Source organism: Anaeromassilibacillus sp. D41t1_190614_C2, assembly GCF_015558525.1.
GTDB classification, from domain to species: domain Bacteria; phylum Bacillota; class Clostridia; order Oscillospirales; family Acutalibacteraceae; genus Anaeromassilibacillus; species Anaeromassilibacillus stercoravium.
Window position 1 is genome coordinate 1 of sequence record NZ_JADMOD010000002.1, and the last position, 57,671, is coordinate 57,671.

Below are 57,671 nucleotides of genomic sequence, written 5' to 3' on the forward strand. Positions count from 1 at the left end.
TGCCTGGCTCTCCCCGAAAGAAAAACTTGCTGCTTTCTTTGAATCTCTCGCTGTACAAGATGTTTGACAAACCTACAGCGCTATAAAGTGGTGCAGTGCGCTGCCTCTTTACAAATTTCGGAAAATCCGATATACTAATTTAGTTAGACGGGAAACGTTTGGTTTGCCACAGATGAAATCAATGTTTAAGGATGGTAGTATGCTGCAATTTGATGAATTAAGGCTGGAACTGGAGGGGCTGCGCCCGGAAATCGACGACCTTGCTGAGGCGCTGGGCCTGGAACGTATGCGAAACGAAATTGCGGAGCTGGACACAAAGGCTTCGATGCCGGGATTCTGGGATGACGCGCAGAATTCTCAGAAGATTTTACAGAGGTCCAGCTCACTTAAGGATAAAATTGCGGCGTATGAGAAATTGACCGCCGCTTATGATGACACGATGGCGCTGATTGAGCTTGGCAATGAGGAGGGAGATGAATCCTTGCTCCCAGAAGCCAAAGACGAATTGAAAAATATTCGTGAGAGCTTGGAGACACAGCGTCTTTCCACACTGCTCAACGGAGAGTATGATAATAAAAACGCCATCCTCACTTTTCATGCAGGCGCAGGTGGCACAGAGGCCCAAGACTGGGCGGAAATGCTCTATCGCATGTACTGCCGTTGGGGAGAGCGCCACAATTTTAAGGTGAGCACGCTGGACTATCTGGACGGCGAGGAAGCTGGACTGAAGAGCGCCAGTATTCTGATTGAGGGCGAGAACGCCTATGGCTTTTTAAAGAGCGAAAGCGGCGTGCACCGTTTGGTGCGTGTTTCGCCGTTTGACGCTTCCGGCCGCCGCCATACGTCGTTTTCCTCCTTGGAGGTTATGCCCGAGATCGATGACACCATCGAGATTGAGATCGACCCGGCCGATATCAAGATGGATGTCTACCGCGCAAGCGGCGCAGGCGGCCAGAAGGTCAACAAGACCTCTTCCGCTGTGCGTTTGACGCACATCCCGACCGGTATCGTCGTCTCTTGCCAGGTGGAGCGCAGCCAGTATCAGAACCGGGACGTTGCGATGCGTATGTTGAAATCCAAGTTGTTGGAGATTAAGGAACGTGAGAACCTAGAGCGTATCGAGGATATCAAGGGGGTACAGAAGGAGATCGCCTGGGGTTCCCAGATCCGTTCGTACGTCTTCATGCCATATACGTTGGTCAAGGACCATCGGACTGGTTTTGAAACGGGCAATATCAATGCCGTGATGGACGGCGACCTCGACGGTTTTATCAACGCTTACTTAAAGGCGCAGAGCCTTGGCACACTGGGCGATTACGGCGATGCGTAATAATTTCCAGGGGAATAACCGTAGTTGACAGAGTATGAACAAGCGCAGTTCCGGCAGGGATTTCCGCCAGAACTGCGCTTGTTTTGTATATGGGTGATGTACCTTGAAACAGCCGCTCTACAAACGGTACTGCCGTGGCCTATGGAAAAATAATGGCCCGTCCTTGGAAGAAGGGTCAGCGGTTGCTTTGGTCTGCGGCGCGCATCCGCTTTTGTAGGCGAACATCCCGCCCGCAGAACGATAGACGCACATAGCCGCCCAAGATGCGCGAGGCAAAGCGCTCCGTGTAGCGCTCTTCGATTTCTTTCATGGTCAGGTTCGTGCTGATAATCGTGGGCCTTTGCGCCATCTGGCGTGTGTTGACGATGTTGTAGATCTCTGCAACAGAAAATGCTGTGCGGAATTCGGTCCCGAGGTCATCCAAGATCAAGAGGTCGCAGTCGAGTAGCAACGAACTGGTGTCATTCTCCTCTTCACGCCCGAAGTGCTCCCGTTCCAATTTTGCGACGATGTTGTTCACAGAGCTATATACCACACCAAACCCCTTGGCAATCGCTGTATTTGCAATTGCAAGCGAGAGGTGAGTCTTTCCTAAACCTGTTCCGCCCATCAGGATCAGATTGGAACTATGTAGCGAAAAGTTTTGCGCGTATGTCATGCAGACATCCAGGACGCGCGTCATCGTCCCGCGTTCCGACCGTCCAGATGCCTCCGGCTGTTCGGAGTAGTAATCGAGTGAGAACGTCTCGAACGTAGAGAGGGAGAGGGGGGTGAGTGCATTTAAACTTTTATACGCCTCTGCGCGCAGGCGCTTTTTTAGACAGCTGCACATATGGCCGTCCACATATCCAGTATCCGAACAGTAGGAGCAAGCATAATGGGGTTCTAGAAAGTCTTTGGGAAGGCCTGCCTGCTCCAAAAGGCCGTCCAACTCTTTTTGGAGGGCTTGGTTGCGTTCTTTGAGACGGCTCAAATGTTCCTTGGCGTTTGCACCGCCCAACACGGCCCGCGCTGCGGTGATGGCTGTGGAGGCAAGTTCTCTCTCAATTTGCCCTGCGCGCGGAAAGGCGCTGTACAGCTCTGTGCGGTGTGCCTCCGCTTCCTGTTCTGCGCGTGCTTTTTGTTCCGATAACGCTGTAGCTGCGGCCAGATAGACCTCTTTGCTGTATCCCACTTCTGTCACTCCCCATTAAAATGATCGAAGGCGCCGGAGCGCTCGAACTCGTCAATGTCATAGGTGCTTTTTGCAGCAGATTCCTGCTTACGGGCTGCGGCCTTGCGCAGTTTCTCCTCTTGTGCCTGCTGGAGCGTCGTAATGCCCTGTTCGTGCCAGCGGGAGAGGATGCCATTCATGTAGCTCAGGCTCAGTTGACCTTTTGTATCTACGCAGCGCTCATATGCTTCGCGCAGTAGCGCGGGGGAAAAGCCCCAGTCGTTGACCCATGCAGCGGCAAGGGTTTCTTCTTTGGCAGTGGGGGAGCGGTGCGCAATGCCCAAGGTTTGTTCCACCACGCGCCACGCCTTGGCATTTTCCGCAATTTTGCGCAGCTTCTCTTCCGCTTTTTGATGGGTAAAAATTTCCTCCTCCGCCCAATCCATACCGACCTTTTCGATATACCGGGTGCTTGTTTTGCCTGCATTGGCCGCATATTGCAATAGCATCAAGATGACATCCACTGGGAGGCCGAAGTCGTCGTGCAACATTAAAAGTGTTGCAGAACAGCCGTTGCTCAGCAGCCGTCCCAGGATGCGTTGGGCGTCCTGCATCAGATAAGCGATTTCTTCCGATTCCGCCATCCGTTTGGCAACGAATGCATTGTCCGGTTTTTGCGGGCGGGTGAGAATCGATGCGGGCCTGGCCTTGGCAGGAGGTTCTAGCACAGGAGCAGCAACGGCCGGCACAGCGGGGGAAGGGGAATCTGCGGGAATCGCCTGCGTCCCGTCCGCTGTAGGTTTGATCTCCACGCCGTTAATTGTCAGCAGATTGGCGTCTTGCTGCCAGAAGAGCAGCGCTTCCTCGACGGCATCTTCTGAAAGGCCAAGCGCCTGTGCGGGTTCTTTCGGTTCAAAGCCGTGGTCCGCATGGCGCAGGACCCAGAGCAGCACCTTTAGCTGGTTTGGGCTGGCAATCTTTAGATATTGATCCACAACGGCGCACGGCACAGCAAAGATTGTGTTCCAAGCGCCCAGGTTGAGTAAGTACAAATGGCTCCCTCCAGTTGTTCGATTCGAAATGACATGATGCCAAAAAAGTACAACACATGATAATATATGATATTGTATTATAGCATGTCCAGCTCAAAATGGGAAACCCTATTAGGAGGATGCTCAAATCCATTTAAAAAAATTTGGAAAAATGTGTTGACAAACTGGAAAGGCTGTCGTATAATAATCCACGCACCAAGCAAAACGGATGCAAGATATGCGAACGTAGCTCATCTGGTAGAGCGCCACCTTGCCAAGGTGGAGGTAGCGAGTTCGAGCCTCGTCGTTCGCTCCATATTAGGCTCCTCACAATGTGAGGAGCCGTTTTTTTGTTTTTCGAAAGCCTTGCGCAAGCGATGGCTTTCGAAAAGCTACGCAATATAGTTTTTAGCAGAAGGCACGTCCGTGCAAAACGAAGAAAAACTGCGCACGTCCCCATAGAAAATTTTATGACAAAATCCATACCACTGTTGCGCGGAGTATGTTATAATAATAAACGTTTGTGAATTTTAAAGAAGAGGGATCATATATGGATGTAAGAAACGACCTGAGAAATATCGCCATCATTGCCCACGTCGACCATGGGAAGACTACCTTGGTGGATCAGCTCCTGAAGCAGAGCGGCATTTTTCGCGCGAACCAGGAGGTTGCGGAGCGTGTGATGGACTCCAATGATCTGGAGAGGGAACGCGGCATCACCATCCTCTCCAAAAATACGGCGGTCATCTATCAGGATACAAAGATCAACATTGTCGATACGCCTGGTCACGCCGATTTTGGAGGCGAGGTGGAGCGCATCCTCATGATGGTGGACGGCGTTCTGCTGCTGGTGGACGCTTTTGAAGGCTGTATGCCTCAGACACGCTTTGTGTTGAAAAAAGCTTTGGGCCTTGGGAAAAAGCCTGTCGTTGTAGTGAATAAAATTGACCGGCCCGGTGCGCGCCCAGCTGAGGTTGTAGACGAGGTTTTAGACCTCTTTATCGAGTTGGGGGCCAACGACGACCAGCTCGAATTCCCTGTGGTGTATGCATCCGGCAGGGACGGCTATGCGACGCTGGACCCCGCAGTGCCCGGTAAGGACATGAAGCCGCTGTTTGATATGATCCTCAAAGAAGTGCCTGCGCCTACGGGTGAGCTGAACGGCCCGACACAGGTGCTCTTCTCCAATGTGGACTATGACGATTATGTGGGACGTATCGGCATCGGCCGTGTGGAGCGCGGCGAGGTGCATGACGGCGAAAATGTCGTGCTTTGCCACCGCGACGGTACCACGAAGAACGTCCGGGTTGTTAAGCTGTATCAGTTTGAAGGCCTCAAACGCGTCGAGGTGGAAAGCGCAAAGCTTGGCGACATCGTGGCAGTTTCCGGCATCACAGATCTGAACATCGGGGAGACCATTTGCTCGCCCGACTGCATCGAACCTTTGCCGTTTGTCAAGATCGACGAGCCGACCGTTTCCATGATCTTTATGGTCAACAACAGCCCCTTTGCAGGGCGCGAGGGCAAGTACGTCACCTCCCGCAACCTGCGCGACCGCCTCTTTAAAGAGGTGGAGACCAACGTCGCCATGCGCGTGGAGGAAACTGACACCACCGAGGCGTTTAAGGTGAGTGGACGCGGTGAGTTGCATCTCTCGATCCTGATTGAGCAGATGCGCCGTCAGGGATATGAGTTCCAGGTTTCCAGCCCGCAGGTCATTTATAAAGAGATTGACGGCAAACGCTGCGAGCCGATCGAACTGCTCATGATTGAGGTGCCGGACAATTACGTCGGCGTCGTCATGGAAAAACTCGGCTCCCGCAAGGCAGAAATTGTCAATATGGGCACGCGCGACACCGGCGTGACCCATCTGGAATTCAAAATTCCAGCGCGTGGTTTGATGGGGTACCGCCAGGAATTCCTCAGCGACACCAACGGAAACGGCATCATGAACAATGTGTTCGACTGCTACGAACCCTATAAGGGCGATTTACAGAGCCGCCAGCAGGGGTCTTTGATCGCGCACGAGGCGGGGGAGACCACCGGCTATGGCCTTTGGCAAGCGCAAGACCGTGGCCGTATGTTTGTCGGCCCCGGCCTGGAAGTCTATGAAGGCATGATCGTCGGCGTCAGCCCTAAGAGTGAAGATATTGTAGTGAATGTATGCAAGAAAAAGCATGTCACCAACACCCGTGCAGCTGGGTCCGACGAAGCGCTCAAGTTGGTCCCGCCAAGCATCCTCAGCTTGGAACAGTGCCTCGAATTCATCAAGGACGACGAGCTGGTCGAGGTTACACCCAAGAGCATCCGTATGCGCAAAAAGATCCTCGATAAGGAAACGCGCATGAAGATGGCAAGCCGGAAAAAATAATCCTGCGCGGAATTCCACTTGGAGGTACGGCCGATCTTATGAATTTTGTAATACTCGACCTGGAATGGAATGGAACCTATAGCCGCCGCATCAAGAGCTTCATCAACGAGATCATTGAGTTCGGCGCGGTCAAGGTGGACGAACAGCTTCATATCATCGACACTTTTGAGGCGCTGGTCCGGCCGCAGGTGGGAAAGAAGATCAGCGGCAAGATCCGCACGCTCACAAGCATTACGAATGAGGATCTCGCGGGCGGCCTACAATATATGCAGGTCATCAGCCGCTTTAAAAAATGGATGGGCGACGCGGTCCTTATGACCTGGGGCACGTCCGACATCCTTGCGCTAATCGAGAATTGCCGTTACTTCTGCGGCGATGAGCATATCCCGTTTTTACAGTATTATGTCAATTTGCAGGCGTACTGCGAGGAAATGCTCCACTATGATAAAACCCAGCAGATGGGACTTTCCACATCGGCCCAGCTTTTGGAGATCGATGAGGACGGCTTTGATCATCATCGCGCTTTAGGAGATAGCCTGCTTTCGCTGCGTTGCTTGCAAAAGCTTTATACGCCGGAGAGCCTTGCCCCCTTTGTGCAAGAGGCCGATGCAGAGTTTTACCGTCGCATCCAATTTAAGACCGTAGTGATCTGCGACTTGTCTAACCCACTGATCAAGCGCAGCGACATGCTCTTTAACTGTGATGTGTGCGGGCGGCGGGCACACCGTGTAAGTGAATGGCAGCTTAAAAACAAGAGCTATCGTGCAGAATTCATCTGCCGCCATTGCCAGCACCGTTTTTTCGGGCGCGTACAGTTTAAGCTCAAGTACGAGGGCCTGATCGTGAAAAAATATATCCTCCCATTCCGGGAAAAGCCAAAGGAGGAGCACCCCAAAGAAACGGTCCCAGCAGAGGCTCCGGAGTGTGCGGTGAACGGTTCCACAAATGGGGAATCGTGTTGAAAAATCCTAACAAGCGAAAGAACCCCCTCAAGGGATGAACGTTTTGTTCATTCTTTGAGGGGGTTGTTTGTTGTTCCAATCGGTAGGATTTTCAAGACAGGAATCTGAGGAAAGCAGATGACCAAGCAAGGTGTAGGCGCTTTAATTCTAGGGACATTGGGCAATCAGAGGGGAATGTGCATGTGAGAAATGCTACTCCGCGTGGATGGTTTCAACGATGGACATGCGGCGGATACGCTGGGAGGGACCGCGAACTGCCAGTGCGGCAGAGAATGCCACCAATAGGACAATCAAGCCCAGTGCTGCCCATGGGATATACCACGGGATTCCCCAGTTGGCCGTAACCGTGATTCGGAATAAGAACCAATTTGCTAGGAGCCCAACTGCACAACCCACTAGAATGCCAAACAGTGAATAGGTTGCAGCCTCCGCCGCTACCATTCGCATCAGTTGATGGCTGCTCATACCGATGGCCCGCATAGCGCCGTATTGCCGTACCCGCGCGGACACGCTCATGGAGATGCTGTTTACAATGTTGAAAACCGCGATCAGAGCGATTACAGAGAGAAACCCGTAAACAAACAATGCAAACGAATAGTAGGCGCCAATGGCCTCGCTGTTTGAGCGCCGGTCGTCTGAGAAGGTGGTGCCGCTGCCCACTTGGGTACGGATCGCTTCAACGTCTGCGTCGGTTGCATCTGCGTTCAACTGTAGGTCCAGGATTGTGTATCCATCCTGCCCAGTTAACGTGCGGAAGGTTCCCTCTGAACAAATGAAGATTTCCACACCAGGTTCGCTTTGGAACGGGCAATCAGACAGTACCCCTGAAACGGTGAGCGTTTGTGTGCCCGTCCCAAAGTCTGCGGTCACCGTGCTGCCGGTATGGCGCGTGGTTCCGTTGCCATAGAGCGCAAGGAGTCCATTTCCGTTCAGGGATTCATCAATGGAACCCTCTAGGAGGGAGCCGGAGGCCCATCCAAACTGGTTGATTTCGTAGGAAATCAGGTCCACAGTCCCCTCTTGGCCATCAATGGTAGCGGGAATCCCATAAGCAAACATCCGCCCATACACACGCTTGACCACCGGGTCCTCTGCAAGATGCTGTCCTAGCTCGGATGGGATGGAACAGGTTTGGTCTGCGCTGATGATTGACAGGTCTGCGGAATACGGACGCAGTGGTGTGATAGACTGATGCATAAAATCTATCGCCATATTGAACGCTAGGAATAGGATGATGCTGAACGCAAAGGAGCTGACCATCAGAAAGAAATTCTTTTTGCTGGCCGTGGCATGACGGACCCCCAGTGCAGTGTCCACACGGAATAAGCGCGTATTTGCTGCACGGCGTACCGGCGAGACGGGGGTTGCATTTCCGGAGACAGCGCACAGAGGCGAGACCTTTGCTGCACGCTTTGCAGGCGCACGTGCTGCGAGCAGGACGGTTACTAAGCCAATCACAACCCCACAGGTAAGGCCAATTCCACTGATCCCAAAAGCTGGCATCCCGGCAAAATAGGTGGGGCTGAGCTTCACAAGCAGGGAGCAGAGTACCCAAACGAGTGCCGTGCCTGCCGCAAGCCCCAGCGGAATTGCCGTTTTACACCAGTTTAGCGCCTCTAAACGGACAAAACGCGCCACCTGTTTGCGTGTTGCCCCCAGGCAACGCAACAGACCGAAGAATGAAATCCTTTGGGCGATGTTGCTGTTTAGGCTGCTGGCGATCATCAGTATGCCGGCCGTCGCCACGAGGACTGCCAGTACCGCTGCGGTCAGATACAGGCGCAGCATTAAGGGGTCATCGCTTTGGCCCATTAAGCCCAAGAGTTTTCCATAGGGAAAAACTTGTGCGTCGGTTAAATGCAGCTCTGTTTTGATCGATTCTACTACCTGTAAGATGCGGCAAAGCGGCGAAAATTGCACATAATAAACGGAATCTGCGTCCTGTGCCGTATCTCCAGAAAAATAGGAGCGGAAAGTCTGCGTGTTCATAACCAAACCGAACGCGTCCTCGTGGTCCAACATGGCGGTGTTGGTCACAAAGCCTGTGACTTGTAGATCTAGGACTCGCCCGTCCGGGGTATATAGCTGGATGAAGTCGTCCACCTGTACCTCCAAGCGCGCGCGGGCGTTCTCTGTTAGCAGTACACCGCTGCCTTCGGCATCGAAGGAACCCTCCTCCACCTGGACAGCGGGGAACATTCCCATCCAAGCGGGGTCAGCGCCGCAGATGGCTGTTTCGATCCCGGAAAGGGTGTACCCCTCGTCGCAATCATAATTCACAACGCCATACCAGGAAGATGTTTTCACCTCTGGCCAGGCGGCAATGCGCGCGGCTTGTTCTTCTGTGATGTCCCGGAAAGCAATGTGCCAATTGCCGCCATCCATAATCGCCTGTTGCCGTTGAGAGCGCAGTTCCATATCTGCCATCCCAAAGATTGCTGTTACAAGGAATACAGCTAAAAAGATACACAGCCGCGTCATAAGGCTTTGCCTCCGGTGCCGTTTGGCGGAGATCGGGATGAGGTCCAGATAGCGTTTCATTCCTGCATCCCTCCCCAATCGCGCAACTCGCCGTCCGAAACCTGCAACACGCGGTCCACCGCATCCGTCAAGTGTACATTGTGAGTGATCATCAGAACGGTCTGCCGGTAGTGCCGTGAGGCGCGGTGTAAGAGTTCAACAACATCTTGGCTGTTTTTCGAATCCAGGTTGCCTGTGGGTTCGTCCGCCAGGACCAACATCGGTTTGGCGATCAGCGCTCTCCCGATTGCCACGCGCTGTTGCTGCCCGCCTGAAAGCTGGCTCGGCAGATGATGACGGCGCTCCATCAATCCCAGTATCCATAAAAGCTCCTCCACACGTGCCTCATCTGGTTTGCGTCCATCCAGCAGGAGGGGGAAGACGATATTCTGCTCCACTGTTAATTCCTCCACCAGCTGGAAGGATTGAAAAATAAACCCGATGTTTTGCCGCCGGAAGATCGTGCGCTGGTTTTCTCGCAGTGCAAACAGATCCCGGCCATCCAGGTAGACGTGTCCGGAGGAAGGTTGCTCCAACCCGCCGATACAGTGTAACAGCGTGCTTTTGCCGGAGCCGGATTCCCCGACCACTGCTGCAAATTCACCTTTTTCCATGGAGAACGAGACGTTTTTCAACGCCTCCACTCTTGTTTCTCCTTTGCCGTATACTTTGCAAAGGTTCTCTACACGCAATACTTCCATATAGGATACCTCCTTATCAGATCGCTTCCATCATACGGTCTGCACCTTACGTTCCGGTGAATGGTATCTTACGTTTTGGTAAGGAAGGAGAGCGTGAAGATTGTTCCGCGTCCGGGTGTGCTCTGAACCGTCAGAACGCCGTCCTGTCCCTCTACAATGGACTTGGCTAACGGCAGGCCCAGCCCCACTCCTTGCTTTGTCTGGGAAGATTTGCCGCGGTAAAAACGCTTAAAAATGTGCGGGAGCTCTTCCGGTGGGATGCCAGACCCATTGTCCTCCACAGACAGGCGGAGCGTCAAGGGCGAACGCTGCCATGATAGACAAACCTCGCCGCCCATCTCTGTATGGTCCAGCGCGTTTTTTACCAGATTGCCGACCGCTTCGCTCGTCCAGGCTAAGTCGCAGAAGATCCGTTCCTCCGGCGGGCCGTCGAAGCGGATGTGTTTCCCCTCCCGCTGCGCACGTGTTGTGAGTTCTTCTGTTGATCGGAGCACCAGCTCCTGCATCGTGTAAATCCCCCTTTCGAAGGGGACGCTGCCCGCGTCCAAGCGCATTACCTTTAATAGAGTGCCGATCAGCCCTTCCATTCGGGAGAGGGCTTGCGCTGCCTTTTGAGAAAATTCCTGAACGGTAGTACGGTTTTCCGGCTCTTCCAGGATGATTTCATTGTACATTGCCAGTGCTGCCAGAGGCGTTTTAAGTTGGTGGGAGATGTCCGAGAGCGCGTCCTTGAGAAATTCCTTGGCCTTGCGCTCTGCCTCGCTTTTGGATTGCAGTGCCACGGCCAGTTCGTCCACTGCGGCGAGCAGATGGGAGAACGATCCGGTTCGGCCGCGCGGCAGGCGGCGAGTGAAATCGCCTCCGGAGAATCGTTCCACGGCCTCGCCCGCCCGCCGGTAGAGGCGGTCCAACCGCGTCAGAAAGAAGAGAGAGCCACCCATCAGAAACAGAGCCAGCAAAAGAACCCCTCCCACAGCGGTCCCCATGGATACGGCAGCCGCCTGCCGGACTTGGGGCAAAAAAAGGGCGGAGGTCCGTTCCGTCCAGCCGCTCTGCCGCAGCAAAGCGGCGCCCCGTTCGGTTTCCTTTGCTTGTTTGAGCGCGCGGAGAATCGTCTCCGGAGGGATGTCTTCCTCTAGGAGGGATGAGACAAATGCGCGGTCATGCGCAAGCAGCAGATTTTTTTCGGCCTGTATGCAGTTCGTCCCATACAGTATTCCGAATCCGGTTAGCAACGCTAAAAATAGGAGTAAGAATGCGAAATACCGGCGCAAAACAGATTCTTGTAAAAAGTTCATTCGCCCGCCTCCTTCCACTGGTATCCAAAGCCGCGGATAGTCAACAAGTGCTCTGGATGGGAGGGGTCCTGCTCGACCTTTCCGCGCAGCCGCCGCATATACACCGAGAGGGTATTGTCGTCCACGAAGTTTCCGTTTCCGTCCCAGAGCATATCCAGTAGAGCGCCGCGGGTGACAATACGGTTGGCGTTGCGCACCAGGACGCAAAGTAGCCGGTATTCCATTCCAGTCAGTTCCAGGGGATGGCCATCCAGCGTTGCCTTGCTGCCCAATAGGTCGATCCGGAGGGGGCCGCTGCATAGGGCTTCTTCCTGTCGCGGCATTCCTGCGCGTCGCAATAGGGCACGAATACGCGAACATAATTCTCCAAGTTTGAATGGTTTTGTCAAGTAGTCGTCCCCACCGCAGTCCAAGCCGCGGATGACGCTGGTTTCCTCATCGGCTGCGGTCAAAAATAGGATTGGCACGGCGCTGCCCGTCCGGCGCACCTGTTCGCACACAGAGAAGCCTGTTCCGTCCGGTAGGGTCACGTCCAACAGAAGAAGGTCATATGGTGGACGTTCCGCCAGGAGAAGCCGCGCTTGTGCCACTGATCTGGCGACTTCCACTTCGTACCCATTTTTTGTCAATACATATTGTAGCCCATCGATCAGGCTGTCATCGTCTTCCAAAAGAAACAATCGATTCACAGCGAGCCCTCCCGTTTTGTAATCCCCTCCGATTGTACCACACTTTTCCCGTCTTGGGCGGCCAGCTTACAAAAGTGTAAGAATGGAGGATTCTTTTCCTAATGTCGTACAGGGCTATATGGAGTTCCAACATGGATTGGAACAATATCCCCTGTTTGAATTGCTGTATTCCCAAAACTTTTGAAAAGTATGCTATAGAAGATATCTATTAAAAGATAAGAGGCCTCATAGAAAATGTTGTAAAAAATAGCGGGACTTCCTGCAAAATGGGGCTAGGGGCATATCATCTCAAAATGGGTCTGTTTCTCCATAAAAACTACAAAAAAACTGCACAGCGGCTCCAAATGGATTCCGTATGATAGAGGCATCCCAATTTTGGAAAGGATGGAACCATTCATGCGGATTGCTATTGAACAACTAAACATGACATATCCTACAGGGAAACAAGCCCTCCGGGATGTGGATCTTACGCTGGAAAGCCCCAATCTGATCGGCCTGCTGGGGCCAAACGGCGCGGGAAAGTCCACGCTGATGAAGCTCCTGGTGGCTGGACTGCTGCCGTCCAGCGGCACCATTTCCGTGGACGGGACACCCCTGCAAGCCTGCGAAAAGGCGCTGAAGGCGCGTCTGGGCTACCTCCCTCAATCCTTTGGGCTGTACGAAGAACTGACGGTTTGGCAGTTTCTCGATTATATGGCGGCATTGAAGGGAATCCGGGACAGCCGCGCTGCCATCGATAGGGCCATGGAAGCGGCAAACCTTGTGGAAAAGCGCAAGGCGCGCATCCGGACGCTCTCCGGAGGACAACGCCAGCGGGTTGGAATCGCGCAAGCCCTTTTGGGAGAGCCGGAATTCCTGATCCTGGACGAGCCCACGGTGGGACTGGACCCGGAAGAGCGCATTCACTTTCGCAATTTTTTCTCCCGGACAGCGCAGGACAAAATCGTCCTCTTATCCACCCATATCATCGAGGATGTCCAATCGGTGTGCAACCAGCTGATCGTCATTGACCGCGGGAGGATTCTTTTCACCGGGACGCCGGAAGCGCTCATTGCTTCAGCGCAAGGACACGTGGGGGTATTTTTGGAGAGTGAGGAGAGCCGGGCGGACAGCCATTTACAGATCACCTCGCGTGTCAATACAGCCAGAGGGGTGGCTTGCCGGGGCGTAGCGGCGGAATTGCCGCCTTTTGCCGAGCCGGTTGAGCCCTCCCTGGAGGACGCATATCTGTATTGGATTACCGGGGAGGGGGAGCTGCAATGAAAGCTTGGTCCCTCTTCCGGGTGGAAATTGGGCGGCTGTTCCGAAACCGGTTGACCTGGTTGGCAATTGCGGTCACGGGATTGTCCCCGGCGGCTGGCCTTTGGCTTTATAGGCCGTTGGCCTCCTCTTCTGAAGCTGCATACTCCGTCTCCCTGACAGGGGCATACCTGGGGAATCCAGCGTTGGCCGGTGGGATCGGTAGCGCTGTCATATTCGCCCTGTTAACCGCGCTGGAATGCAGCCGCAGCCACCGCTCCCGCGTCGATCTTCTAACCGATGCGATGCTTTCGCCGCTTTGCATGGGATTTTGCCGGATCGGTGCGCTGTCTCTCGCCGCGCTGACGGCCCAGGCGGTGACACTGGTTGCTTGGCTGCCGTTCACGATGCTACAGACCGGATCGGTCTTCCGGGGATGGCTTTATGTGGCGGTATACCTCTCCTTCATGCTGCCTTCTACTCTCTTTGCGATCCTCTTTACGGCGTCGGCGTACCAGATTTCCCGGCGGCTGGATCTCACATTGGTGCTGTTTGCCGCGTTCGCTCTGCTCAGTATGACCGCTTGGAGCGAAAGCTGGCTGCTCCGCTGGATCAACCCGCCGGTCTATTCAATGTCCGATGATTTCGGGAACACCCGGCTTTTACAGTCCGTACTGTACAACCGGCTGTTCTGGCTGCTGCTTCTGTGCGGGCTCTGCGCTGTTTCCTTCCTCTGCGTCCGGCGGTATGGAAAAGGACTTTTTGGATCGGCTGCAAGGAACGTCCGCAAGGTGTATCTACCATTGTTGGTTGTGGTATGTCTGCTTTCCGGCTATGTCGTCTATACCTATCAGCCGTTCTTGGACCATAGCAAGGCGGAGATCGACATGGATGCCTACTACAATATCGCCTATAACGAGTATGTGTTTTTTGACGCGATCCATGTGGAGGCAAGGCCCAATCTCTCCACAGGCCGCTTTTACGGCACGGCGCTCTATTCCCTGCATAACACCAGCGGGAAACCGCAGACGATTTCCTTATATGTGAACCCGGGTTACAGGGTTTCATCGGTCACAGCGAACCAGACTTCGGTGGCCTTCCGGGATTGCAACGACGACGATCAAAACACCAAGACGGTGGAGGTCGATTTGCCCGCGGAGGAGGAGATCGAGTTGGAGGTTGCCTACGGTGGGTTCCCGCAGGAGTGGAACCTTCAGGAACTCAGCCAGGGGAGCTTGGAGATCAGCCGCGACTACCTCTACCTGGCAAACCAGAATTTTGCTCCTTTACCAAAGGATTTCGTCTGGGAGACCCAGGAGCCGCCGCCCTACACAGCGGAGATCGACCTGCCAAAGGGCATGACCCCGGTGCTCTTTGCCGAGGGAACGGTCGAACAGGCCGGCGAAAATCCGGACGGCACCGTCCACTGGAAGCTGACTGACAGCGGGCAAAGCATCATCCTCTATGCCGGGGACTACATATCGCACCACATTGACGCCGCGGGAATCGACGTTGCGTTTTATTACAGCGCGAAACACGAGCGCGTGATGCGGGAATGCAATGTAGACAGCGTTTTGAAACGAGTGTTTGACTATTGCACGGAACACTACGGCCCGCTCTCATTTTATGGGGATGGCACCATGAAATTGATCGAGATCTGCAATGTCGGCGGCGGCTATGCCGCGGCTGGTGCAAGTGTGATGGGGGAGGAAAGCTTCAACGAACAGGGGTTGAAGGATCCTCTCAAAGGCGCTGGGGGAAGTGAAGTGTTGGCCCACGAGATTGTCCACCAGTGGTGGGGGCTTGGAAACATGTTTGCCCCGGAATCTTATACAGATGTCTGGTCTGCAGAAGGGTTGACCGTCTACACCACTTACCGGATGATGAAGGAGCAATACGGCGAGGCCTATGCGAAACAGAACTATGTGGATGTTTGGCAAAAACAGGTGGACGATTATTATCAAAATTTTTATGTCCGCCATCCAGAGTATCTGGAGCGGTTGCCGGAACAGTACCGTGCAGATATTGTGAACAGCCTTTCGAGTGTGCGGCGCTACTGCGAGATGCCGCTGAAGATCCTGAAGGCAGAGCAGCTCGTTGGAGGAGAGGAAGAGATGGATGCGATCCTCGCCAAACTTTTCACCCGTGAGCTTGATCCCACATACCCGTATCTCACATATCAAGATTTTCTGAGCGCTTGCGCTCTGACAGAGGAGGATTTGGACCTTGCGTAAGATCTTTCGGTATGAACTGCGGCGGGCCGTATGCAACAAGTTTTTTCTGGGCCTGCTGGTGGTCTGTCTCTTTTTTGGCTGGCAGACGCTGAACGGGGAAGTCATCCAAGGCGTAGCGCATACGGCGCCGTTTTCCTCATGGAGTTTTGGATATTACCTGGCGCAGGAGCTGCCTCTTTTATCCGTGGCACTGCTCTTCTTCTTGTGGAATATATTCTCCAAGGAGGCCCGCCGGGTGAGCGCTTTGACGGCGGCGACCCCTGTGGATGCGGGAAGCTATCTTTTGGTGAAATGCGGGGCTGCTGTAACGGCCTGGCTGCTGTTGGCTTTCGGTGTGTATACGCTTGGAACCATATTTTTGCTTGTGCTTTTCGGCCCAGCCGTTTCCTTAAACGATTTGCTCCTTCCCGCTTTGATCTCCCTGCTGCCGGCGCTGGCTCTGGTATTTGGGATCGGCATGATGGCGGGACGACTCCATCCGGCGCTGCTTCTTGTGCTGGCGCCTGTGGCACTGGCGGCCAACTTACTGCCATTGCCGTTGGAGTGGGATCTCTTTGGAGCAACCTTTTTCTCCAAATATCCGCTGACATTGGAGCAATTGGATCCCGCGTTTGCCTTACCGGCCGCCGGATGGATTGCAAAAGCCGTCTACCTGGCCGTCGGAGTAGGGTTCGCTGCGCTGGCCGTCCATCTGGAACGGAAAACGGTTCTGAAGGGGTTGCAGAGTTAACGATCCCGCACGGTGGCAAAAGACAAGAAGCCCTCCGGTCTCGCAAAACCGGAGGGCTTCTTTGTGTATCAAAAAAGGGAGGAGGTCATCCAACGCATTTTTTGCAGGGACCCAAGCCGCGGGCCAACGCTTGCTCCAGGGTCGATTCGTAGTAAGTGCCGCCGTTGCAGTGGTTGTTATAGTGATACTTTTTCCCAGTCCGAGTCACATAGATGGTCCGCCCCTGCTTTGTGGAAGAGGTTTCTGTGGCAGTTTGCCGGTTGCTTGTGGATGGTAACGGATCGCCTACGGTGATGACACAGTGCTTGACGGGTTCTTGCCCTGGGAGTGTAGTGTAGATGGCAGATGCCTCGCCTGGTTTTCCGATTGCCCATACCTGGAAGCGGTATTCATCCTCGCCTTCGGCATTTTTCAGCTTCTTGCAATTTCCCGTCTTGAGGACAGTCCCGTTTCCTGCGGCGATCTGCGGGTCTGCATGCGAGCCGTGGACAGTGAATTTGAACCAATAGTAATCACCCTGTGCCTTTGTGAAGTCCATGGTGGTGTCGCTTTCCACATAAGGCTCCACCGCGGCAAAGGACGTTGGAAATGGGGCGAAGAACAAGACAAAGGACAACAAAAGCGCAACCCAAGACATATTTCTCTTTTTCATAGCAATTCCTCCATTGTGTAGAACCTAGAAATAGATACAAATGCCTTCCTTGACGTGGATAATCGATCGTTCTATCTGCCCGCTGGGAAAGGCGAGACATTTGCACCTCCATCGTCTACATATTCAATTTTTACAGTGAATATTATCGACTTATTTCTTATATATAAATTTTAACAGATTATTTATAGAAAACAAGGGACAAATCATACAAAGAAATTTCTGATTTTTTGTCTTTTTATATCAGTGAAAGAATATCACAGAAGAAATTCGTTTTTTGGAAGTAGCCAGCAAAATAAATTGCTATTTTTGTCCAATGGAGGTAAAATAGAGGATATGTTAAAGAAAAGGATTTGGTCTCATGCGAAAACTCGCACGCTTCCTGAAGAATTACCGGCTGCAGGTCATCCTGGGCCCTATCTTCAAATTGACGGAAGCCGTCTTTGAACTGATTGTACCAATTGTGACAGCGGATATCATCGACAACGGTGTACGCACCGGGGACGTCGGCTATGTCTGGCGCATGGGCGGCGTGATGCTCCTGTTGGGCGTTGTTGGCCTGTGCTGTGCGCTGGTCTGTCAGAAAATGGCCTCCATTGCTTCGCAGGGGTTTGGAACGGTCCTGCGAAATGAGATGTATCGCCATATCAACACATTTTCCCATAAGGAGATCGACCGCTTCGGCACGCCGTCGCTGATCACCCGCATTACAAACGACGTCAACCAGCTTCAATATGCGGTGGCAATGTTAATCCGCCTGGTGATCCGCGCGCCATTTTTGGCGCTCGGCGCCGTAGTGATGGCAATGTTGATCGATCTTCCACTTGCTATTGTCTTTTTGGTGGCGACACCGCTCATCGGGTTGGTGCTTTATTTGGTCATGAGCCGGTCGGTGCCGTATTTCAAAGTCATGCAGAAAAAGCTTGACCGTATTTCGCTGATTTCCCGCGAAGGGTTGAGCGGCGCGCGCGTCATCCGCGCGTTTTCGAAGCAGGACCATGAGGAGGCGCGATTCCGCACAGCTGCCAACGACCAGACGGATACCGCCATCCGGGTTGGAAAGCTCTCCGCGCTTTTAAACCCGCTCACATACTTGATTATGAATTTCGCCGTGATCGCGATCGTTTGGTTCGGCGGAATGCGCGTGACTTCCGGCGGGATGACACAGGGCGAGGTCATCGCCTTTGTCAACTACATGTCGCAGACATTGCTGGCGCTGATTGTTGTGGCGAATTTGGTGGTCACCTTTACCAAGGCGGCTGCCTCTGCGGGCCGCGTCAACGAGGTGCTTGAGATGGAAACATCCGTCCCGGAACCGGCGAATGGGCCGGTTTCGCCCAAGCAGGGCGCGCCGGAAATCGCTTTTTCGCATGTGAGTTTCTCCTATAGTGGAGACGGGGGAGAGCATGGAGAAAAATACGCTGTAAAGGATTTAGACTTTACTATAAGAAAAGGGGAGACGATCGGGATCATCGGTGGCACTGGTTCCGGAAAATCGACGCTGGTCAGCTTGATTCCGCGGTTTTACGACGTCACTGAGGGTTCTGTTTCCGTGGAAGGAATCAATGTAAAGGAATATCCCTTTTCACAGCTTCGCGAGAAAGTGGGAATGGTTCCACAGCTCGCGGAGCTCTTTTCCGGCACGATTGCGAGCAATCTGCGCTGGGGAAACGCCCATGCGACCCAACAGGAGCTGGAAAACGCCCTGCGAATCGCACAAGCGAAAGATTTCGTTGACCGTCTGCCGCTTGGGTTGGAGAGCCCAGTGAGCCAGGGCGGAAAGAATTTCTCTGGTGGCCAAAAGCAGCGTCTGACCATCGCCCGCGCGCTCGCGGGGAAGCCGGAAATCCTCATTTTGGACGATAGTGCCAGCGCGCTGGACTTTGCAACGGACGCAGCCCTGCGGCGCGCGCTGAAAGCGGAGACGCAGGGGATGACGGTTTTAATGGTCTCCCAGCGCGTGAGCACGGTGAAAGCTGCAGACCGCATCCTTGTGCTGGACGACGGCACTATGGCGGGCCTGGGGACGCATGAAGAGCTTATGGAGAGCTGTGAGGTCTACCGGGAAATCTGCCTTTCCCAGTTGAGCAGAGAGGAGGCGGCGCGCTAATGAAAAAGTCCGGGATCAATAAATCTGTCTTGAAGCGTCTGCTGCGCTATGCGAAGCCTCACGCGGGATTCCTGCTTTTGGCGTTGGTCAGCGCCATCATCAATGTGTCCTTGACGCTCTATGGCCCCATCTTGGTTGGACGGGCCATCGACTATGTGATCGGCCCGGACCAGGTGGATTTTGCTGCCATGGTCCCTGTCCTAATCACTTTGGCGGGCACGATTGTGGTCAGCGCGGCCTTCCAATGGCTGATGACCTATTGCACCAACCGCGTCAGCTATAAGACGGTGCGCGATCTGCGCATCCAGACGTATGAGAAGATCAATACACTGCCGCTGAAATACATCGACGGCCACGCGCACGGGGATCTGATCAGCCGCATTGTCAACGATGTGGATCAGGTGTCTGACGGCTTGTTGCAGGGGATCACCCAGCTTTTTACCGGTGTTGTGACGATCGTCGGTACTTTGCTGTTTATGTTGACCATCAGTCCGGTGATTACGGTGGTGGTGGTTTTGGTCACGCCGCTTTCACTGTTCGTAGCGGCCTTTATCGCCCGGCTGACCCACCGGCAGTTTGTCGAGCAGCAGGCGACCCAAGGAGAGCTTTCCGGCTTTGTGGAGGAGATGATCGGAGGACAGAAGACCGTCAAGACCTTCCACTATGAAGGTCGTGCAGAGGAGCGATTTAAAGAGATCAATGGGCGGCTGTACGACTGCGGCGTAAAAGCGCAGTTTTATTCATCCTTGAGCAATCCCAGCACACGTTTTGTCAACAATATGGTATATACCGCGGTTGCGGCGTTCGGCGCTATCTGCGCGATCACAGGATGGCCCGCGCCGTTGACGATCGGCCAAATCTCCAGTTTTCTGACCTACGCAAACCAGTACACGAAGCCGTTCAATGAGGTGACAGGGGTGCTCACCCAGATTCAGACCGCATTCGCCTCTGCAGAGCGCCTCTTTGCCGTCCTAGACGAGGAATCTGAACGGCCGGATGCCCCGGATGCGGCTGTTCTGGAGCACTGCAAAGGGGACGTGACGGTCGAGCATCTGTATTTCTCCTACGATCCTGCGCGTAAGCTGATCGAGGATATGAACATTGCTGCAAAAAGTGGAAGCCGGATTGCGATCGTTGGCCCGACTGGGTGCGGCAAGACGACGATCATCAACCTATTGATGCGGTTTTATGATGCGGACCGCGGATCGATCTCCGTGGACGGGCACAATATTCAGTCGGTCACACGCAACAGCCTGCGTAAACAGTACGGCATGGTGCTTCAGGAGAGCTGGCTTTTCTCCGGCACAGTGCGGGAAAACATCGCGTATGGCCGGGAGGACGCAAGTCTGGAAGAGGTGGTTGCGGCGGCCAAAAAAGCGCACGCGCATTCCTTTATCCTGCGCCTCCCGCAGGGGTATGACACCGTGATTTCTGAAGATGGCGGCAACCTCTCGCAGGGGCAGCGGCAGCTGCTGTGCATTGCACGGGTTATGCTGGTGGACCCGCCCATGCTGATCCTCGATGAAGCCACCAGCAGCATCGATACCCGCACGGAATGGAAGATCCAAACAGCGTTTGAAGAGATGATGCGCGGGCGGACCAGCTTTATCGTGGCACACCGCCTTTCTACCATCAAGGGTGCGGATTTGATCCTGGTGATGAACCAGGGCCATATTGTGGAGCAGGGTACCCACGAGTCGCTTTTGGCCAAAGGCGGCTTTTACGCCAACCTGTACAACAGTCAGTTTGCCGTTAGTTAAAAGAGGAAAGAGTAGGAAAAGGGGGCGTTGCCTGCCTTTCTCGGTTTTGTAAACCGGTATTTTCCAACAAAATTTTATCAAGATGCGCTGGAACAGTCGTCGCATGGCGCAAATAGGCAAAAATATCCCGGCGAAAATTGCATTTTCTGCGTTGATGCGCTATAATAATGGCGGTTGTTTCTCATATCATTTCAAGGGAGGACATTATGAATACAGCAGAAAAGAAAGACCTGCAAATTGCGGCCTGTAAAATCCGTATGGGCGCGATTGAGGGAGTTTATCATGCAAAATCCGGACATCCGGGCGGCTCTCTCTCCGCAGCAGACGTGCTGACCTATCTCTACTTTAAAGAGATGCGCGTGGATCCCACTCGTCCGGCGGACGAAGACCGGGATCGTTTTGTGCTCTCAAAGGGGCATTGCTGCCCGGCACTGTATGCGACATTGGCGCTCAAGGGGTATTTCCCGATGGAAGAGCTGCAAAAGCTGCGCCATATTGGTGCGATGTTACAGGGGCATCCCAACATGTTGGACACTCCCGGCATTGATATGAGCACGGGTTCCCTGGGCCAAGGCGTATCTACGGCCTGCGGCATGGCGTTAGCGGCGAAGATCATGGGCAAGGATTATCGCGTGTATTCCATGCTGGGCGACGGCGAAATCGAAGAGGGCCAAGTGTGGGAGGCTGCGATGTTCGCGTCCCACAAAAAATTGGACAACCTCTGCCTGATTGTGGACAACAACGACCTCCAGATCGACGGCACGCTGGATGAGGTTTGCAGCCCGTACCCGATCGACGAGAAGTTCCGCGCATTTGGATTTGACGCTGTCATCATTGATGGCCACGATTTCGATGCGATTGAAGAGGCGTTTGCCCATGCACGCGAAGTGAAGGGCAAGCCCTGTGTCATCATCGCAAAGACGGTGAAGGGCAAAGGCGTCTCCTTTATGGAAAACCAGGTGGGCTGGCACGGCACCGCCCCCAACCAAGAGCAGTATGAAGTTGCGATGCAGGACCTCAAGCAGGCGCTTGCGGCATTGGAGGTGGAATAAATGGCGGATGTAATCAAGAAGGCGACCAGAGACGGCTACGGCGAAGCTCTGGTTGAGCTCATGGACGAATACCCAAATTTGGTGGTGCTCGACGCGGACTTGGCGGCCGCCACGAAATCCGGTATGTTTAAGAAGGCGCACCCGGAGCGCTTCTTCGACTGCGGGATCGCAGAGGGGAACATGATGGGCGTCGCCGCTGGGCTTGCTGCGGCCGGAATGCTCCCGTTTGCCAGCTCTTTTGCCATGTTTGCTACGGGCCGTGCCTATGAGCAGGTGCGCAATTCGATCGGCTATCCGCACTTGAATGTCAAGATCGGCGGTTCCCATGCTGGAATTTCCGTCGGTGAGGACGGCGCGACCCATCAATGCTGCGAAGATATCGCATTGATGCGCACCATTCCGGGAATGACAGTGGTGAATCCGGCTGACTATTATGAGATGAAGGCCGCGGTTAAGGCGATCGCTGCATATAACGGCCCGGTCTATGTGCGTTTGGGCCGCCTGGCCATTGAGACGATCAACGATGAAAGCTATCAGTTTGAGCTGGGCAAGGGTGTAACCCTGCGCGACGGCAAGGACATCACCATTGTGGCGACGGGCCTGATGGTGGGCGAATCCCTTAAGGCAGCGGAGCAGCTCGCAGAAGCGGGGATCGACGCGCGTGTGATCAATATTCACACCATTAAGCCAATTGATGCAGAACTGCTGCGCAAAGCGGCGGCGGAGACCGGCCACATTGTAACAGCGGAAGAGCACAGCATCATTGGCGGCCTGGGCGACGCAGTGTGCGAAGCAATCCGTGAAAACCCGGTTCCGGTGACAAAGATCGGTGTAAACGACCGCTTTGGCTATTCCGGCCCGGCGGTGGATCTGCTCAAGGATTTCGGCTTGTGCGCTGACCATGTGGTAGAGGTCGTAAAAGAGGTCTTGAAGAAATAAAAAGCGGTAGTAGCGTTTTTCGATAAACTTTATGGATACAGCAAACCGGCGTAGCAGGGCAGACCTGCCGCGCCGGTTTTTTTATCGCTTTCAGCATGACAAAACCCCCGGTTCTACCGGGGGTAGGTAAAAAACCTTGGCAAAAGAAAAAGTAAAAAAACCGTTTGTTCTTCAAAGGAAAAAGAATGGTACGGAGGTTCTGAAAGGAAGGCGGGAATTTTCGCGAAAAGTGTCCCTCTCGCAGAATGCTATGAAGTACCAAAGAGAACTGGTTTACCAGTAGCAGGGAAAACGATGCGATGATATTTTTCAGTACCCCTTCCAGGGGTCAGCAAGTACTGACCCCTCTGGGGTCTGAGCAAACCACTAGTTTTCTAGTGGTTGTGATTATCTCTTGAAGACTACCCATGGGCGAGTGGTTTCCAAGAGATAAAGCAAACGCTCTGGAAGCAATTTACTTCCAGAGCGTGGAATCTTTGTATATAGCCAATCCTTATTGAAAACGATGTGCTTTTATTTTCGCACCTCAAATTTGTATGTGGTGGTATGCCGGTATACTTCGCCGGGATGGAGGACAGCACTGGGGAAATTGGCGTGGTGAGGTGAATCCGGGAAGAACTGCGTCTCCAGGCAGAGCGCATGGTGTGCCTGAAGGGGAACGCCGCCATTGGCACAAACGCCCTCGGAAAAGCCGTTTGCCGTGTAGAGCTGCATGCCGGGCATGTCGGTGAACACCAGCATGACGCGCCCCGTAGACTGGTCGTAAACTTCCGCCGCCTTCTTCCGGCCAGGCTCCCCAGCCAAGACAAAATTGTGATCGTAGCCGTTGCACTGGCGCAAGAACGGGTCGTTGGCCCGAATATCCTGTCCGATCGTTTTTGCCTTGCGGAAATCCGCCGGGGTACCGGCTACCGGGACCAATTCGCCGGTAGGAATCAGGCCCTCGCCCGCAGCGGTCACAAAATCTGCGTGGATCTGCAATTCATGGGAAAGGATATCCCTAGCAGGATCGCCCGTCAGATTAAAGAAGCTGTGATTGGTCAAATTTACAAGTGTGGATACATCGGTTTTCGCTGTATAGTCGATCACCAGGGCGTTGTCCGTCGTCAAGGTGTAGCAGATGGAGACGTCGAGATTCCCAGGGAAGCCCTCCTCGCCGTCCGCACTGCGATAGGCAAAGGTGATCGAAGGCGCTTCGTCGTCGTTGTTGCTGCATTTCAGCCGCCAAGCCTTCTGATGGAAGCCCTGGAAACCGCCGTGCAGAGTGTTGCCATTTTCGTTCTGGCTTAGGGAATAGAGCGTCCCGTCGATCTCTGCTTTTCCACCTGCAATGCGGTTGGCATACCGGCCGACCGCTGCACCGAGGAAATCGCCGTCCGCGAGGTATTCCTCCAGTGTGTCGTGGCCCAGGACCACATTGCCCAAATTCCCCTTGCGGTCTGGCACCTGAATGCTGACAACGCGCGCACCGTATTCCATTGCCTGAATGCGCACACCGTTGGTATTTGTCAACGTATATAGATGAATTTTTGTCCCGTCCGGCAAGCTGCCAAACATCTTTTGTTCAATACTCATATCCAAATCCTTCTCAAATAAAATTGGAAATGCAAAAATAGAGATTATTTGCCCAGAAGTGCCGCACCGATGATGCCTGCGTCGTTGCCGAGCTGTGCCTTGCAGATCTTCGTGCGCACCTTTGCGCCGCCGTACTGCTCACGGTCTACATATTCGCGCACAGGGGCCAACAGGGTTTCACCCTCGTTGCAGATGCCGCCGCCGATGCACAGAATGTCCGGTTGGAGGGTATTGACGCAGTTAGCCAAACCGCAGCCGAGGTAAGCGATGTATTCATCGACAACCTTCTTGCCGACCGGGTCGCCTGCACGCATAGCGTCGAACGCTGTACGGCCGTTTACATTGTCAAGGTTTCCGTCGACCAGTTTCCAGATGGGGCTCTCCTTGTCTGGATTGGCAAGCATAGCCTCTTTTGTGCTGATGATCAGGCCCGTTGCGGAGGAATAGCGCTCCCAGCATCCGTCGCGTCCGCAGGAACAATGGCGGCCGTTAAACACAATGACCGTGTGGCCCATTTCGCCAGCGCAGAAGTTGGAACCGGAATAGATTTTCCCGTCAATGATGATGCCGCTTCCTACGCCGGTTCCCAATGTGATCGCCAAAGCGTTCCGCGCACCCTTCAATGCACCCGCCTGATATTCCCCATAGGCGGCTGCATTTGCGTCGTTCTCCACGATAACCTCTTTTTTCATGCGCTCTTGCAGCATACGCTTCAACGGGAAATTATTAAAATACAGGTTGTTGGAAAATTCTACAACACCCAATTCACGGTTGACCGTGCCAGGGGTACCGATTCCCACCCACGGGATGTCGTCGATCGTAACGCCTGCATCCTCCAGAGCGGCAAAGGCCGTCACTGCGAGCTGTTCACACATCTCTTCCGAGGAACAGGGGACGCGGGTCTTATTCTTTCCACGTCCAATAATTTGATAATTTTCGTCCACCACGCCTACGGCTATGTTGGTTCCGCCGAGGTCAATGCCAAGATAGTATGCCATTTTCATGTCCTCCTTGTGTTTTCATATAGAAAGTGCGACCAGCTCCAAGGGCAGCTTTTTGAGACGGAAAAGGGGAGACAGCACACGCCTTTCTGGGCCCTTGTGCCGGAGCGCGTTGTTTTTGTGCAACGTCCGGTCTTCTTTCCCAGCCGCATGCCGTTTCAAATTCCTCCATGCATGCGTTATAAGAGACCGGAACTTGCCTTTTCCCATATGTACCGGTCCCCGGAAAGCAAGTAGATGCATCCATAAAAGGACTGGATGCTCCATCGCCAAGCCGCCCTGATTCCGTTCGGATAAAGTCTTTCACGCTATTGCATTGTTTGCCTTTAAGCTTTTGAAGCGATCGGCCCTGGTTGGCCACTTTCTTATACAAGTCAAGTTTAATTATAATCTTAATTTATTATAACATTTATTTGGATAAATTGTAAAGGAGCATATAGCGTTTTTTCTGTAGAATCTGCAAAGAATGAAGTTAGTAACTATGCCGATAGATTTGTCCCATAGGGGGTTTTATGGTATAATAACCTCACACGTTTGGAAAAATGGAGCATTTTTGAGTGCTGGGAGAGCATGAGACCATATATGAAAGCTTCTGCTCAAGAAAAAGGCTGGTCTTATTTTATAGAATATTGGTACTCCCAAATCTAAATCAAAAGAAAGTTGGAGCATTGATCATGAAATACGAAGAGTTGCCCAAAGCGATGCAGGAGGGGGCTATAAAGCCTTACTGGGATCTGCTTCAGAAAAAAAAGGGTTCTCTGATTTTGAAGCGGCTGATGGATATTGTAGCTTCCTTTTTGATGCTGGTTATCCTCTCTCCCTTTTTATTGATCCTGGCTACCGCAGTCAAACTGGACTCCAAGGGGCCAGTCTTTTACCGTCAGGTCCGTGTGGGGCGCTACAATCAAGATTTCAAAATTTTTAAGTTCCGCACCATGGTCCAAAATGCGGATCAGATCGGCCCTGCTGTCACGACAGGGGAAGATCCGCGAATTACCCGTGTAGGGAAGTTCATCCGCCGCTTGCGGCTGGATGAGTTTTCCCAGCTGCTGAATGTTTTGAACGGGACAATGAGCTTGGTTGGGCCGCGGCCGGAAGTGCGCAAATATGTCGACCTCTATACACCGGAGCAAATGGCTACCCTGCTGGTGCGGCCTGGCGTCACTGCCCCTTCCAGTATTGCTTTTAAAGACGAGGATCAACTGCTCGATGCGGCGGAGGACCCGGAAAAGGTATATGCGGAGCAGATTTTGCCGCCCAAAATGGAGCTAAATTTGGAATATCTGGAGCACGTATCCCCTTTATATGATCTTTCCGTGCTTTTCCAGACGGTGGCAGCAGTGTTTTTGCCAGGAGGGGACAAGGATGCGCAATGAGTTTTCACGCTCCCAGATTTTGCTGGGTGCAAGCAGCATGGAAAAATTGAAAAATAGCCGGGTCGCGGTGTTCGGGTTGGGCGGCGTGGGCAGCTTTGCCGCAGAAGCGCTGGTGCGAACTGGCGTCGGCCACCTTTTGTTCATTGACAATGATGTGGTGAGCCTGACCAACATCAACCGCCAGATTCTTGCCGACCACTCGACGTTGGGCAGGAAAAAGGTGGATGTGATGCGGGAACGCGCGTTGCGTATCCATCCCGCTGCGGATATCCAGACCTTCCCGTTGTTTTTCCTCCCGGATACCCCTTGCGATTTTTTAGACGGCTGTGATTACATTATAGACGCTATCGATACGGTGTCCGCAAAGCTGGCCCTGGTGGAGGTGGCACAGAGGAAGGAGATCCCAATTATCAGCAGCATGGGCACGGGCAACAAATTGGACCCTTCCCGGTTTGAAGTGGCGGACATCTATGAGACTTCTGTATGCCCCTTGTGCCGGGTAATGCGCCGCGAACTGAAAAAGCGGAGAGTATCGTCCCTGAAAGTTGTTTATTCGCGGGAGGAGCCGGTCCCGCGGGAAGAAAATCCCGATTTGCAGGAGGACTCCCCTCGCAGGCAGACGCCTGGGAGCGTGGCGTTTGTCCCGCCGGTTGCGGGGTTCCTTTTAGCAGCGGAGGCCGTCAAAGATTTGACGGAAGGACTCCGGCCATCGCCCCAGCAGGCCCGGTGAGGGAGAGGGATTGCTAGATATGATATCCCCGCTGGTGTAGTTGCCCCGGATATTTTCCCTTGTATGGGATATACTAACCATGGGGTGATGAAACATGAAGAATCGAAAAAAACAGGCGATGGATCAGGTGCAGATGAGGACCTCTTCCAAAGCCGAACAACGGGCCGAACGTGCGGCAAGCGCACTTCCAGAAATGAACAAGGGGAGCATCCCTTCGGATGTCGGTGGCAGCTATACCGGCACGCCGGCGGACGACATATATCCTGTTCAGGACGCAGACGACCTGTAAAATTTTTGAATACGGTGTTTTGAAAACGGCTGTCCAGTAGGATAGCTGTTTTTTGTTTTCAAGATACTTGCGGTCTGAAAAGATGCAGAATATAATAGAAAATAGATCTTATATAGCATATTGGGATAGGAAATGTGTGGATCGATTGGAAGGAAAAGGAGGATGCCTGGTGTACAGAAAATATAAAAGGAAGGGCTGGCTGGCTGGTGGGATTGCTGTTATGCTTTTGATCCTTTTTGGCGTTCTTTTCATAGAAATCCGTGATACATCGCTCGCAAGGCAAAACCCCCTTTTGCTTTCGGCTGATTTTCTACAAAATGCCTTAGATGGAGTGGGGGAAGTTTTGAGTAACACGCAGGAAGAACTTTCTTCAGAGGCTCTTCCATCTGAAACGGCAAAGGAAGTGCAGGAAGAACCAGGGCCGAGCGTTACGCCGGAGGAGGCGGCATGGTTGGATGAACAGATCGCTTCACTGGGAGGCGGCGTGTCGGTCTATTATAAGAGTTTGGCCCGCGGGGATACCTATTCTTTTGATGACGAGACGGAATATTATATCGCCAGCGTGGTCAAGGCTCCCTATGCGCTCTATGTTTACCAACTTGCCGATGCAGGAACGGTGGATCTCTCTCAGACATACACCTATGAATCCCGCCATCGCTTGGGAGGAACAGGTTATCTCCAAGAGCAACCTGTGGGGACCCAATACACGCTTGCACAGCTTTTGGAATATACCATCCGTTACAGCGACAATAACGCTTTTTTGATGGTCCGTGAAGCCGTCCCTACGGATGGATTTAAACAATTTGTGCGGACATTGGGGTTGCTTCATGAGAACTCGATGGATTCATTGGGCGAAGGGGCGGCCATCCGCGGAAATATCTGCGCACATGACGCTGGTATCATCGCGGAAGCAATTTATCGTTATGCGGAAAGCGGTTCCCCCAATGGAGCCAAACTGAAGGAGGACATGCTCCATACCGAACAGCCCATGTTGCGCTCGGAATATCCCATGGCACGGAAGCTTGGTTCCTGGGAGGGTGCGATGCACGACGTTGCGATTATTTACGCGCCGGAACCCTACATACTAGCAGTTTGTACCAACCGTGGGCATAGCTATGATAGCTGGTATGTTGAATCGGATTATGAACCATTTTTAAAAATTTCAGAGTGGATCGAAGAGGTCTCCCAGAACGAAGAGTCCTGAAGGCACAGAAAAGGACCGGCCCTACAGGTTCCAACGGCGTTTGGAATCTGTAGGGCCGGCCTTTTTGCCAGCTGCAACAGGGGGATTTAAAGCTCTGGAAATTTTAGCGTTGCATCCCCTATTACTCTGCATTGCGCATGATGATGCGTTCGATCACATGTAGCACAGCGCTCATCATGCAGATTGCAAAGAGTAGCAGCGGAACTAGGACTACGATCATAGGAATGGTGAGGTCCACAAGGGAGAATAGCGATTGGAAGAACAGCATGGCCATAACAAACCCGACCACCATGAGCGTATATAGGGCAGTACGCAGTAGATTGAATGGCATACAGACCTTTAACAAGGTCAGAAGACCCGTGAAGCCAGTCAGGATAACCGCCAAGGTTGAGATTTGTTCATTGGGCAGATGGAGGAACAGAGAGATCGCCACCAACAATAGGACATTCGCAACCATTGTAAACGCGCCTGGGAGAGATTTGCGGATAATATTGACCAAGAAGCTTCCGCGAATACGATCTTTATTGGGCTCCAAGGCCAAAATGAAGGATGGAATACCGATGGTAAAGGTATTAATAAGGGTGAACTGGATCGGTTGGAACGGATAGTCACATTGCAGGAAGATGAAGCAAACGGCAATGATGGCGGAAAAAATGGATTTTACCAGGAACAGGGAGGAAGAGCGCTGGAGGTTATTAATAGAACGCCGGCCCTCCTGCACGATGCGCGGCATGCTGGCGAAGTTGGAGTCCAAGAGCACAAGCTGCGAGACCGTGCGGGCAGCATCGCTTCCGGAGGCCATTGCTATACTGCAATCGCTCTCTTTTAGAGCCAGCACATCGTTTACGCCATCGCCTGTCATGGCAACTGTATGTTTCTGTTCCTTGAGCGCCTTGACCAGATCGAGCTTTTGCTGCGGCGTGACGCGACCGAACACGGTGTATTCTTCTGCGGCTTGCCGGATATCGTCGTAGGATTTTAGGGTTGTGGCGTCCACAAAACGATCGGCCTTTTCCAGCCCTGCGCGCTTGGCGATATTGGCTACGGTCACAGCATTATCGCCTGAGATCACTTTGATATCCACGCCCTGATCTGCAAAGTACTCCAGTGTTTCACGGGCGTTGTCACGGATCTTATCGCTCAAAAGCAGAAGGGCGATGGGGGCAATTTCCTTTGGGAGCTCCTGCTCACGGAAGGAATTCTGGGAATAAGCTAGAAGCAGCACGCGCTGCCCCTGTACGGCGTAGGCCTCCACCTTTTCCCGCAAAGGCTCGAAACGTTCACCCAGAACGAATTCCGCAGCCCCAATCAGAAAGGTTCCCACATTTTGGAAGCTTGCACCACTCCATTTGCGCGCAGAGGAGAACGGAACCGTACCAGTACACTGCCAATCCGGAACGGCAAACCCCATTTGTTTCATGGCTAGGGAAGTAGGATTTTCGTCATTCAATGCATTCGTTACCGCTGCAATCGCATCCTCCACTTGTGTCTGCGCGATGGGACAGAGCGGTTCGATGCCATCTACTTGCATGGTTCCTTCCGTGATCGTTCCTGTTTTATCCAAGCAAAGGACATCCACACGGGCCAATGTTTCAATAGAATATAGATCCTGCACAAGGGCGTTGTAACGGGAGAGCCGGATCACACTGACCGCCAACACCACGCTGGTGAGCAGCACCAAGCCTTCAGGGATCATACCAATCAATGCGGCCACAGTGCTGACCACAGCTTGCGAGAAGGGCTGTGCCGAGATGACAAATTGCTTATAAAACAGTGCGATTCCAACGGGTATGATAGAAAGACCGAGCACTTTAATGATTTTGTTGATGCTGGTCATGATCTCAGAGTTGGGCTTTTTGAGATACTTCGCACGGTTGGTGATTTGGGCAGCGTAGTTTTCCGTCCCTACATGCTCAACACGCGCATAGCAGTCGCCGCTGACAACAAAACTACCGGAAAAGAGAAGGTCACCCGGCTGTTTCACAACGGGGTCGCTTTCGCCAGTCAGAAGGGATTCATTTACCTCGCATGCCCCATATTGTACGATGCAGTCTGCGCAGATTTGATTCCCAGTGGATAGGCGCAGGATGTCATCCAGAACCAGTTCCTCCACCGGTAGGCTCTGCTCTTCGCCGCCACGGACGACGCGCGCTTTCGGAGCAGCAATCAGGGAGAGCTTGTCGATGGTCTTTTTCGCGCGGATTTCCTGTAAGGTCCCGATGAGAGTATTGCAAATCACAACGCCCATAAACAGGAGGTTTTTGTAGGAACCGACTAGGAATACCATGCTGGCCAAAATGACATTTAAAATATTGAAAGGCGTTATTAGATTTCCACGGATAATCTGGCCGACCGTTTTGGTTTTGATTTCCCCGGAGTCGTTCGAAAGGCCCTGTTGCTGGCGCATTTGGACCTGCTGTGCATTAAGCCCCTGTGTATAGTTCGGTTCAAAGCGTTCACAATAGTCCTGACGGGATTCTACGGCGTTCGTAGATGGTTCAACCTGTTTCTTCATACAATCTCCTTTGCCCATTCCCTTGGAACGTCTGATAAAAATTTTGGCGGGCGTGCGTCCTCTTATACGTCTTGTACAGCGGAAAAAAGTGCCGGGCCATATGCTTGGAAAAAAGAGGACAAATTCCCTCTTGATTATACTATGGAACGTAAAAAAATGCTAGTTACGGGTGGAATTGTAAGAAACGTTAAAAAAGTGTTCATAAATTCGGCGCAATAGCCAAAAAACGCCGGAAACTATGATTTGATTCAATCGAATATTTCTCTTGCTCAAAATAAAAAAACTGCTATAATAGAATATCGTATTAAAAGGTCTATACATGCCAATGGATGCCTGTCAATACACATCTTTTTATTTCGCCGCCGGGGACATATGAGGATAGGAATGGACTTTACTTCTAAAGAAAGGGGGAATGGCCTATCACCAAGACAATGGAATCTGTTTTGTTTCGTTTTCTGCGTTGGGCCAAACAATTAGAGGTCGATACCATTGCGCCTATGGCCTTGGTTCTCTCTCTTTTTTTTCCTTTTTATGTGTCCGTTGTTACGGTAGGCGCTGTCGCTGTTATGACGATGGTAAACTACCGGATGCGTACAAGGGCTTTGGAATCCCCTTATGGTAAGCTGCTGATGGGGGTACTGATTGCCCCTTTTTTTGTTTCGGCCATTTACAACAATTATATGGGGATGCTTTATAGCATGTTGGTTCTGGCTGCAGTTGTCTGTGCCTTCTATTTGCGGAGTGTCATGACGGGGGCTCTTTTTAACCGGATGATGGATGCAGCCTGTGTGGCCAGCGTATTTTGTGCTGCAATTGCATTTGTGCAAAAGGCAGCTTCTTTTGCCGTCTCTCCGGATTACCGGCCTGTCTCTATGTTTTCCAATGCCAATTACTATGGCATGATGATCGAATTTCTCGTGATAATCGCACTCTATCGCATCTTTACCAATTCAAAAGAGCGCATTTTTTATGGGGTTGTGATTGCCATCAACTTAATAGGGCTTTATCTTTGCGCCAGCATGTCGGCGTGTATGGGACTGCTGTGTGCGGTTTTGGTGTTGTTCTATTTGAAGAAGTATTACAAATGGATGGCTGCCTTTTTGACGTTTGCTGGCTTAGCGGCTATATTCAGCCTATTATTCCCCATCCTTTTTCCAAGAGTGGAAGCGATCGATAGCACATTTGGACAGCGCCTGTCCATCTGGTCCGCGGCAATCCAAGGGATTCAGTCGCACTTGTTGTTTGGTATGGGACCGACCTCTTATCAATTGATATATCGTGTATTTGACGGGTATCAAACATATCATTGCCACAACTTGTTGTTGGATGCCCTGCTAAACTACGGCTTGCTCGGCGCGGGTGGGATAGGAATCTATCTTTTTATACAGTGCAAGGTGTTGTGGTTGCGTTTCCGCAACCACATCTGCACAGATATGAACATCCTTCTGGCAGCTGCTTTTACCGCTGTTGTAGTGCATGGGGTAACGGATGTAACGGTTTATTGGATTCAAACAGGGATGTTGTTCCTGATTTTGTTTTCCAGCACAGGCATCTGTGCCGACTATGTAGAGAGCAAGCTTCGTCTACCAAGGTTACTCCATCTGTCCGGTGAGCCAGCAGGGGCATATGCACGTGTTGCGTCGTACCTGCGTCGATGAAAATGAGACATGGAGTGTGCGGTCCCATCAATTGTAAAATTTGATGATCCGTTCAAACCTTATGCATCCGTTTTAAGAATGGAGGTTTCCCTACCAGGCACAGGGATACCTTCCCAAGAGATTTGCAACTGCTAAAAATATCCCTATGCTTTTTGCAGAAAGGCGGCAGGTTTTGCCGGATGGGTATAAAGAGTTTCTGCTTCCTCTCGAATATATCGATTTTGCGTTCCCGTTCCGTTGCATAAGTTTATATTGCATGCTTCTAGGAATTTTTTATCCAGTGGTTCGCGTCTTTTTTCTGTGGATCACAATACTTGCGAGGATCCAGACCAGAAGATAGGACGAGGCGGCTCCGGCCACGATAAAGCAAGTGGTTTTTTGCTTTGTGGAATAAGATTCTATCGTTTCAGCTGCGTCGATGGTGATGTAAGTATCCTTTTGCGGAATGGTGAGGACGCGCCGGCGGATTGGTTTTCCATCAACCAGGAGCCTTTGCGCGGCACTTTCGATGGAGCCGGCTTCATATCTGTACTTATATTCAGGGCTGCCTGTGGCCTGATAGCAGACCACGTAGACCGTCTTGGTAGGATGCATACGCCTAGCCCGTCCAGTAGCGGTATTCCGGACCTGCTTGGGATAGACTTCATTGGGGATAAAAGTATAGACCCCCATATCTTTATAATCGGAGACGGGGCGGATCGTGGAAAGGGTGTATAAGCTAAAATAGACGGAGACCGCCGCCACGAATAGCAACAAAATGCTGAGGATATAACGGATAGATTTTATTCTTGACATTTTAGTACTTCCTTTCCATCTTTCCAAGCATTGGGAAGCGCCTACTCAAAATCGTATTCGAAAATGAATAGCATAACGAAATGGAACCTTCCAATAGGAGGGTTCTTTTTACTATGCGGCATCCTTCTTTATGGAGAAGAATGTTTCCTGAGGATCGCGATAGCGTTTTGGGTTTTCCGTTAACATCATCAAATACGTGACGTTTTATAGCTATCTAGTGGGGGATCGTACGAGAATCTTCGGTTTGGGCCATGGCAGAGCGTTCTCCCCATAGTTGCATCGTCACCTATTGTCATCACAGTTCGTTGATGGTTTCCGTCACCGACATGGTCCGCATCCGTTTGGCAGGGGAATAAGCGGCAAGTACAGCCGCAGCAATGACAAACAGAACAATGATGGCCAGTGACCCGATGGGTAAGCTCCAGGTCGCATAGGGGAAGTGGCCAGTGATAAGGAAATCATACATCATTTTGCTGAAAGGCAGGCCAATCGAACAGCCAATTACACATCCCCAAAAAGCATAGGTGAAGGCCTCCGCCATAATCATTTTGGAGAGTTGGCGGACGTCCATGCCTACCGCCCGCATAGCACCATATGGTCTGATCCGGGCAGATGTGCTCATTGAGATGCTGTTGACAATGTTCAGCACGGTAACCAGCATGATAATTCCCAAAAAGGCATAAACACAAGTTACAAATGCAAAATATGTGCCGGAAGTGCGTTGATCTCGTTTATCGCTCAAGGTATAACCATTTTCTTCCACAATCTTGCAGATAGCGGCTACATCGTCATCCGTTACATTGGGAGTTGTCTGGATCATAATGAGCGAATAGTCTGTAACGCCTGTCAAACGGACAAACGTCTCATCTGAGGTGATCAGGGTGATTTTTCCGCCGGTGAGTCCGTCTCCGCTGAACGGGTCATATTTGAGCAGGCCAGCAATCGTAAGTTCCTCATTCCCTATGAAAATGGTATCTCCTATTTTCCAAGAGCTGTTCTGATCCCAGGTGGCAAGGGCATACCTGCTGTCGCCGTAGATCTTTGACAAATCGCTGCCCCATTGGAGGGCACCATCTTTTTGGAGCGCCTCCAGGTCGAAATTATCAAAGGAGACTAGGTCTACCGTGCCGGACAAAGTTGTGTCACCATTCAGCCCGGCAGGAACAGCAAAGCAGCTCCTGCGGCCGTAGACCTGTTTAACGCCTTCCATATTGCGGAGTGCCATTGCCAAACGGTTATCGATGGAATTTGCCCCATCGGTGCTTGAAATATCGATGTCGGAGGTTGCCGCTGACTGCGGCATCAGGTGGTTGACAAAATCAATCAAAACGGAAAAGCTCAAAAATAGAATGATACTCAGTGCAAAAGAACCTGTCATCAAAATCAGATTTTTCTTTGCAGATACCGCATGATGAATCCCCAGCGCCGTTTCAATCCGGAGGAACCTTGCATGGACGGGATGGCGCGATGCGCTGGATTTTTCCGGATTCCCAGAGACCGCCGCAACAGGGGACACCATTGCGGCGTGTTTTGCCGGCGCTCTCGACGCCAGCAGAACCGTAATTATGCCGACCAAAATCCCGCTGCCAATGCCAATCCCGCTGATATCAAACAGCGGGATGTTTGAGAATTCTTCCCCGACCACAAAACGCAAGGCCGCACACATCGCCCAGGAAGTGACGACACCGAGAATAAGGCCAATGGGAACCGCTGTTTTGCACCAGTTCAGGGCTTCTAGGCGCACAAAACGGATAATCTGCTGCTTACTCATGCCGATGCAGCGCATCATGCCAAAGAACTGTGTCCGCTGTGCCACGCTGGTGTTGATGCTGCTGGAGATCATGAGCACCCCAGCGGTTAGGACGAGTAGAAACATTCCCACTGCTGTCAGGAGGAGTGTCTGCCCCATTGCGCTGTCCATCAGGCCAGCAAGGGAAAAGCTGCCGTGTTTTTCTGCTAACCTTGTTTGTTCCATTTGAGCACCCATTTCTGCCATGCTGAAGATAGCCGTTACCATAAACACGGCAAAGATGATGCATAGCAGCGTCATTCGGTTTTGCCGCCGGTGGACCTTTGCGGAGATGGGGATTAAGCTTAAATAACTTCTCATTCCCGGCACCTCCCCCAATCGGTCACCACGCCGTCGGATACCTGTAAGATGCGGTCGGCGGTTTGGGCGATGCTTTGGCTGTGCGTAATCATCACAATGGTCTGTTCATACAGCCGGGAAGCTTCTTTTAGCAAGGCAATTACCTCGCTGGTGTTCTGCGTGTCCAGATTGCCGGTTGGCTCGTCGGCTAAGACCAGTGCTGGGCGGGCAATCAGTGCACGTCCAATTGCTACACGCTGTTGCTGGCCGCCAGAGAGCTGGCTGGGCAGATGGCAGCGGCGTTTCTGGAGGCCCAGCACGGTCAACAATTCCTCCAGATACTTTTTATTTGGTTTCTGGTAGTCAAGCAGCACCGGGAAGATGATGTTCTGCTCCACTGTTAACTCCGGGATCAGGTTGAAATTCTGAAAAATAAAACCGATATTCCGGCGGCGGAAAACGGTTAGATTACGCTCTTTCATCGAGAAAATATCTTTGCCGTCAATGATGACTTTTCCTGAAGTAGGGGTATCTAGTGCTCCGATCATGTTTAAGAGCGTACTCTTACCAGAACCAGATTCACCAACGACTGCGACGAATTCTCCTTTTGGAACGGAAAAGGTTGCCTGCTTCAGGGCATGAACGGTAGCTTCGCCTGTCCCGTATGTCTTGGAGATATTTTTTACTTCTAACAAGTCCATATCGTGTAACACCTCTTTCTGTTTTGTTATAGAAAGAGTAGCATACCAATCCTACTGCATGATGACAGGAATCCTACAATTTTGTAGGATTCAAAAAGTTGATTGTGAAGGTTGTCCCTATATTTAGCGCACTATTCACCTCGATAGTCCCTTTATGTTCCTCTATAATTGCTTTTGCCAGTGGCAACCCTAGCCCGATCCCTTGTTTGTCTTTTGAAAACCGGCTACGGTAAAACCGTTTGAAAATATGGGGAAGATCTTCCGGATGAATACCGCTACCGTTATCCTGCACAACAATTTGGACAATAGAGGCAAACGAACGCCATGTAATGCGAATGGTAGCGCCTTCTTTTGTGTGGTCAAAAGCATTTTTCACGATGTTGCTAATTGCTTCTATCAGCCAATTCTGGTCACAGAAAAGCGTGACATCCTCCTTTCCAGAGAAGATAAACGTTTTTCTTTCCTGCTCAGCCTGATAAGCAAAGTGCCTCCCAATGTATCCCATCATATCCGAAACGTTTTGAAATGATTTTTCAAATACGATGGTGCCCGCATCCAATTTGGTGATCTTTAAAAGATTTTGTACAAGATTTTCAATCCGGGCCAATTCCTGCTCGGAGAGCGAAGTGAACTCCTTTAGTTCCGGAATGTCATGAACTTCTTCGTGCATCAGCCCGTTGTAAATGTTGAGTGCGGCTAACGGGGTTTTGAGTTGATGGGATATGTCGGAGATCGTATCCCTCATAAAGGTTTTGGCGTGGCTTTCGTTCTCAGCGTGGGCGTTTAAGATCGTTACAAGAGAGTTAACCTCATGGAATAGCCTGTATAGCTCTCCTTCATCATCACAGGCAATGCGGGCGTTCCGGTTTCCGGCAATATATTCTTGAATTTGGGAAATAGCGTCTTTCATGATTTTGCTTTGACCTTGGAAATACCAATACAATGTAGAAAGAATGGTGGACGCCATGAAAACGGCAGCCAGTACGATATAAAGCGCCGTGTTTTCTATCCCCATATAAACAGGGATAATAGAAACGGAGGTGAAAGCTGTGATCGTCAGCACGACACACAGGAAAAGATGTTTGATTTTTCGATTGACCAGTATGTTCATTCTATAAGGCACCTCAATCCGCTACATTCCATTTATACCCCATACGGCGGACCGTCACAATTTTTTGTGGATCGGCAGGGATATCTTCAATTTTTGTACGAAGGCGACGGATATAAACCGTTAGGGTGTTACTATCAATATATTTCTCGTTACAATCCCAAAGGTTGCTTAAGATCTGTTCCGGAGAAAGGACGATATTGGAGTTTTCCATAAACAAGCATAGCAGCTTATATTCGCTGGCTGTCAGATCAAGTGGGACGCCGTCCTTGGTGACTTCCTGCTTGAGAAGCTGGATCTGAATGCCGTTCGATTTCAATTCTGTTTCGGATTGGTTGAAGTTTTCGCTCCGGCGAAGCAGTGCGTTTACTCTGGAAAGGAATACGGCCAACTTGAACGGTTTGGTTATATAATCATCGCCGCCAATATCAAGCCCCATGATAATATCGACTTCTTCGTCGGCGGCGGTTAGAAACATGATCGGAACTTTAGAGGATTGCCGGATTTTTCTGCACAGGTCAAATCCGGAACCATCAGGAAGCGTGACATCCAAAATTACTAGATCATATTTGCCGTTTGCCCATAATTGTCCGGCTTCAACGCTTGTTCGGGCAATTGTCAGCGCATATCCTTGCCTCTTGATTGCAAAGGACAAACCGTTGATTAGACTCAAATCATCCTCTACAAAGAAAATGTGCTTCATCTGTTTTCACCATCCCTACGGCTGTTAGTATCAACCTTTATCGATCGCTTTTGTGAATTTTGGGCTATCGGCCACATCATTTGGATTTTTATGGCGCGGCGAAGACGCTAGAGGAATAATGGTAGTTTATCCGCCTAGGGGGGCGTATCATACTTTCTTCTTTCAGCGTCATGTAATCCATAGTGAAGCCGCTAAGCTTTATTGTAATTCGTTTTCTTGAATAGTACAAGATCGTGCAGGTTACAGCAAAGGGAAATAAAATCTTTATCATTCGGAAGATAAAGGCAAGGGTAGTATTTTGCGATGCTACCCTTGCCTTTACTTTTGTCCAACCAAGCGTTTCGATCCGTATTTCTCTATGAAGAGTGATATTAAAAAAGCATTTATATTGAGGCTTACAAAATTTAAACAGATACACTGTTACCATAATATAGGATGAGCATTCAGGCCTGCCCAGGGGGTTAACCCTAATGATATGTTCAACCACGTATATCAGCTGGAACAGCAGCCAGTTGATTTCCTATAGAGTCCGGCGCAGAATTACATACGATTGCGGTACAGCAATACAGGGTGGGAGCGCGATGGAGTGGCGTTGTAAAGCCCGACAATGTTTCGGCAATATGGCGAGCTGACGTTCCAGGCCAACACCGATATTGTAGATGCTGGAGCTACTCTTCTCGGTGATGTCCAGAGAGATGCAGAAGCGTTTTTAAAATACGATATCTGCCCCACATGTAGTTCCTACGATAAAGATATCGAATGGATTGTTCATATTGTTGCCTTTCCTGTATAGATATGGTATGCTATGTTCATATCAATACAGGGGCGATAACGATGGAACTCCGTACTCTCCGTTACTTTTTAGCAGCGGCCCAAGAAGAAAATATGACGCACGCCGCGGATATCCTTCATGTAACACAGCCTACTTTGAGTCGGCAAATGATGGATTTAGAAAAAGAACTTGGAGCTACTTTGATGCTACGCGGGAAAAATGGTTTAACGCTTACCGACGATGGAATCTTTTTTCGGCAGCGGGCGGAAGAAATAGTGGAACTGGCTAACCGCCTAGAACAGGCGTTTGTAGAAAGGAACACCGATGTCAACGGTGTGATTGCTATAGGGGCTTCTGAGGCCGTAGGAAGTCAGTTGTTCGCCAAAATTATTAAAAACTTTTCCGACAAATATCCTCTCGTCCAATTTCATTTATACAATGAAACGGTGGACAATATCAAGGACCGATTGGACAAGGGCTTAGTAGATGTAGGCCTGTTGTTGGAGCCCATCGACATGGAAAAATATGATTTTGTTCGTCTTTCCCAAAAGGACACGTGGGGTATTCTTATGCGGGATGACCACCCCTTGGCAGAAAGAAGTTCTATTACCGCAGATGAGATTGTACAATATCCCCTGATGATTCCGCTGCGTGAAAAGATTCGGAGTGAAATTTTGAATTGGTTAAAGCGGGATGAGAAAGATCTGAAAATTCCGCTCTATTATACACTTCTTTCGAATGCCGCCTTGTTGGTGGAGGAGGGATTGGGTTGCGCATTCTGTATGGATGGAGCATTGGCAATTCGCAGTAGTCCGCACCTACGGTTTATCCCCATTCTTCCAGAACGTACGACACGCAGTGTTCTGGTTTGGAAGAAAAATCGTCTGTTCTCTCCAGCAACATCCCTGTTTATTCAGGAGATCAATATGCTCCGTGCAAGCTTAGAATAAAATTCAAGAAGGCTCTTCAAGCGGTTAGACGTTGGAGAGTCTTTTGTTTTGCCACAAACCATTTGGAAAATGTATTTATAAAGATAAACAATAAGTATTAGACATTGAAATGGGGCTGCTTTATAATAAAATCAAGAAATCAAAAAGAAAATCAAAACCACGGTACTATAAAATTTATTGCAGTGTAGATAAGGAGGCATCATCATGAAAAAAATACTTTCCTTCTTTTTGGTAGCTGCTATGATTCTTTCTCTGGTAGCTTGCAACACCACCGGCGAATCGGCTGTGAGCTCTTCGTCGCCATCAAGTAATAGCAGCTTAGAAGGCGAACAAAACGCAGTAGAAAGCAACCTTCCGGAAGAACCAAGTTCCGAGACCAGTACGGAAGGTTCCGTATCCGATGGAGGAGAAAGCAGTCATGTTTTGGTAGCCTATTTTTCCTGGGCGGATAACGCCATTTTGGCCGATGATGTGGACGCAGTTGCTTCTCCTAGCGTGATCCCACCTGGAAATGTCCAACAGCTGGCAGGCTGGGTGCAGGAAGAAACCGGGGGCGACCTGTTCTCTATCCGTGTGACAGATCCGTATCCCAGTGACTGGGATGATTGTTTGGCTCGTGCCAATCAGGAGAGAGGCGATGATGCCCGTCCGGAGTTGGTGGAAAATGTAGAAAACCTTGATCAGTATGATACCGTGTTCTTGGGGTATCCCAATTGGTGGTACGGCGTTCCCATGGCACTGCTCACTTTTTTGGAGCAGAATGATCTTTCTGGCAAACAAGTGTATCTCTTTTGTTCTCATGGAACAGGCGGTTTATCCAACAGTGTGAATATCATTACAGAAGCGGCGCCCGATGCCTCTATTTCGGACAATATTTTCGATTGCTATGAAGAAGATGCTTCTTCTTCACAGAACGATATTCAAAGCTGGGTAACAGAGCTTGGCTATTGAGGGAGGAGTCACGTATGAAAAAATTTTTATACAGTATATTTGTTGGGATGATGATACTCACCCTTTCTGCATGTGGGACAGGTGACGCAGGGCAGTCCGTAGAGTCTACACCAGAAACGCTTTCAGAAACGGGAACTTCTTCCGCAGTTTTAGAACAGTCTGAATCCAGCGAATCTCTTGAAGTATCATCTGTAGACGAGGTTTCTTCTGATATAGATATTGCAGAAGAACCGGAAAATACATTTCGGCAGATCTCCGTACAATTTGGAGAAAACACGGTCGTTTACGAGCTAAATGATGGGACAGCCGCCGATTCACTCTATGAGCAATTGCCTCTTACAATTGAGGTGGAAGATTACAGTACGGATGAAAAAATATTTTATCCGCCGCAGCCATTAGATACAAACAATTCCCCTTTGGCACAGTCCGGGGCAGGGACACTCGCTTATTATGAACCTTGGGGAGATATCGTATTTTTCTATGGGGATTACAATGAAAATCCGTCCTTATTTGAACTAGGACAGGCTGTTTCTGGAGGCGATTTGGTGAGCGGGATGTCAGGAACAATCACCATTGATATTATCGGTTAAGCCGTTCTAAAAATTCAATATGAAGAAAACAGGTCAGGAATGTGAAATAGGTTACTCCTTTGCTTTCTTTATGCACCGTTCATACTGTAGAAATAAAAACCGGTTACTAGTACCGGCTAGTGGTATCCATTGGGGAAGTGCCGATGGAACAAACCATACAAAAGCCGCCGCCCCAAGGTCGTCTGCCGGTGAGAGCGGCGCCATGGAACGTTCGCCGGCGAAACTCCGCTCCAATATAATGCACTACTGGAAAAGGGAAATGAAGTAAGGGGGACAGATAATGAAGATCGTTGTATTAGAGGGCAGTCCTAATAAAAAAGGCTCTACGCATATACTGGCGGATTGTTTCCGACAGGGAGCGGAAGAAGCAGGGCATACCGTAGAACTGCTAAATGTAGCCCACGCCGACATTCATCCATGCACGGGCTGCATCCACTGCGGATATGAAGGTCCTTGCGTACAAAAGGACGATGTAGGATCCATCCGCGAGAAAATTCTGGGGGCTGACATGATGGTGTTCGCTACCCCGTTGTACTATTATGGTATGTCCGCCCAGCTGAAAACCATGATCGACCGCTTCTGCGCTTTTAATAGCTCTATCCAGCGCAAACATATGAAATCCGCCTTGCTGGCCGTAGCATGGAACAGCGATGACTGGACCTTTGAAGCGCTGGAATCCCATTATAAAACCTTAGTACGGTATTTGAATCTGGAGGACGTAGGTATGGTGTTGGGTGCCGGCTGCGGGACCCCATCCATGACGCAGCATTCTAAGTTCCCACAGCAGGCGTACAATTTAGGAAACCGGCTGAAGTAAGCAGGAAACCAACATGTACCAGTGATTACACTGGAAGCAGCTCCGTCAAACAAAAGGCAGAAACAGCGGTTGGCGAAAGAGTTCATCAAAAGTGTTGCCAAGATCATGAAGATGCTGGAAGAGGCATTCTATGTTTTTCTGAAAGAAAACGCACTGATAATGTGGGCGCTGGCCGCAATTGGTTGAGCAATAAATGGTCTTCAGGAATGGGTGGGCAGGCAAACTGTTCCACCCATTCTCTGCTATTTCAGATAAAGGAGGATGTTCTAGTATGGGAACCGTTAAACTCAGCAACGGCGTGATAATGCCAATGGAAGGGTTTGGGGTCTTTCAAATTCCGGAGGAGGCCTGCGAACAGGCTGTGAAAGATGCGATTTCCATCGGGTACCGCCTGATTGACACAGCCAGTTCTTATCAAAACGAGGAAGCTGTGGGAAGGGCTATTCAAAGCTGCGGTATTCCCAGGGAAGAGCTGTTCATTACAACAAAAGCCTATATCCAGCAGATGGGCTATGAGAAAACCAAAGGAGCGTTTGAGGAATCATTGAACAAATTGGGCCTTACCTACTTGGATCTATATCTAGTTCATATGCCTTTCGGGGATTATTACGGTTCTTGGCGTGCCTTGGAAGAGTTGTATCAGGAGGGGAAAATTCGCGCCATTGGCGTTTGCAATTTTCTGCCAGACCGGTTGTTAGACCTATGCTACAATGCAAAAATACTGCCTCAGATCAACCAGATTGAACGTCATCCGCACTACCAACGGTCAGAGGAACTTTTTTTGATGAAGGGGCTCCAGGTGCAGCCTGAAGCTTGGGCTCCTTTTGCCGAGGGATTGAAGGGGATGTTTACTGAACCTGCATTGTTAGAGATTGCGCAAAAGCATGGAAAAACACCGGCACAAGTCATCCTGCGCTGGAACGTGCAACAGGGGGTCATTGTCATTCCCAAGTCCGTTCATAAGGAGCGTATGAAAGAAAATCTGGATATCTGGGATTTTATGCTGGACAGCGATGATATGGAAAAAATCGCTACACTTGATAAAGACTGTCCCTCGATGCTGGATACTCGGAAAATCAGCGAGGTCAAGCGGGTGTATGACTACTTGAATAACCCGGTGTTGACCAGTTTGTAATTTTATAAAGGAGAAATTCATCATGATGAACATCGAAGTAAATGGGAGAAATCTTCGGGTCAAGCTATACGAGAACAGTTCAGCAGAGGCTGTGAAAGAACTGCTGAAAAAAGGGCCTTTGACTATCCCAATGAAGGATTATGCAGGTATGGAGAAGTTTGGCAGCTTTGGAAGGCAGCTTCCCGCCAATGATGAACATATCACGACCGAGGCGGGCGATGTAATCTTATCCGAAGGCAACCTGTTAGTGATTTATTATGCGCCGAACACTTGGAAATTTACCCGGCTTGGTAAGGTGCAAAATTTGTCGGAGGCAGAACTGAGAAAAGCGTTGGGGAAGGGCAGTATCACTGCCACTTTAACTTTAAGTGACGAATCATGCCCTCCCCAGAAAGAAGTGCTACCATTATGAGAACTGCAACTTTAGGAAAAGAAAGCCCATTGACTGTTCGTGCAGTGGGGCTGGGCTGTATGGGAATGGTGTCGGCATATCCACCGATTCCTGAGAAAAAAGATATGATCCGGTTTGTACGTGAGGCATTTGAAAAGGGCGAAACCTTTTTCGATACAGCGGAGGTATATGGCCCATATACCAGCGAGGAAATTCTGGGAGAAGCTCTGCGCGAAGTTCGAGACCATGTGCAAATTGCAACTAAGTTTGGATTTGATATCAAAAACGGTGTCTCCGTTGGATTGGACAGCCGCCCGGAGACGATTCGGAAGGCAGTGGAGGGTTCTCTCCGCCGATTGAAAACCGACCATATTGATCTGCTTTATCAACACCGCGCTGACCCCAAAGTCCCGGTGGAGGTGGTAGTGGAAACAATTTCCCGTCTGATGGAAGAAGGAAAAGTTTTGCATTGGGGCATGAGTGAAGTTTCCATCCGCACCATTCGGAAGGCCCATACGATGCTGCCGCTCACAGCCATTCAAAATGAGTATTCTATATGGTATCGGGATGTGGAAACGGAATTGCTTTCCGTATTAGAAGAATTGGGGATTGGCCTTGTGTGCTTCTGTCCCTTGGGGCGTGGATATCTAACAGGCAATTTGAAGCAATCCAATTTTACATCGAAGGACGTCCGCATCGGGATGCCCCGGTTTTCCAGCGAGGCAGCATTGAAAGCGAATCAGGGATTGTTAACCCTATTACAGCAGCAGGCAGAAAAGAAAGGCTGTACCATGGCGCAACTAGCCTTGGCATGGATTCTTTCTCGGCGCCCTTGGATTGTTCCTATTCCTGGAACGACGAAGTTAAGCCGGCTGGAGGAAAACATCGGTGCCGCTAACGTAGAATTTGAACCGCAGGAATTGGATGAATTAAATTCAAAACTTGACCAAATCCAAATCTATGGGGAACGGTATAATGCACAGCAAGAAAGTTTGGTAGAACGATAAGCAAAGAAACTAAGGTTTAAAACAGGAATACAGGCTTGCTTTTGAGGAAGAAGGGATGTGTTCCTGTTTTTTGCTTTATCTATTCAAAAAAAATATTGATAAAGATAAACAATAAGTATTTTACATAGAATGGGATTCCGGCTATACTTATTCATAGAACGATAAAGGTGCAATCTGCAAAGGAGTCAACAGCATGACCGAGTTTAAAAAGAAACAAAATGGTGAAATTTACGACGCCCGGAATCTGGAACTGAGATCCCAGCAAAACCGAGCCAAAAATTTGGCGCGGAAGTTTAATGATCTTCCGGCTGAAGATATGGAAGGAAGGATTCAGACAATATCAGAATTATTCGGAAGCTGTGGCAAAAACGTCAGGGTGAACCAGCCAATTTATGTGGACTACGGATATAACATCCATTTGGGAAACAACAGCTTTATTAATATGAACTGCACAGTGCTGGATACGGCTCCAGTTGTCATTGGAGAATGTACATTGCTTGGCCCGGATGTGAAAATCTATACTGCGGTCCATGCCTTGAATGGAGCCGAGCGGTTTTGGAGAGAACCGGGTGGGGTAGCGGCAGTCAAGACACAAGCGCTACCGGTTCACATTGGCAGCTACACATGGATCGGCGGTGGAAGCGTTATTCTGCCGGGCGTCACGATTGGGGACAATGTAGTTGTCGGCGCCGGCAGCGTGGTAACGGAATCCATCCCGGACAATGCCATTGCCTGCGGAAATCCATGTAAGGTTAAAAAATGGAACCTACCTCTTAAACAATCTGTCAAACAAGACAGCAACACAGCTGCTCTTTAGTAGAATATGAAAGGAATGGTCGAAATGAAAAAAGTACTATCTCTTGTGTTATCCATAGTATGGCTGTTTTCTCTCGCCGCATGTAGCGGAGGAACTCCATCTTCCAGTGCAAATAAGAGTTCCCAATCGCCGGTTAGTTCTTCCCAACAAACTTCTGAGCCGTCTTCTGAACCTTCGGACATGCCAACTGAGCCAGCGCCATCTTCTGAGACGGCAGAACCTACAGATGAAGCCCCTGCTGGAGGCACTTTGGTGGCTTACTTTTCATGGTCCGGAAATACGGAGCAGATGGCCCAGATGATTCAGGCAGAGACAGGCGGCGATTTATTTGAAATCGAACCGGCCACCCCGTACACTGACGACTATAACACTCTTTTGGATGTTGCACAGGAGGAACAGGATAACGATGCCCGCCCAGAATTGGCCTCTCAGGTGGAAAATTGGGACAGTTATGATGTAGTATTTGTGGGATATCCTAAAATGGAGCAAGGTTTTCTTAGTGTATAGTGTGTATAGCGTTTTAAATATGAGGTAAAAAACTACGCTATACACAAATTAAAGAACATACTGTGTATAGCGATGATATAGATAAAGAGTGAAAGTCAACTCTAAATATGAAAAAGATATTGTTGGATGTGTTGCTATCCTCCGACAGAAAGAGATTTCCACTAGGATATTCAGATATCGGTGTAACGCTGAATACCTATATGTATCTGAGAGTAGAAGATGTTGCGGATGAATTGTAGCCAGCAAAGAAGGAAAAGTTCAAAGGAGAGAATCCTGTTTCTCAGAAAATATTCCGGGCAATTTAATATAGAAAGAACAAATTGGTGCTCCGCTAGAGTAGGGATATAAAGTACTTTAGTGGAGCTTTTTATGCGATTAGATAAAAGTATGTAGTGGAGATGTGATTTTCTTGTTATAATAAAACTTACAGAGTTTTTACTACGAAATTTAGTTTTTGTAGAGGACGGAGGCATATATGGCAAAGAGAAAAGTAGCTAGAAATTCATTGAAGGGCTATAATTATCAAAATTATATATTTACTCTTTTCTTGGCAAAGATGGATACAGAACGCCATATTATAAAAATTGAGTCAGAAGCGCTTGATACGAAACAGTTTGATGACATTTATATTGAAATGGATGATGGAATCGCTTATCGTATTCAGGCGAAAAATTATGCAGGGACTAAAAGTGATGATATTGTTATATCAGAACATATTGTAAAAATAAAAACAAATGAAAATCAGTACAATAGAGAGGATAATAATGTGATGATTATTAATACAGACCAGATTGTTACTGATACAAATTTTATGGGGTTACCTGCGATTAATAAAGATGGAATCATTATAATTCCGTTAACTGAAGAGCAAGTTACGGAATATTTGGATGATTATTATCAAACGGAAGAAAGAGAACTTCAGATAATTCAAAAGGGAATTGAGTTCACTTGTGCAGAAAAATTTACTGTGGGAATACTTGACCTTCCAGCGTTAATTACGTTATCAACAGATTTGCAGCATCAGACGATTGTTTTGCGCAAAGTGCCAGAATGTATCGAACCCGGTATTACATTTTATACAGGAAAGCCGGGAGTTGGGAAAAGCCATTTTGTAGATGAATTAAAAAATATTTTTCAAGATTCTATTGTGTATAGATTTTGGATTGGTCCACAGGATGAGCAACTGAGAAGAAGATTACAATTTGACAAATTTTTGACGGAGCTGGGACTATTAGTTTTTAAGACACCAAGGAGTTTCACTGTCGATGAACTTGTTACAAAAATGGTCAATGATGATCAGATTATCATTATTGATGGTTTGGATCATGTGGAGAATTATAATCTTTTGGAATTGAAAAAATATATAGATTTTATTAACAGATTAATAAATGCACAAGTACGAGTTGTAGTACTTTCTCGTCCTTTAAAAACAGAAGTAGAATGGAAGAAGACAGAATTACTTAACTGGAATTCTGATGAAACAAGGCTATATCTTGCAATGGCACATGATATAACAGACTACACAGTGCAGAAGCATATACTGAAAGTTGCTGAAGGTTATCCAATCATCACATATTTTTTAGCTGAACATTATAAGAAGAATGGAAAAATAAATTTAGATCAGCCGGTTGATAGTCTGAATCAGTACTATGATAATCTTCTGGAAAATGTAGACACAAAGTCATTATTGTGCATATTTGCAGCTAATAATAGCTTTTTTACATGGAATGAGCTTTCTGATTTTTTATCCGAAAGCGGTTTTTATGACGTGTTAAAAGAATTTGTTTTATCTCATCAATATTTATTTGAGATAGTAGAAAACAGAATTTCTCTTCTACATGATAGCTTAAATACATATTTGCGGGAATTGCTGCCTTCATTTAAGAAGCAACGGGATAATGTCTTGAATTTCGTAAAATCTAGTCTTGCAGATGGAAAGTTTGAATATATGGCAAGGCTTGCATCTTTTGATTTAGACGATGAGTTTTTAGATAGCCTCCTTGTAAAATACAGTGACTTTGAAACTTTCAAACATTTATTGGGTTCGACCTTAGACTATAATTCTATTACAAGTTTTTATAATCAATTGCAGCGAATATTAAAAACTCGAGAGAATTGTTTAGATATTTATCAATACTATTCTTTTTCCCTAATATATCAAGTAGCTACTCGAAATGATTTAATAGGGTGTGATGGATTAATTTATCAAATACTATATTATCTTCATGAGCACGATTCAATCGAGAACCAGATTTTTAGTTCAGGAATAATGTGGAATTTATACCTTGCCTGTAAACAGGAAGAAGATATAACCAAGAGATATATAAAATCTAAAAATTATAGTGAAGGCCAGTTTTATGAACTGATCCGGGCTGTAAATGATGAAATTACATTTTATGATCGGTTAGAAAAGAAAATATCATTTGAGGAAATTGAAGGAACATTACAAAATGCTGGGACTAATACTCAAGAGAAGGCAGATTTGCTTGAAGAATATTTGATTAGTACATGGATTCATGGAGATTCTAAGGAAGTGTTCCATGACTTGTTTTTAGAATATCTCAAAACAGAAGAAAAAACACTTTTCCGTACAGCTTTCAAAAAATATGGCTTAGATGATTTTGAGGCTGAGTTTGTCCCTCATCGAGCTAAAATTAGGCTTCATGAATTAGGATTCTTTGGAGATGAGAACTTATATCGTGGAATGACTTTGATGGAGAAAATAAAGGAATGCGCACCTGAGGGGTCATTTACAGTGGTTCCAGTCGCATTATCAGTAGTTCGTTTGGCAAATTATGAAAATAGAGAAATAGATATTTATTCTGTAAACTATGCTTGGACAATGTATGGACAGCGAAAAGATTACAGTGTTTATACTATAGAGGATGCCTTGATTATTTTTGAAGAAAAAGGGTTAATTGAAGAAACAGAATCTGTTGAACTGATTTGCAAATTGATGTCACAATCAGAAAAGGGGATTCGCCATTTGATTAGTTCGTATATTAACAAGAAAGGTCCGGAGTGTACAAAAAGATTAATACAGGCAGGATACTTTAGAGACAATTCCTTCAAGGCAGATATTTTTGATCTATTACCAGAAAATATTAATTGTTTTTCTAAGCAGTACCTGAAATCGAGAATCGATGATATGCTATATTTTAGTAGGTATTCCAAAACTGTTGAAGGAAGAGATATTTGCTATGTGTTGGAATCCAATTATTGTGATATGGTATTAGATGCTTTGAAATATTATGAATACAGTATATTTGGAAATATAGAAGATATAATTGCGCAAAAACTTATAGATCGAGGAATAAAATATTTTGATAAGAAGAAAAAAGAAGAAAAAGAGTATGTTCCATTTGATGGTGGATATATTCATGAGGAGGACATTGAATATATAAAAGAAAATGGTATATCAGCATTTGAAATAGCACGATATGCTGACGGATGGTATTCATGTCTTCCATTTCCTGAGATATATCAGCTATACGGAGAAGAAATGAAACAGGATTTCCTTTGTATACTCCATAAGTCTATGTTTGCCCGGGTTATTGACAAAGAGTATATTGGAAACTGGTCCATGCTACTTGGGAATATTCCACGATTTCTCGTGGCCTGTGGTATTGAGGTGGATTGGGCTAGGTTATTTGAAATATTCAGTCAGTTTATGGATGTGTCTTTGATATATTTACCTTGCCAAGGATGTGAATCAACTTAATAATATATCAAAGAGAGAATTAAGAATGATGCAAATAGGATGAAAGATATTGCTTTAGAGTGAATGGTGGACAATATAGAGTTTCTTGATAGTAATTATCCAGATGCGATACGGATAAATACAAATAAGTGTGATATTGACTATATTGTTGATGAGATAATTGAAATAATTGAGTCAAAAGAAAATTAAGTTTACTTAGAGCTGGAAATGATTTTCCCATATAAATACCAACAAGCGAACTTAAAGGCGACCGGTTATGTTCTTCGCAACAGCGAAAGCGTAGCCGGTCTTTTCTGTTCGAACAGATATCAATAGTTTAAAAACCGATGGTTCGAAAGAGTCAGGAGGAATCGAATGAAAAATGAAATTCAAGATAACCAGACGACAGAAACCATAAATTTCCCATATGGCTGGAATAAGGGAGATACTTGCATACTGATTACGAATAAAGCGAAAAAGAGCACTTGTGAATATATCATAGAAAGTTATGATGGAAAGTATTTTGGTGTCCGCAGCCATACAGGGTTATATCACAGAGTATCTCCATGGAGGATGTTCCGTACGCGGGAGGATGCGGTAGAATCGTTGACAAGCCAGAGGTATGGTGGGATGTCTCTTCAGTAGAATGGAAGAAATGACAGAAAAAATTCAAATAACCTCTGAAGAGGATGTTTTAGTATACGAAGATAGGGTAGAGAGGGTGAGGTGTGAAATGTTCCAGATGGTTCTAATAAACAGAGTAATGGAACGCAGAGAACTGGAGCTTCCGGCATCCGGCGATGAAATCCGGGAGGTTTATGATCAGCTGAAAGGGAAGAAAGGAGCCAGGAGGATTGAGATCGCGGAACTTAAGACCTCCATTCCTGAATTGAACGAATGTCTGCAGGGGAGCAATGTAAACCGGAGAACATTATCAGAGCTGGATTTTCTGGCACGGAGAGTGCAGCAGATGACGGAACGAGAGCGGGAAATATTTAAGACCGCGGCAGGATTTTCGAGGGAGCTATCCCTAGCATATCTGATTAACCTTTCCTATAACCTGGGTTGCTACTCTTTTTATTCGGATGTTTTCACAGAAGGGGAACTTGGGAAATACCTTGCCCAGAATGGATACGAAGGGATGTCAGATGGATGTGAAAGACCTGTGGAATGGATCGGGGAACAGTATCATCAGGCACATATGGGGAAGTTTACCAAACACGGTTATGTTGTAAAGAATGAGAAAGCAATAATCCCTTTGTATGATGGGAAAAATTTCCCGGATCTTTACGCTGTTTTGCCGGATTCGACCGGCTCCATGTTAGAACTGCATTTTTCAAGAGCTGGAAATGTGTATGGGTTACATCTTCCGGTGAAAGAATTGCAAATAAGCTGTCTGGAACATTTCCTTGGGGTAAATTGCCTGGATTCCTGGCCTTTTTATTATGCAAAAGAGAAGTTCCCAGGATTGAGAAAATACCTGCCATGCCGGATTACCATTCGGGAGTTAAATCGTTTTGTGGAAGCTGCTGCTCCATGGCTGGAGAAGGAGCCTCAAAAAGCAGACCTGATGTTCGCAGCTTTGGAAGCGGAAATGCCATTGGACATTCAACAGGCGATTCATATAGCAGAAAATCTGGATTCCTATCAATTCCTTCAAAGAATGGGCAAAGGTACCGTTAAGACTTCGCTGGGGATTTTGAAAAGTAAAAACCATGAGTTTCCTGCGCTCTCTGACGAACTTAGAACCATACGCTTATTTAGCCCTTTGTCTGCCCATTGCTATGGAAAATATCGATTCAATGGAAAAACAGAGTATGAAGAATGCCCGGTAAGATGGGATGGATACAGCCTGGTCAGTTATCAGGAAACAATCCGAAAGGCGCTCAACAAGGAATGCAAGTGGCTGGGAAAGAGCGGGTTAGCAGAATTTTTAAATAACGCGCTGTTAAAACGAAAAATAGCCTACATGATGCCGGGGGTAGAGGAATGGAATCGGAGACTTTGGGGCGTCCTGGAGGTGAAAAGCTATGGCGCATTGTCCGAAAGGGAATTGCAGGAGGTGATAGAAGAATGGAAAGGACAGTGCAGCGATGGCTTCGGGGAGGGCTTCAGCCAAAGAGAAATCCGGATCCAGGAAGGGATACTGTATGTCCATTTTTGCGGCAGCCTCTGGAACTTTGAGGTCCAGACAGAACAGCAGCTGAAGGGGAAGCTAGAAAAAAGCCAAGGGATACAATGGGGAAGTTTACAATAAGGGGGTGATTTTATTGGATAACGAGTAGACGGATCACGTGGTTGGATGACAGGGGAATGCCCCTGTATTTTTTTGCAAAAATTCAGAAAAAGGAGGCAGGGTTCCGGCCGGGAAAAGATATCTGACTCTATTTTGTGTGGATTTAGAGCAAAAGGCAATCGAAAGAATACAGATGGCTTCCGAGATGTCCCTGAGGATTTATGGAGAGCCACTGGTGATTACAGACAGCGGGGGTAAGGACAGCCTGGTCTACAGGGAAATTGCAAGACGGGCGGGAATCCCATATGAGGTGGTGCATAACCTGACCACAGCAGATGCGCCGGAAACCGTATATTATGTGCGGGATACCTTCAAGCGACTGGAAGAACAGGGAATCCGTTGCTGGTTTCATAAGCCAATATATAAAGGAAAACCAGTCACAATGTGGTCTTTAATTCCGCAAAAGAAATTTCCGCCCACACGACTGCAGCGATATTGCTGTCAGGTCCTGAAAGAGGAATCGTTAAAAGACCGGTTTATTACGACGGGTGTCCGATGGGCGGAGAGCCTGAAGCGGAAAAATAACCGTGGAATTTTTGAAAATTTTACTACGGACAAATCAAAGAAAATCATTCTGAACAATGATAATGATGAGAAACGGATGCTGTTTGAAGCATGTACCATAAAGGGGAAGCGAATCTGTAATCCAATCATTGACTGGCAGGACCGGGATGTGTGGGATTATATCCGTAGTGAGCGTTTGCCATTCAATCCTCTTTATGAGAACGGATTTTTTCGGGTAGGGTGCCTGGGATGTCCGATGGCGGGGAAACGCCGGTACCGGGAGTTCCGGCTTTATCCGACCTATAAACGGGCGTACTTTCGCGCCTTTGAAAAGATGCTGGAAATCATTCGAAAGGAACAGATCCCAACCGGCTGGAAAGATGCACAGGCAGTCTTTGACTGGTGGATGGAGGAAGAGACGCCAGAGGGCCAAATGCAGCTGTTTGATTTTGACAGTTGGAAAAAAGAGAATCCGGACATTTTAACATGAAAGACAGATAGCCAGTTTTATTCTTCGTATGCGGGGAATCTAACTGGCTTTTTATGTTTTACCAGGCAAATGGAAAGGGGGAATTCGATATGGCCATACGATTTATGAGTGGAACTCCAGATGAAGAACTGGAGATTATAATGCAGAGAGTGCCAGGTTTTCAGCCCCGCAGGAGCGGGATGATCGTAAGCAGATTGGGATATAACGCACGGGATTGTGACTGCAGCCTATGTGAATATGCAGATAAAAAGGAAAATGCCTGTAAAGTACTAGGAGGGCGTGTCTGCCTCCGTGAACGGATTGTAGCCGGATGTGTGCCCTTTTCTGAGCTGTTGGAACTTCTTATCGATGAGGTGGACGTGAAGCCATTTGTGGCCCGCGTGACGCGGCTGTCGGGAGAGATACCGCCCTTCTTTTTCCTTACCGGACATCGAGAGCGGTTTGACAGCCTATGGTGCAGGCATAGCCGTGTAGCAGATGAAGATGCGATGTGTGCGGCACTGTATCTTTTATCAGCAGACCGCTTCCTGTGGGGGAAGTCAGTCGCGGCAATTCAGCCGGATATTATCCGGTTTAAGGAGATCCAGATTCACGGTGTGGATTTGGGTGGTTATGTCCTCTTTCATACTGCCAAGGATCTCTACCGAGGGACCAAGCATATCAGCCTGTCGGAACTGACGGATCCGGAACTGGTCAGTGATGAAACGTTCCGTCTGGTTATTGCCTCATTTCTGATCCGCCGTCATGGGGCCGGCGTGTTAGAGGCAGAAGGGAGCTGCAGATGAGAAATAAAGAACAGCAGGCGGTATTTGAATTAAAGCTATTCCTGTCCTATGAATTTAAATGTTCTGGCTACCGCTGCAGTGAAACGATTTCTTTGCCTGCCACAGAAGAACAGTTGGAAGAGGTCCGGAAGTCTATGGAAGTAGATCAACTGGAACAGTGCCATATTATCAGCCTGGTTAGTATAAAACCAGATTTGGTGGATTATCTTCCGCAGAATCATGAACTGAAGGGACTCAATGCGTTTGCCAAAATACTGGTGGATCAGGATATGGTTTCATCCGAAGAAAAGATGGAAAAATTGATGGCTGCTTTGGAAGCAGAGATGCCGGATGACATGGAGGCTGCTTTGGAAATCGCAGGACATCTGGAACAGTATGAGATCCTGCCGGATCATCTTCAATCCCCAAAGGAGTATGCGGCATTTGTATAGCCGTTCTTTTTTGTTGCCCACAGCGGGATCTGCGGTGCCGCGGTCCGCCGCTTGTCCTTCGTTTTCGCGCAATTCGAGAATGAAGGAGGACAAGCTATGGCAAAGCCATACAGGCTTCCGGACTTTAAGAAGATATATCCGGAAGCCAGCGAGGAAGTCATCTCTGTATTAAAAATCACAGAAAGAAAAATGCAGTATCAGGAGTATGACCTAAAAGCAGAGCAGACCATTATAGATGAAGAAAAGCAGACAGTGACGGTTATTCCAAGCAGGGAAGATTCCTATGAAAGACTGAAAGAAGCAGCGGTACAATTTACGTCCCAAGTACCTGGACCGGAAGAACTGGTTATACGGAAACTTGAAGAGGAACAACTGCATAGAGCGGTTTCCTGTTTATCTGATGATGACCAGTATCTGATCCTCCAGCTCTATTTTGAGGAACGGACGGAGCGGTGGCTGGCGGCAGAACTGGGGTGTTCCCAGAATGCTGTCAACAAGCGGAGACAGCAGATTTTAAAGAAGCTACGTCGTATGCTAGAAAATTTTTAAAAAATTTGCTTCTTTGGGTTGTCAAATGTCTCTGCCAACGTGGAAGTAAGTGAGAGGACTCATTGCTCTCATCTGTTCCTTGAAAAATACCGCCACAGCGGTCATATCCGGAAACACAGATACCTTAGCTGTTCAGCCCCAAAGGGGGGAGCATCGCGGAGGATACGCCAAGACCACCTGCAGGTAGTCAGAGTACCTGTCAACAAGATCGCATCAAAGGTGCAGAGCGACGACTATCCATCCCAAAGCAGCCCTGGCCGGCTGCCTGCCATGACCTGAACAGCCTATAATGATACTTCCGTCCAGTCACAGCCCCGCAGGAAGCGGGATCACGCAATGAGGGCGGCTCGGAGAGATCCTCGGAGGGGAAAAATCCCATGACGGCCTGAAGCCAAGGCCGGTCTGTGTTTACTGCCCGTGGATGTACAACGTGCATCCGGCTCCGGGAAGTAGTGTCGAATAGGAGCCACGCGAAGCGAAGAACAAGTAAGTTTTTCATATTAGAAACTACAGCGGCAGGTGTCCATACATGGAAGCAGATATTTTGATACAGTCCAATGCCGCCTGCCGCTGTCCTTGTGATATGAAAACGGAAGGGAGGTTTTGATGTGGGAATTAAGAAAGGCGATATTTACTATGCGGATCTGACACCGGTTGTAGGTTCCGAGCAAGGCGGTGTGCGTCCTGTGCTGATCATTCAGAACAATATGGGCAATCAGTTCAGTCCTACCGTGATTGCGGCGGCAATCACCAGCCGTAAAGGAAAGCGTGCGCTCCCCACCCATATCCGGTTAGGGGATGAGCTGCAGGGACTGCATGGCAATTCCATGGTCCTGCTGGAGCAGATACGGACCATAGACCGAGCAAGGCTGAAAGAATACATAGGCCGGTTGAATGCCAATACCATGCATGAGATTGACCATGCCATTGCGGTCAGCTTCGGGCTTGATGGCATTCTGGGACAGCATTCGGTTTTCGGTGATGAAGCAGAGAAACAGGAGGGCTGAAATGGAGAAGGTGAAACAGGCGTGGATTTACTGTGCCATCGATGCACCGGAAGATACCCACGGTGTGCTGAAGGGACAGTTTCGGCAGCTTTGTGACTATGCGGAACAGATGGTGGTTGAAACGGCAGGAAGCTCCAGCGACTGCGGCGGCAGGCCGCTTCCGGAACGGCAGGGATTTCGCCATTTTATAGAGGCAGTTAAAGAAAGAAAAGCAAATATCCTGCTGGTTGTGAACCGGCATTCCTTGGCCCGTTCTTCTATGCAGCTGGCACAGCTGCAGGCTATGACAGAGTCTTTGAACGTGGAGATATGGTCGCCTCAGGAGGGCAGGATATTTTGAGACACGATCAGAAAAAGAAAAGAGGCTAAGGATATGACGCCAGAGTGCAGAAAAATGATTCATGACATTATGGATTCTGAAAGTATGGGCTATGCTTATGTATATCCCCTGGATGGCAGCCCCAGACAGGAATACCTGATTTCCCTGTCACCTGAGAATATGGCAAATTTTATCGGGAAACAGGGATATGAGGCAGAAAAAATCATAATTACAGATGTGCTGGACCGTCTGGTGGTAAATACCAGTATGGTCTTTCTGGACACTTGCCCAGATCAGGAACTGTGCAGGAAGATAATCGGTTATCTGGCCCCTATTCAGATGGGAGAAAAAGAAGCCGGGAACATCCTTGCAGTAGACCGGGATACTGCAGATGAGTACTTCTATGAGGAAGATCAGATGGTGACAATGGCAGAAATGGGGATGTGACAGATTCCTGAAATACGGAGGATATGGCATGGGATGGATATTGGGAATAATAGCTTTGTTGCTGGTGGCGGCAGGTTTTATTGGTCTGGCAGCGGTAGCGTTCCGTATCGCAGGGAGCTATCAGGCAGAGTGAAAGCCTTTGTTGGTAGTGCTTGCGTATAGGGAATGGGAACGGCGTTTTTTCGGTAGTCTTTGTGAATAGCTATACAGGCGGCTACACGGTATACTGTGTATAGCGTTAGAGGAAAGGAGGCGGAGCAGATGCGTAAATACGCAGTGGATACTTTGACAGATGGTAGAGTAAAATACTTTTTTATTAGGGACTGCGAGACAATACCAACAATATTTGCCCACTAAGGAATTCACTTATTCCAAGAATCAGCGGCTGGGTCCATCTCCTAATGAATTTTATGTTGGGGATGCTTCCAGCCGCACAGGTGGCTGGTACTGCTTTGAAAGCCCCATCATTGAAGCTGGAAATGCCTGGATACAAGCAAACGGCGGGGGAGGCAGGATGTTGTCGCTGACAGGCATATCCCAAAGCGAGTTGGACCAGTATGCGCGGGACAAGACGCCAGTCGCCGTCTGGGTGACAATGGATTATATGCCTCCTGTTTACACGGATTCTTTCAGCTGGATACTGCCAAGCGGAGAACGGTACATTCCCTACAACAACCTGCATTGCGTCGTCTTG

Annotated in this window: 51 protein-coding genes and 1 tRNA gene (1 of these 52 running past the window's edge); 37 read left to right on the forward strand and 15 right to left on the reverse strand. The window is 49.2% G+C overall.

Features of this window, described 5'->3' with window-relative positions:
* Window positions 1-199: 199 nt before the first annotated feature.
* A complete protein-coding gene (gene prfB / locus I2G69_RS03135) occupies window positions 200-1,330 on the forward strand; it encodes a peptide chain release factor 2 (RefSeq protein ID WP_191362997.1) in 1,131 nt (376 codons plus the stop codon).
* Window positions 1,331-1,505: 175 nt separating this feature from the next.
* On the opposite strand, the gene I2G69_RS03140 is transcribed toward prfB, so the two are convergent.
* Window positions 1,506-2,504, reverse strand: coding sequence for an ATP-binding protein (locus I2G69_RS03140; RefSeq protein ID WP_087234724.1), 999 nt, complete (start codon window positions 2,502-2,504; stop codon window positions 1,506-1,508).
* Between the two features lie 5 nt (window positions 2,505-2,509).
* Complete coding sequence (locus I2G69_RS03145) at window positions 2,510-3,535, reverse strand: DnaD domain protein (protein ID WP_195560195.1); 1,026 nt, start codon at window positions 3,533-3,535, stop codon at window positions 2,510-2,512.
* Between the two features lie 219 nt (window positions 3,536-3,754).
* Here I2G69_RS03145 and I2G69_RS03150 point away from each other — a divergent pair.
* The 3 genes from I2G69_RS03150 to I2G69_RS03160 all read left to right on the forward strand — a co-directional run bounded on the left by I2G69_RS03150 (window position 3,755) and on the right by I2G69_RS03160 (window position 6,847).
* Window positions 3,755-3,830: transfer RNA gene (locus I2G69_RS03150), tRNA-Gly, on the forward strand.
* A gap of 234 nt (window positions 3,831-4,064) precedes the next feature.
* Window positions 4,065-5,885, forward strand: a complete 1,821-nt coding sequence (gene typA, locus I2G69_RS03155; protein WP_087234726.1) for a translational GTPase TypA — start codon at window positions 4,065-4,067, stop codon at window positions 5,883-5,885.
* 38 nt (window positions 5,886-5,923) lie between these two features.
* Window positions 5,924-6,847: a 3'-5' exonuclease gene (locus I2G69_RS03160; protein WP_087234727.1), complete on the forward strand. Its 924-nt coding sequence runs from the start codon at window positions 5,924-5,926 to the stop codon at window positions 6,845-6,847.
* Between the two features lie 192 nt (window positions 6,848-7,039).
* On the opposite strand, the gene I2G69_RS03165 is transcribed toward I2G69_RS03160, so the two are convergent.
* The 4 genes from I2G69_RS03165 to I2G69_RS03180 form a co-directional block, all read right to left on the reverse strand.
* Complete coding sequence (locus I2G69_RS03165) at window positions 7,040-9,388, reverse strand: FtsX-like permease family protein (RefSeq protein ID WP_195560196.1); 2,349 nt, start codon at window positions 9,386-9,388, stop codon at window positions 7,040-7,042.
* Complete coding sequence (locus tag I2G69_RS03170; protein WP_087234729.1) at window positions 9,385-10,068, reverse strand: ABC transporter ATP-binding protein; 684 nt, start codon at window positions 10,066-10,068, stop codon at window positions 9,385-9,387. The genes I2G69_RS03165 and I2G69_RS03170 overlap by 4 nt, the downstream gene beginning before the upstream one ends.
* 68 nt (window positions 10,069-10,136) lie before the next feature.
* The gene (locus I2G69_RS03175) at window positions 10,137-11,366 is read right to left on the reverse strand and encodes a HAMP domain-containing sensor histidine kinase (protein ID WP_191362994.1); all 1,230 of its coding nucleotides are present in this window, start codon (window positions 11,364-11,366) and stop codon (window positions 10,137-10,139) included.
* Window positions 11,363-12,055: a response regulator transcription factor gene (locus I2G69_RS03180; protein ID WP_191362993.1), complete on the reverse strand. Its 693-nt coding sequence runs from the start codon at window positions 12,053-12,055 to the stop codon at window positions 11,363-11,365. The genes I2G69_RS03175 and I2G69_RS03180 overlap by 4 nt, the downstream gene beginning before the upstream one ends.
* A 396-nt stretch (window positions 12,056-12,451) precedes the next feature.
* Between I2G69_RS03180 and I2G69_RS03185 the strand changes: the two genes are divergently transcribed.
* From I2G69_RS03185 to I2G69_RS03195, 3 genes are read left to right on the forward strand one after another with little or no spacing between them, the layout of a single operon-like run.
* Window positions 12,452-13,318 carry an ABC transporter ATP-binding protein gene (locus I2G69_RS03185; protein WP_087234733.1) on the forward strand — a complete coding sequence of 289 codons (867 nt, stop codon included), beginning with the start codon at window positions 12,452-12,454 and terminating at the stop codon, window positions 13,316-13,318.
* On the forward strand, window positions 13,315-15,528 hold the full coding sequence (locus I2G69_RS03190; protein WP_195560197.1) for a M1 family aminopeptidase: 2,214 nt from the start codon (window positions 13,315-13,317) through the stop codon (window positions 15,526-15,528). The genes I2G69_RS03185 and I2G69_RS03190 overlap by 4 nt, the downstream gene beginning before the upstream one ends.
* Window positions 15,521-16,258 (forward strand): hypothetical protein, encoded by a 738-nt coding sequence (locus tag I2G69_RS03195; protein WP_195560198.1) that lies wholly within the window; start codon window positions 15,521-15,523, stop codon window positions 16,256-16,258. Before I2G69_RS03190 ends, I2G69_RS03195 begins: the two co-directional genes overlap by 8 nt.
* 85 nt (window positions 16,259-16,343) lie before the next feature.
* On the opposite strand, the gene I2G69_RS03200 is transcribed toward I2G69_RS03195, so the two are convergent.
* A complete protein-coding gene (locus I2G69_RS03200; protein WP_087234736.1) occupies window positions 16,344-16,910 on the reverse strand; it encodes a hypothetical protein in 567 nt (188 codons plus the stop codon).
* A gap of 358 nt (window positions 16,911-17,268) precedes the next feature.
* On the opposite strand from I2G69_RS03200, the gene I2G69_RS03205 reads away from it, so the two are divergent.
* From I2G69_RS03205 to I2G69_RS03220, 4 genes are all read left to right on the forward strand, one after another.
* On the forward strand, window positions 17,269-19,017 hold the full coding sequence (locus I2G69_RS03205; protein ID WP_191362990.1) for an ABC transporter ATP-binding protein: 1,749 nt from the start codon (window positions 17,269-17,271) through the stop codon (window positions 19,015-19,017).
* Window positions 19,017-20,777: an ABC transporter ATP-binding protein gene (locus I2G69_RS03210; RefSeq protein ID WP_191362989.1), complete on the forward strand. Its 1,761-nt coding sequence runs from the start codon at window positions 19,017-19,019 to the stop codon at window positions 20,775-20,777. Before I2G69_RS03205 ends, I2G69_RS03210 begins: the two co-directional genes overlap by 1 nt.
* A 167-nt stretch (window positions 20,778-20,944) precedes the next feature.
* Window positions 20,945-21,829, forward strand: coding sequence for a transketolase (locus I2G69_RS03215; protein ID WP_087234738.1), 885 nt, complete (start codon window positions 20,945-20,947; stop codon window positions 21,827-21,829).
* Window positions 21,830-22,768 (forward strand): transketolase family protein, encoded by a 939-nt coding sequence (locus tag I2G69_RS03220; RefSeq protein ID WP_191448643.1) that lies wholly within the window; start codon window positions 21,830-21,832, stop codon window positions 22,766-22,768.
* 513 nt (window positions 22,769-23,281) lie between these two features.
* On the opposite strand, the gene I2G69_RS03225 is transcribed toward I2G69_RS03220, so the two are convergent.
* Window positions 23,282-24,343 carry an aldose epimerase family protein gene (locus I2G69_RS03225; RefSeq protein ID WP_087234740.1) on the reverse strand — a complete coding sequence of 354 codons (1,062 nt, stop codon included), beginning with the start codon at window positions 24,341-24,343 and terminating at the stop codon, window positions 23,282-23,284.
* 44 nt (window positions 24,344-24,387) lie between these two features.
* Window positions 24,388-25,341 carry an ROK family protein gene (locus tag I2G69_RS03230; RefSeq protein ID WP_087234741.1) on the reverse strand — a complete coding sequence of 318 codons (954 nt, stop codon included), beginning with the start codon at window positions 25,339-25,341 and terminating at the stop codon, window positions 24,388-24,390.
* Between the two features lie 677 nt (window positions 25,342-26,018).
* Between I2G69_RS03230 and I2G69_RS03235 the strand changes: the two genes are divergently transcribed.
* The 4 genes from I2G69_RS03235 to I2G69_RS03250 all read left to right on the forward strand — a co-directional run bounded on the left by I2G69_RS03235 (window position 26,019) and on the right by I2G69_RS03250 (window position 28,943).
* Window positions 26,019-26,720 (forward strand): sugar transferase, encoded by a 702-nt coding sequence (locus tag I2G69_RS03235; protein ID WP_243254788.1) that lies wholly within the window; start codon window positions 26,019-26,021, stop codon window positions 26,718-26,720.
* Window positions 26,710-27,450 (forward strand): tRNA threonylcarbamoyladenosine dehydratase, encoded by a 741-nt coding sequence (locus tag I2G69_RS03240; protein WP_087234743.1) that lies wholly within the window; start codon window positions 26,710-26,712, stop codon window positions 27,448-27,450. Before I2G69_RS03235 ends, I2G69_RS03240 begins: the two co-directional genes overlap by 11 nt.
* Window positions 27,451-27,544: 94 nt before the next feature.
* Window positions 27,545-27,739: a hypothetical protein gene (locus I2G69_RS03245; protein ID WP_087234744.1), complete on the forward strand. Its 195-nt coding sequence runs from the start codon at window positions 27,545-27,547 to the stop codon at window positions 27,737-27,739.
* 343 nt (window positions 27,740-28,082) lie between these two features.
* Complete coding sequence (locus tag I2G69_RS03250) at window positions 28,083-28,943, forward strand: serine hydrolase (protein WP_191362987.1); 861 nt, start codon at window positions 28,083-28,085, stop codon at window positions 28,941-28,943.
* A 121-nt stretch (window positions 28,944-29,064) separates the two neighbouring features.
* On the opposite strand, the gene I2G69_RS03255 is transcribed toward I2G69_RS03250, so the two are convergent.
* Window positions 29,065-31,458, reverse strand: a complete 2,394-nt coding sequence (locus I2G69_RS03255) for a cation-translocating P-type ATPase (RefSeq protein WP_087234746.1) — start codon at window positions 31,456-31,458, stop codon at window positions 29,065-29,067.
* 443 nt (window positions 31,459-31,901) lie between these two features.
* On the opposite strand from I2G69_RS03255, the gene I2G69_RS03260 reads away from it, so the two are divergent.
* Complete coding sequence (locus I2G69_RS03260; protein WP_140400389.1) at window positions 31,902-33,116, forward strand: O-antigen ligase family protein; 1,215 nt, start codon at window positions 31,902-31,904, stop codon at window positions 33,114-33,116.
* A 273-nt stretch (window positions 33,117-33,389) separates the two neighbouring features.
* On the opposite strand, the gene I2G69_RS03265 is transcribed toward I2G69_RS03260, so the two are convergent.
* The 5 genes from I2G69_RS03265 to I2G69_RS03285 form a co-directional block, all read right to left on the reverse strand.
* Entirely contained in the window at window positions 33,390-33,911 is a 522-nt protein-coding gene (locus I2G69_RS03265; protein ID WP_087234748.1) for a hypothetical protein, read from the reverse strand.
* Between the two features lie 295 nt (window positions 33,912-34,206).
* Window positions 34,207-36,021, reverse strand: a complete 1,815-nt coding sequence (locus I2G69_RS03270) for an ABC transporter permease (RefSeq protein WP_195560199.1) — start codon at window positions 36,019-36,021, stop codon at window positions 34,207-34,209.
* Window positions 36,018-36,701 (reverse strand): ABC transporter ATP-binding protein, encoded by a 684-nt coding sequence (locus I2G69_RS03275; RefSeq protein ID WP_191362984.1) that lies wholly within the window; start codon window positions 36,699-36,701, stop codon window positions 36,018-36,020. Before I2G69_RS03275 ends, I2G69_RS03270 begins: the two co-directional genes overlap by 4 nt.
* 73 nt (window positions 36,702-36,774) lie before the next feature.
* Complete coding sequence (locus I2G69_RS03280; protein ID WP_195560200.1) at window positions 36,775-37,812, reverse strand: sensor histidine kinase; 1,038 nt, start codon at window positions 37,810-37,812, stop codon at window positions 36,775-36,777.
* Window positions 37,813-37,825: 13 nt separating this feature from the next.
* Entirely contained in the window at window positions 37,826-38,512 is a 687-nt protein-coding gene (locus I2G69_RS03285) for a response regulator transcription factor (protein ID WP_195560201.1), read from the reverse strand.
* Window positions 38,513-39,346: 834 nt separating this feature from the next.
* Between I2G69_RS03285 and I2G69_RS03290 the strand changes: the two genes are divergently transcribed.
* The 21 genes from I2G69_RS03290 to I2G69_RS03390 all read left to right on the forward strand — a co-directional run.
* Window positions 39,347-40,234: a LysR family transcriptional regulator gene (locus I2G69_RS03290; protein WP_195560202.1), complete on the forward strand. Its 888-nt coding sequence runs from the start codon at window positions 39,347-39,349 to the stop codon at window positions 40,232-40,234.
* A gap of 204 nt (window positions 40,235-40,438) precedes the next feature.
* A complete protein-coding gene (locus tag I2G69_RS03295; protein ID WP_195560203.1) occupies window positions 40,439-41,185 on the forward strand; it encodes a flavodoxin in 747 nt (248 codons plus the stop codon).
* A gap of 14 nt (window positions 41,186-41,199) precedes the next feature.
* Window positions 41,200-41,775 carry a cyclophilin-like fold protein gene (locus tag I2G69_RS03300; RefSeq protein WP_243254790.1) on the forward strand — a complete coding sequence of 192 codons (576 nt, stop codon included), beginning with the start codon at window positions 41,200-41,202 and terminating at the stop codon, window positions 41,773-41,775.
* A 280-nt stretch (window positions 41,776-42,055) separates the two neighbouring features.
* Window positions 42,056-42,592: a flavodoxin family protein gene (locus tag I2G69_RS03305; protein WP_191441551.1), complete on the forward strand. Its 537-nt coding sequence runs from the start codon at window positions 42,056-42,058 to the stop codon at window positions 42,590-42,592.
* A 21-nt stretch (window positions 42,593-42,613) separates the two neighbouring features.
* Complete coding sequence (locus tag I2G69_RS03310) at window positions 42,614-42,778, forward strand: hypothetical protein (protein WP_207740526.1); 165 nt, start codon at window positions 42,614-42,616, stop codon at window positions 42,776-42,778.
* Between the two features lie 7 nt (window positions 42,779-42,785).
* Window positions 42,786-43,727, forward strand: coding sequence for an aldo/keto reductase (locus I2G69_RS03315; protein ID WP_330610108.1), 942 nt, complete (start codon window positions 42,786-42,788; stop codon window positions 43,725-43,727).
* Between the two features lie 22 nt (window positions 43,728-43,749).
* Window positions 43,750-44,139, forward strand: a complete 390-nt coding sequence (locus I2G69_RS03320) for a cyclophilin-like fold protein (protein WP_191395782.1) — start codon at window positions 43,750-43,752, stop codon at window positions 44,137-44,139.
* Complete coding sequence (locus I2G69_RS03325) at window positions 44,106-45,125, forward strand: aldo/keto reductase (protein WP_243254797.1); 1,020 nt, start codon at window positions 44,106-44,108, stop codon at window positions 45,123-45,125. The genes I2G69_RS03320 and I2G69_RS03325 overlap by 34 nt, the downstream gene beginning before the upstream one ends.
* Before the next feature lie 193 nt (window positions 45,126-45,318).
* Window positions 45,319-45,942: a sugar O-acetyltransferase gene (locus tag I2G69_RS03330; protein ID WP_191362976.1), complete on the forward strand. Its 624-nt coding sequence runs from the start codon at window positions 45,319-45,321 to the stop codon at window positions 45,940-45,942.
* Window positions 45,943-45,966: 24 nt separating this feature from the next.
* Window positions 45,967-46,449, forward strand: a complete 483-nt coding sequence (locus tag I2G69_RS03335; RefSeq protein ID WP_195560205.1) for a flavodoxin — start codon at window positions 45,967-45,969, stop codon at window positions 46,447-46,449.
* A 475-nt stretch (window positions 46,450-46,924) separates the two neighbouring features.
* Window positions 46,925-50,170 carry a hypothetical protein gene (locus I2G69_RS03340; protein WP_195560206.1) on the forward strand — a complete coding sequence of 1,082 codons (3,246 nt, stop codon included), beginning with the start codon at window positions 46,925-46,927 and terminating at the stop codon, window positions 50,168-50,170.
* Window positions 50,171-50,524: 354 nt separating this feature from the next.
* The gene (locus tag I2G69_RS03345) at window positions 50,525-50,794 is read left to right on the forward strand and encodes a hypothetical protein (protein WP_195560207.1); all 270 of its coding nucleotides are present in this window, start codon (window positions 50,525-50,527) and stop codon (window positions 50,792-50,794) included.
* 1 nt (window position 50,795) lies between these two features.
* Window positions 50,796-52,406 carry a DUF6329 domain-containing protein gene (locus I2G69_RS03350; protein ID WP_191362970.1) on the forward strand — a complete coding sequence of 537 codons (1,611 nt, stop codon included), beginning with the start codon at window positions 50,796-50,798 and terminating at the stop codon, window positions 52,404-52,406.
* A gap of 184 nt (window positions 52,407-52,590) precedes the next feature.
* Window positions 52,591-53,439, forward strand: coding sequence for a phosphoadenosine phosphosulfate reductase family protein (locus I2G69_RS03355; protein WP_442858880.1), 849 nt, complete (start codon window positions 52,591-52,593; stop codon window positions 53,437-53,439).
* Window positions 53,440-53,528: 89 nt separating this feature from the next.
* Window positions 53,529-54,224, forward strand: coding sequence for a hypothetical protein (locus I2G69_RS03360; RefSeq protein ID WP_191362636.1), 696 nt, complete (start codon window positions 53,529-53,531; stop codon window positions 54,222-54,224).
* Window positions 54,221-54,655 (forward strand): DUF6329 domain-containing protein, encoded by a 435-nt coding sequence (locus I2G69_RS03365; protein WP_191362637.1) that lies wholly within the window; start codon window positions 54,221-54,223, stop codon window positions 54,653-54,655. The genes I2G69_RS03360 and I2G69_RS03365 overlap by 4 nt, the downstream gene beginning before the upstream one ends.
* Before the next feature lie 96 nt (window positions 54,656-54,751).
* A complete protein-coding gene (locus I2G69_RS03370) occupies window positions 54,752-55,204 on the forward strand; it encodes an RNA polymerase sigma factor (RefSeq protein ID WP_191362638.1) in 453 nt (150 codons plus the stop codon).
* Between the two features lie 608 nt (window positions 55,205-55,812).
* On the forward strand, window positions 55,813-56,211 hold the full coding sequence (locus I2G69_RS03375) for a type II toxin-antitoxin system PemK/MazF family toxin (RefSeq protein WP_195560209.1): 399 nt from the start codon (window positions 55,813-55,815) through the stop codon (window positions 56,209-56,211).
* Between the two features lies 1 nt (window position 56,212).
* Entirely contained in the window at window positions 56,213-56,551 is a 339-nt protein-coding gene (locus I2G69_RS03380; RefSeq protein WP_191362639.1) for a recombinase family protein, read from the forward strand.
* 33 nt (window positions 56,552-56,584) lie between these two features.
* A complete protein-coding gene (locus I2G69_RS03385; protein WP_195560210.1) occupies window positions 56,585-56,977 on the forward strand; it encodes a hypothetical protein in 393 nt (130 codons plus the stop codon).
* Window positions 56,978-57,323: 346 nt separating this feature from the next.
* Window positions 57,324-57,671, forward strand: partial view of a C39 family peptidase gene (locus I2G69_RS03390; RefSeq protein ID WP_195560211.1) — the 5' portion only. 177 nt of this gene lie beyond the right edge of the window; only the first 348 of its 525 coding nucleotides appear in the window; the start codon lies at window positions 57,324-57,326; its stop codon lies off the right edge, out of view.

Bases quoted from the DNA above. Each gene is read 5' to 3' on its own strand.
- prfB (WP_191362997.1), top strand. From the start codon at position 200: ATGCTGCAATTTGATGAATTAAGGCTGGAACTGGAGGGGCTGCGCCCG.
- typA (WP_087234726.1), top strand. From the start codon at position 4,065: ATGGATGTAAGAAACGACCTGAGAAATATCGCCATCATTGCCCACGTC.
- I2G69_RS03160 (WP_087234727.1), top strand. From the start codon at position 5,924: ATGAATTTTGTAATACTCGACCTGGAATGGAATGGAACCTATAGCCGC.
- I2G69_RS03165 (WP_195560196.1), bottom strand. From the start codon at position 9,388: ATGAAACGCTATCTGGACCTCATCCCGATCTCCGCCAAACGGCACCGG.
- I2G69_RS03170 (WP_087234729.1), bottom strand. From the start codon at position 10,068: ATGGAAGTATTGCGTGTAGAGAACCTTTGCAAAGTATACGGCAAAGGA.
- I2G69_RS03175 (WP_191362994.1), bottom strand. From the start codon at position 11,366: ATGAACTTTTTACAAGAATCTGTTTTGCGCCGGTATTTCGCATTCTTA.
- I2G69_RS03185 (WP_087234733.1), top strand. From the start codon at position 12,452: ATGCGGATTGCTATTGAACAACTAAACATGACATATCCTACAGGGAAA.
- I2G69_RS03190 (WP_195560197.1), top strand. From the start codon at position 13,315: ATGAAAGCTTGGTCCCTCTTCCGGGTGGAAATTGGGCGGCTGTTCCGA.
- I2G69_RS03200 (WP_087234736.1), bottom strand. From the start codon at position 16,910: ATGAAAAAGAGAAATATGTCTTGGGTTGCGCTTTTGTTGTCCTTTGTC.
- I2G69_RS03205 (WP_191362990.1), top strand. From the start codon at position 17,269: ATGCGAAAACTCGCACGCTTCCTGAAGAATTACCGGCTGCAGGTCATC.
- I2G69_RS03210 (WP_191362989.1), top strand. From the start codon at position 19,017: ATGAAAAAGTCCGGGATCAATAAATCTGTCTTGAAGCGTCTGCTGCGC.
- I2G69_RS03215 (WP_087234738.1), top strand. From the start codon at position 20,945: ATGGCGGTTGTTTCTCATATCATTTCAAGGGAGGACATTATGAATACA.
- I2G69_RS03220 (WP_191448643.1), top strand. From the start codon at position 21,830: ATGGCGGATGTAATCAAGAAGGCGACCAGAGACGGCTACGGCGAAGCT.
- I2G69_RS03225 (WP_087234740.1), bottom strand. From the start codon at position 24,343: ATGAGTATTGAACAAAAGATGTTTGGCAGCTTGCCGGACGGGACAAAA.
- I2G69_RS03230 (WP_087234741.1), bottom strand. From the start codon at position 25,341: ATGGCATACTATCTTGGCATTGACCTCGGCGGAACCAACATAGCCGTA.
- I2G69_RS03235 (WP_243254788.1), top strand. From the start codon at position 26,019: ATGAAATACGAAGAGTTGCCCAAAGCGATGCAGGAGGGGGCTATAAAG.
- I2G69_RS03240 (WP_087234743.1), top strand. From the start codon at position 26,710: ATGCGCAATGAGTTTTCACGCTCCCAGATTTTGCTGGGTGCAAGCAGC.
- I2G69_RS03245 (WP_087234744.1), top strand. From the start codon at position 27,545: ATGAAGAATCGAAAAAAACAGGCGATGGATCAGGTGCAGATGAGGACC.
- I2G69_RS03255 (WP_087234746.1), bottom strand. From the start codon at position 31,458: ATGAAGAAACAGGTTGAACCATCTACGAACGCCGTAGAATCCCGTCAG.
- I2G69_RS03265 (WP_087234748.1), bottom strand. From the start codon at position 33,911: ATGTCAAGAATAAAATCTATCCGTTATATCCTCAGCATTTTGTTGCTA.
- I2G69_RS03270 (WP_195560199.1), bottom strand. From the start codon at position 36,021: ATGAGAAGTTATTTAAGCTTAATCCCCATCTCCGCAAAGGTCCACCGG.
- I2G69_RS03275 (WP_191362984.1), bottom strand. From the start codon at position 36,701: ATGGACTTGTTAGAAGTAAAAAATATCTCCAAGACATACGGGACAGGC.
- I2G69_RS03280 (WP_195560200.1), bottom strand. From the start codon at position 37,812: ATGAACATACTGGTCAATCGAAAAATCAAACATCTTTTCCTGTGTGTC.
- I2G69_RS03285 (WP_195560201.1), bottom strand. From the start codon at position 38,512: ATGAAGCACATTTTCTTTGTAGAGGATGATTTGAGTCTAATCAACGGT.
- I2G69_RS03290 (WP_195560202.1), top strand. From the start codon at position 39,347: ATGGAACTCCGTACTCTCCGTTACTTTTTAGCAGCGGCCCAAGAAGAA.
- I2G69_RS03295 (WP_195560203.1), top strand. From the start codon at position 40,439: ATGAAAAAAATACTTTCCTTCTTTTTGGTAGCTGCTATGATTCTTTCT.
- I2G69_RS03300 (WP_243254790.1), top strand. From the start codon at position 41,200: ATGAAAAAATTTTTATACAGTATATTTGTTGGGATGATGATACTCACC.
- I2G69_RS03305 (WP_191441551.1), top strand. From the start codon at position 42,056: ATGAAGATCGTTGTATTAGAGGGCAGTCCTAATAAAAAAGGCTCTACG.
- I2G69_RS03315 (WP_330610108.1), top strand. From the start codon at position 42,786: ATGGTCTTCAGGAATGGGTGGGCAGGCAAACTGTTCCACCCATTCTCT.
- I2G69_RS03320 (WP_191395782.1), top strand. From the start codon at position 43,750: ATGATGAACATCGAAGTAAATGGGAGAAATCTTCGGGTCAAGCTATAC.
- I2G69_RS03325 (WP_243254797.1), top strand. From the start codon at position 44,106: ATGCCCTCCCCAGAAAGAAGTGCTACCATTATGAGAACTGCAACTTTA.
- I2G69_RS03330 (WP_191362976.1), top strand. From the start codon at position 45,319: ATGACCGAGTTTAAAAAGAAACAAAATGGTGAAATTTACGACGCCCGG.
- I2G69_RS03335 (WP_195560205.1), top strand. From the start codon at position 45,967: ATGAAAAAAGTACTATCTCTTGTGTTATCCATAGTATGGCTGTTTTCT.
- I2G69_RS03340 (WP_195560206.1), top strand. From the start codon at position 46,925: ATGGCAAAGAGAAAAGTAGCTAGAAATTCATTGAAGGGCTATAATTAT.
- I2G69_RS03345 (WP_195560207.1), top strand. From the start codon at position 50,525: ATGAAAAATGAAATTCAAGATAACCAGACGACAGAAACCATAAATTTC.
- I2G69_RS03350 (WP_191362970.1), top strand. From the start codon at position 50,796: ATGGAAGAAATGACAGAAAAAATTCAAATAACCTCTGAAGAGGATGTT.
- I2G69_RS03355 (WP_442858880.1), top strand. From the start codon at position 52,591: ATGTCCCTGAGGATTTATGGAGAGCCACTGGTGATTACAGACAGCGGG.
- I2G69_RS03360 (WP_191362636.1), top strand. From the start codon at position 53,529: ATGGCCATACGATTTATGAGTGGAACTCCAGATGAAGAACTGGAGATT.
- I2G69_RS03365 (WP_191362637.1), top strand. From the start codon at position 54,221: ATGAGAAATAAAGAACAGCAGGCGGTATTTGAATTAAAGCTATTCCTG.
- I2G69_RS03370 (WP_191362638.1), top strand. From the start codon at position 54,752: ATGGCAAAGCCATACAGGCTTCCGGACTTTAAGAAGATATATCCGGAA.
- I2G69_RS03380 (WP_191362639.1), top strand. From the start codon at position 56,213: ATGGAGAAGGTGAAACAGGCGTGGATTTACTGTGCCATCGATGCACCG.
- I2G69_RS03385 (WP_195560210.1), top strand. From the start codon at position 56,585: ATGACGCCAGAGTGCAGAAAAATGATTCATGACATTATGGATTCTGAA.